General features: G+C 64.3%; 46 protein-coding genes (1 of these 46 cut by a window edge). 20 read left to right on the plus strand and 26 right to left on the minus strand.

Annotation, left to right across the window (positions count from 1 at the left end):
• From katE to FQ755_RS07395, 6 genes are all read left to right on the plus strand, one after another.
• Positions 1–654, plus strand: partial view of a catalase HPII gene (gene katE, locus FQ755_RS07370; RefSeq protein ID WP_144152632.1) — the 3' end only. Its footprint begins 1,467 nt before the window's first position; only the last 654 of its 2,121 coding nucleotides appear in the window; the start codon falls outside the window, past its left edge; it ends in the stop codon at positions 652–654.
• Between the two features lie 198 nt (positions 655–852).
• Positions 853–4,464, plus strand: coding sequence for a response regulator (locus FQ755_RS07375; protein ID WP_144152634.1), 3,612 nt, complete (start codon positions 853–855; stop codon positions 4,462–4,464).
• 18 nt (positions 4,465–4,482) lie between these two features.
• Positions 4,483–5,337, plus strand: coding sequence for a CheR family methyltransferase (locus tag FQ755_RS07380; RefSeq protein ID WP_144152636.1), 855 nt, complete (start codon positions 4,483–4,485; stop codon positions 5,335–5,337).
• A 75-nt stretch (positions 5,338–5,412) separates the two neighbouring features.
• On the plus strand, positions 5,413–6,057 hold the full coding sequence (locus FQ755_RS07385; RefSeq protein ID WP_144152638.1) for a chemotaxis protein CheB: 645 nt from the start codon (positions 5,413–5,415) through the stop codon (positions 6,055–6,057).
• Positions 6,058–6,066: 9 nt separating this feature from the next.
• On the plus strand, positions 6,067–7,194 hold the full coding sequence (locus FQ755_RS07390; RefSeq protein ID WP_144152640.1) for a hybrid sensor histidine kinase/response regulator: 1,128 nt from the start codon (positions 6,067–6,069) through the stop codon (positions 7,192–7,194).
• Positions 7,195–7,379: 185 nt separating this feature from the next.
• Positions 7,380–8,405, plus strand: coding sequence for a sulfonate ABC transporter substrate-binding protein (locus FQ755_RS07395; RefSeq protein ID WP_144152642.1), 1,026 nt, complete (start codon positions 7,380–7,382; stop codon positions 8,403–8,405).
• 31 nt (positions 8,406–8,436) lie between these two features.
• Here FQ755_RS07395 and FQ755_RS07400 read toward each other — a convergent pair whose 3' ends face one another.
• The 4 genes from FQ755_RS07400 to FQ755_RS07415 are packed head-to-tail and all read right to left on the minus strand — an operon-like array spanning position 8,437 to position 11,265.
• Positions 8,437–9,282, minus strand: a complete 846-nt coding sequence (locus FQ755_RS07400; RefSeq protein WP_144152721.1) for a LytR/AlgR family response regulator transcription factor — start codon at positions 9,280–9,282, stop codon at positions 8,437–8,439.
• Positions 9,283–9,313: 31 nt separating this feature from the next.
• Positions 9,314–10,438 (minus strand): sensor histidine kinase, encoded by a 1,125-nt coding sequence (locus tag FQ755_RS07405; RefSeq protein ID WP_260858383.1) that lies wholly within the window; start codon positions 10,436–10,438, stop codon positions 9,314–9,316.
• 13 nt (positions 10,439–10,451) lie between these two features.
• Positions 10,452–10,709 (minus strand): hypothetical protein, encoded by a 258-nt coding sequence (locus tag FQ755_RS07410; protein ID WP_144152644.1) that lies wholly within the window; start codon positions 10,707–10,709, stop codon positions 10,452–10,454.
• A 43-nt stretch (positions 10,710–10,752) separates the two neighbouring features.
• Positions 10,753–11,265, minus strand: a complete 513-nt coding sequence (locus FQ755_RS07415) for a DUF6622 family protein (RefSeq protein WP_313957429.1) — start codon at positions 11,263–11,265, stop codon at positions 10,753–10,755.
• Between the two features lie 293 nt (positions 11,266–11,558).
• On the opposite strand from FQ755_RS07415, the gene FQ755_RS07420 reads away from it, so the two are divergent.
• On the plus strand, positions 11,559–12,008 hold the full coding sequence (locus FQ755_RS07420; RefSeq protein WP_144152648.1) for a hypothetical protein: 450 nt from the start codon (positions 11,559–11,561) through the stop codon (positions 12,006–12,008).
• 42 nt (positions 12,009–12,050) lie between these two features.
• On the opposite strand, the gene FQ755_RS07425 is transcribed toward FQ755_RS07420, so the two are convergent.
• Together FQ755_RS07425 and FQ755_RS07430 are read right to left on the minus strand one after the other, a co-directional pair.
• Complete coding sequence (locus tag FQ755_RS07425) at positions 12,051–13,334, minus strand: tetratricopeptide repeat protein (RefSeq protein WP_144152650.1); 1,284 nt, start codon at positions 13,332–13,334, stop codon at positions 12,051–12,053.
• A gap of 71 nt (positions 13,335–13,405) precedes the next feature.
• Positions 13,406–14,368, minus strand: a complete 963-nt coding sequence (locus FQ755_RS07430) for an NAD(P)-dependent oxidoreductase (protein ID WP_144152652.1) — start codon at positions 14,366–14,368, stop codon at positions 13,406–13,408.
• Between the two features lie 212 nt (positions 14,369–14,580).
• On the opposite strand from FQ755_RS07430, the gene FQ755_RS07435 reads away from it, so the two are divergent.
• Positions 14,581–15,375: a hypothetical protein gene (locus FQ755_RS07435; RefSeq protein WP_144152654.1), complete on the plus strand. Its 795-nt coding sequence runs from the start codon at positions 14,581–14,583 to the stop codon at positions 15,373–15,375.
• Between the two features lie 46 nt (positions 15,376–15,421).
• Here FQ755_RS07435 and FQ755_RS07440 read toward each other — a convergent pair whose 3' ends face one another.
• Together FQ755_RS07440 and FQ755_RS07445 are read right to left on the minus strand one after the other, a co-directional pair.
• On the minus strand, positions 15,422–15,745 hold the full coding sequence (locus FQ755_RS07440) for a DUF4148 domain-containing protein (protein WP_313957430.1): 324 nt from the start codon (positions 15,743–15,745) through the stop codon (positions 15,422–15,424).
• Between the two features lie 257 nt (positions 15,746–16,002).
• Complete coding sequence (locus FQ755_RS07445; protein ID WP_144152656.1) at positions 16,003–18,372, minus strand: DNA polymerase II; 2,370 nt, start codon at positions 18,370–18,372, stop codon at positions 16,003–16,005.
• 455 nt (positions 18,373–18,827) lie between these two features.
• On the opposite strand from FQ755_RS07445, the gene FQ755_RS07450 reads away from it, so the two are divergent.
• Together FQ755_RS07450 and FQ755_RS07455 are read left to right on the plus strand one after the other, a co-directional pair.
• On the plus strand, positions 18,828–19,106 hold the full coding sequence (locus tag FQ755_RS07450; protein ID WP_137954307.1) for an HU family DNA-binding protein: 279 nt from the start codon (positions 18,828–18,830) through the stop codon (positions 19,104–19,106).
• Positions 19,107–19,274: 168 nt separating this feature from the next.
• Complete coding sequence (locus FQ755_RS07455; protein WP_144152658.1) at positions 19,275–19,589, plus strand: antibiotic biosynthesis monooxygenase family protein; 315 nt, start codon at positions 19,275–19,277, stop codon at positions 19,587–19,589.
• 67 nt (positions 19,590–19,656) lie between these two features.
• Here the strand turns inward: FQ755_RS07455 and FQ755_RS07460 are convergent, their stop codons facing one another.
• From FQ755_RS07460 to FQ755_RS07490, 7 genes are all read right to left on the minus strand, one after another.
• Complete coding sequence (locus tag FQ755_RS07460; protein WP_144152659.1) at positions 19,657–20,745, minus strand: diguanylate cyclase domain-containing protein; 1,089 nt, start codon at positions 20,743–20,745, stop codon at positions 19,657–19,659.
• A 63-nt stretch (positions 20,746–20,808) separates the two neighbouring features.
• Positions 20,809–21,816, minus strand: a complete 1,008-nt coding sequence (locus FQ755_RS07465; RefSeq protein ID WP_144152660.1) for a chemotaxis response regulator protein-glutamate methylesterase — start codon at positions 21,814–21,816, stop codon at positions 20,809–20,811.
• The gene (locus FQ755_RS07470) at positions 21,813–24,290 is read right to left on the minus strand and encodes a hybrid sensor histidine kinase/response regulator (protein WP_144152661.1); all 2,478 of its coding nucleotides are present in this window, start codon (positions 24,288–24,290) and stop codon (positions 21,813–21,815) included. Before FQ755_RS07470 ends, FQ755_RS07465 begins: the two co-directional genes overlap by 4 nt.
• A complete protein-coding gene (locus FQ755_RS07475; protein WP_144152662.1) occupies positions 24,287–25,033 on the minus strand; it encodes a chemotaxis protein CheW in 747 nt (248 codons plus the stop codon). The genes FQ755_RS07470 and FQ755_RS07475 overlap by 4 nt, the downstream gene beginning before the upstream one ends.
• Positions 25,014–26,429, minus strand: a complete 1,416-nt coding sequence (locus FQ755_RS07480) for a CheR family methyltransferase (protein WP_144152663.1) — start codon at positions 26,427–26,429, stop codon at positions 25,014–25,016. The genes FQ755_RS07475 and FQ755_RS07480 overlap by 20 nt, the downstream gene beginning before the upstream one ends.
• 32 nt (positions 26,430–26,461) lie before the next feature.
• Entirely contained in the window at positions 26,462–27,001 is a 540-nt protein-coding gene (locus tag FQ755_RS07485) for a chemotaxis protein CheW (protein WP_144152664.1), read from the minus strand.
• Positions 27,002–27,033: 32 nt separating this feature from the next.
• A complete protein-coding gene (locus tag FQ755_RS07490; protein WP_144152665.1) occupies positions 27,034–28,704 on the minus strand; it encodes a methyl-accepting chemotaxis protein in 1,671 nt (556 codons plus the stop codon).
• Positions 28,705–29,086: 382 nt separating this feature from the next.
• Here FQ755_RS07490 and FQ755_RS07495 point away from each other — a divergent pair, with 382 nt between their 5' ends.
• Positions 29,087–30,106 carry a succinylglutamate desuccinylase/aspartoacylase family protein gene (locus tag FQ755_RS07495; protein WP_144152666.1) on the plus strand — a complete coding sequence of 340 codons (1,020 nt, stop codon included), beginning with the start codon at positions 29,087–29,089 and terminating at the stop codon, positions 30,104–30,106.
• A gap of 173 nt (positions 30,107–30,279) precedes the next feature.
• On the opposite strand, the gene FQ755_RS07500 is transcribed toward FQ755_RS07495, so the two are convergent.
• A complete protein-coding gene (locus FQ755_RS07500; RefSeq protein ID WP_144152667.1) occupies positions 30,280–31,104 on the minus strand; it encodes a MetQ/NlpA family lipoprotein in 825 nt (274 codons plus the stop codon).
• Between the two features lie 363 nt (positions 31,105–31,467).
• Here FQ755_RS07500 and FQ755_RS07505 point away from each other — a divergent pair, with 363 nt between their 5' ends.
• The 3 genes from FQ755_RS07505 to FQ755_RS07515 are packed head-to-tail and all read left to right on the plus strand — an operon-like array spanning position 31,468 to position 35,361.
• Positions 31,468–32,721, plus strand: a complete 1,254-nt coding sequence (locus FQ755_RS07505) for an SfnB family sulfur acquisition oxidoreductase (protein WP_144152668.1) — start codon at positions 31,468–31,470, stop codon at positions 32,719–32,721.
• 4 nt (positions 32,722–32,725) lie between these two features.
• Complete coding sequence (locus FQ755_RS07510) at positions 32,726–33,991, plus strand: SfnB family sulfur acquisition oxidoreductase (RefSeq protein ID WP_144152669.1); 1,266 nt, start codon at positions 32,726–32,728, stop codon at positions 33,989–33,991.
• The gene (locus tag FQ755_RS07515; protein ID WP_144152670.1) at positions 33,991–35,361 is read left to right on the plus strand and encodes an LLM class flavin-dependent oxidoreductase; all 1,371 of its coding nucleotides are present in this window, start codon (positions 33,991–33,993) and stop codon (positions 35,359–35,361) included. The genes FQ755_RS07510 and FQ755_RS07515 overlap by 1 nt, the downstream gene beginning before the upstream one ends.
• Before the next feature lie 84 nt (positions 35,362–35,445).
• Here the strand turns inward: FQ755_RS07515 and FQ755_RS07520 are convergent, their stop codons facing one another.
• The 3 genes from FQ755_RS07520 to FQ755_RS07530 form a co-directional block, all read right to left on the minus strand.
• On the minus strand, positions 35,446–36,042 hold the full coding sequence (locus tag FQ755_RS07520) for a nitroreductase family protein (protein WP_144152671.1): 597 nt from the start codon (positions 36,040–36,042) through the stop codon (positions 35,446–35,448).
• Between the two features lie 241 nt (positions 36,043–36,283).
• Positions 36,284–37,924 carry a chaperonin GroEL gene (gene groL, locus FQ755_RS07525; protein WP_144152672.1) on the minus strand — a complete coding sequence of 547 codons (1,641 nt, stop codon included), beginning with the start codon at positions 37,922–37,924 and terminating at the stop codon, positions 36,284–36,286.
• 15 nt (positions 37,925–37,939) lie between these two features.
• The gene (locus FQ755_RS07530; RefSeq protein WP_144152674.1) at positions 37,940–38,230 is read right to left on the minus strand and encodes a co-chaperone GroES; all 291 of its coding nucleotides are present in this window, start codon (positions 38,228–38,230) and stop codon (positions 37,940–37,942) included.
• Positions 38,231–38,503: 273 nt separating this feature from the next.
• Here FQ755_RS07530 and FQ755_RS07535 point away from each other — a divergent pair, with 273 nt between their 5' ends.
• On the plus strand, positions 38,504–40,045 hold the full coding sequence (locus tag FQ755_RS07535) for an MFS transporter (RefSeq protein WP_144152676.1): 1,542 nt from the start codon (positions 38,504–38,506) through the stop codon (positions 40,043–40,045).
• Here the strand turns inward: FQ755_RS07535 and FQ755_RS07540 are convergent.
• From FQ755_RS07540 to FQ755_RS07565, 6 genes are all read right to left on the minus strand, one after another.
• Positions 39,995–40,876 carry an ABC transporter permease gene (locus tag FQ755_RS07540; protein ID WP_409937222.1) on the minus strand — a complete coding sequence of 294 codons (882 nt, stop codon included), beginning with the start codon at positions 40,874–40,876 and terminating at the stop codon, positions 39,995–39,997. The genes FQ755_RS07535 and FQ755_RS07540 overlap by 51 nt on opposite strands.
• Complete coding sequence (locus tag FQ755_RS07545) at positions 40,869–42,059, minus strand: ABC transporter substrate-binding protein (protein ID WP_144152678.1); 1,191 nt, start codon at positions 42,057–42,059, stop codon at positions 40,869–40,871. Before FQ755_RS07545 ends, FQ755_RS07540 begins: the two co-directional genes overlap by 8 nt.
• Positions 42,060–42,071: 12 nt before the next feature.
• The gene (locus FQ755_RS07550) at positions 42,072–42,893 is read right to left on the minus strand and encodes an ABC transporter ATP-binding protein (RefSeq protein WP_144152680.1); all 822 of its coding nucleotides are present in this window, start codon (positions 42,891–42,893) and stop codon (positions 42,072–42,074) included.
• On the minus strand, positions 42,890–44,026 hold the full coding sequence (locus FQ755_RS07555; RefSeq protein WP_144152682.1) for an acyl-CoA dehydrogenase family protein: 1,137 nt from the start codon (positions 44,024–44,026) through the stop codon (positions 42,890–42,892). The genes FQ755_RS07550 and FQ755_RS07555 overlap by 4 nt, the downstream gene beginning before the upstream one ends.
• A complete protein-coding gene (locus FQ755_RS07560) occupies positions 44,023–44,589 on the minus strand; it encodes a carboxymuconolactone decarboxylase family protein (RefSeq protein WP_144152684.1) in 567 nt (188 codons plus the stop codon). The genes FQ755_RS07555 and FQ755_RS07560 overlap by 4 nt, the downstream gene beginning before the upstream one ends.
• Before the next feature lie 134 nt (positions 44,590–44,723).
• Positions 44,724–45,740 carry an AraC family transcriptional regulator gene (locus tag FQ755_RS07565; protein ID WP_144152686.1) on the minus strand — a complete coding sequence of 339 codons (1,017 nt, stop codon included), beginning with the start codon at positions 45,738–45,740 and terminating at the stop codon, positions 44,724–44,726.
• Between the two features lie 263 nt (positions 45,741–46,003).
• Here FQ755_RS07565 and FQ755_RS07570 point away from each other — a divergent pair, with 263 nt between their 5' ends.
• Positions 46,004–47,020: an SGNH/GDSL hydrolase family protein gene (locus tag FQ755_RS07570; RefSeq protein ID WP_144152688.1), complete on the plus strand. Its 1,017-nt coding sequence runs from the start codon at positions 46,004–46,006 to the stop codon at positions 47,018–47,020.
• 48 nt (positions 47,021–47,068) lie between these two features.
• Here the strand turns inward: FQ755_RS07570 and hmpA are convergent, their stop codons facing one another.
• The gene (gene hmpA, locus FQ755_RS07575; RefSeq protein ID WP_144152690.1) at positions 47,069–48,250 is read right to left on the minus strand and encodes an NO-inducible flavohemoprotein; all 1,182 of its coding nucleotides are present in this window, start codon (positions 48,248–48,250) and stop codon (positions 47,069–47,071) included.
• Between the two features lie 114 nt (positions 48,251–48,364).
• Between hmpA and norR the strand changes: the two genes are divergently transcribed.
• From norR to FQ755_RS07595, 4 genes are all read left to right on the plus strand, one after another.
• A complete protein-coding gene (gene norR / locus FQ755_RS07580; RefSeq protein WP_144152692.1) occupies positions 48,365–49,960 on the plus strand; it encodes a nitric oxide reductase transcriptional regulator NorR in 1,596 nt (531 codons plus the stop codon).
• Positions 49,961–50,151: 191 nt separating this feature from the next.
• Complete coding sequence (locus tag FQ755_RS07585; protein ID WP_144152694.1) at positions 50,152–51,036, plus strand: class I SAM-dependent methyltransferase; 885 nt, start codon at positions 50,152–50,154, stop codon at positions 51,034–51,036.
• Positions 51,037–51,348: 312 nt separating this feature from the next.
• Complete coding sequence (locus FQ755_RS07590) at positions 51,349–51,897, plus strand: GNAT family N-acetyltransferase (RefSeq protein ID WP_144152696.1); 549 nt, start codon at positions 51,349–51,351, stop codon at positions 51,895–51,897.
• A 78-nt stretch (positions 51,898–51,975) separates the two neighbouring features.
• Positions 51,976–52,926 carry an ABC transporter substrate-binding protein gene (locus FQ755_RS07595; RefSeq protein ID WP_144152698.1) on the plus strand — a complete coding sequence of 317 codons (951 nt, stop codon included), beginning with the start codon at positions 51,976–51,978 and terminating at the stop codon, positions 52,924–52,926.
• The last annotated feature ends 140 nt before the right edge of the window (positions 52,927–53,066 follow it).

Here is a 53,066-nt window from a genome sequence, read left to right on the forward strand (position 1 = left end):
CTCGGCAAGGTGACGAAGCCGGAGATCCGCGAGCGCGTCGTCAACCAGATTCTGGCCAATTTCGATGCGGATCTCGCGGCTGAAGTGGCAGCCGGTCTCGGCTTGCCCGCGCCGAAGAAAGGCAGCGCACCCAGCGCGGCGAAGCCGGAGACTTCGCCCGCCTTGAGTCTGCTCAACCGTGTGAAGCCGGGTATCAAGACCTGCAAGATCGCCTTGCTGGCCGCGCCCGGTTCGGACGTCGGCATGATCGGCAAGCTGCAGAAAGCGCTGCACGACGAAGGCGCCACGGCGCTGCTGATCGCGCCGTCGCTGGCGGCGATCGGCTCGCTGCAGCCCGACGCGACGATCGCCGGCATGCCGTCGATCATGTTCGATGCCATCGTGGTGGTGGGCGGCGAGGCCGGGGCGAAGGCGCTCGCGCAATCGGGCGACGCACGGCATTTCGTGCTCGAAGCCTTCAAGCATCTGAAAGCGATTGCGGCGCTCGGCGCGGGCCGTGACGTGCTCGCGGCGGCGCATCTGCCGGCCGACGCGGATGGAGTAGCGAGCGGCGACGACAAAGAGCTTGCCGAGGTCATGAAGGCGTTCGTCGCGGCGGCGGAACAGCATCGCGTGTGGTCGCGGCAGGCGCAGGCGGAGTCGGTGCCGGCGTAACGCGTCACCGCCACGATGCCCGGCGTTGTCCGGCCGGCCAGGCTTGAAGCAAGGCGCATTGGAACGAACGACGGCACACGCTGTATGATACGTGCCGTCGCGCGTCGCGAAGGCCGACCGGACGCGCTGTTCCAAGCGGCAGACCCTCAGTCGAAATTGCCGAACCGAGCAAACTGACCAGACGAAATCCAGAAAAAAATGCCTGCCTTCACCGCTGTCGAGCAAGACCAGTTCCGCCGCATCATCCGTCGCAACATCGCGGTGCCGTTGGGCATGGGCGTGTTGACGGCCGCACTGTTCGTCGCGCTGATCGCGTACCTCGTGAATACGCTGAGCTGGGCCGAGCACTCGGAACGCGTGATCGGCAGCGCCAACGAAATCCTCCGGCTGGCAGTGGACCGCGAGTCGTCCATGCGCGGCTTTCTGATCACCGGCGACGAGAGCGTGCTTTCGCCCTATGAGCTGGGCAAACCGCGCTTCGAAGCCGAGATCGCCTCGTTGGCGGAACTGGTGGCGGACAATCCGCCCCAGGTCGACCGCCTCCGGCGTATCGAGGCCACGCAAAGCCTGTGGGACAAAGACACGCAGCAGATGATCGATCTGCGGCGCAGAAACCAGCCCTACGACCTCGAAGCCGCCACCACGCGCAGCAAGATCGCCTTCGACGAAACCCGCCGCGTGTTCGGCGATTTCCTCGACGTGGAACTGGTTCTGCGCCGCGAGCGTTCCATTGCGACGCGCAATGTCACCACCGTGCTGGTGGGCGTATTCCTGTTCTTTAGCCTCGTGGTCAGCGCTTTTCTGGCCTGGCGCGGGCGGCGCGAACTGCTCGACCTGTCCGCCTCATACGACGGCGTGCTGCGTCAACAGGACGAGCAGACCGAAATTCTCCAGCAGCAGGTCTGGCTGCGCTCCGGGCAGCGGCTGCTGGCCGAGAAGGTGGTGGGGCAATCCACGCCGGCGCTCGTCGGCCGCGCCATGCTCGATTTTCTGGCGCAGTATCTGGATGCCGCGGTGGCGGCGCTGTATGTGCGCGACAAGGAAACCGGCACGCTGCAGCGCATCGCCAGCTACGGTTTCAGCGAGGAAAGCGAACAGGCGTCGCAGCATTTCCAGAGCGACGAAAGCCTGATCGGCCAGGCCGCGTTGACGCGCCGCACCATCCTGCTGCGTGACGTGCCCGACGACTACGTGAAGGTCGTCTCGGGCCTCGGCACGAGCCCGCCGCGCAACCTGGTGGTCGTGCCCATCGAGAATGACGGCGCGGTCAACGGCGTGATCGAACTCGGCTTTATCCGCGAGCTCGTCGAACGCGACCATGAACTGCTGCAACTGATCGCCGGCGGCATGGGCGATTTTCTCGAGGCGGCGCTGTATCGCGAGCGTCTGCAGGATGCGCTCGTCGAGATGCAGCAGCTGAACGAAGAATTGCAGGTCCAGCAGGAAGAACTGCGCGTCTCGAACGAGGGCCTGGAAGAACGCGGCCGCGCGCTGATGGATTCGCAGGCGCGGCTGGAAAACCAGCAGGCCGAACTCGAACAGACCAACGTGCAGCTCGAAGAATATGCGCAGCGTCTGGAGCGGCAAAAGGCCGACCTGTTGCGCGCTCAGGACGATCTGGCGGCCAACGCGGCGCGGCTCGAACAGTCGAGCCGCTACAAGTCCGAGTTCCTCGCCAACATGTCGCACGAGTTGCGCACGCCGCTGAACAGCTCGCTGATCCTCGCCAAACTGCTGCAGCAGAACCGCACCGGCAACCTCAGTGAAGAGCAGGTGCGTTATGCGGAAACGATTCACGCATCCAATAGCGACCTGCTGGTGCTGATCAACGACATTCTCGATCTGTCGAAGGTCGAGGCGGGACAGGTCAGCATCGAACTCGAAACCGTCTCGCTCGACGCCACCTTGCAGTCGCTGCGCGAGACCTTTACGCCGATGGCCGCCGCCAAGCATCTTTCGCTGACCTTCGAGCGGGCGCCGGGCGTGCCGGAGATGATCGTCACCGACAGTCAGCGCGCCGTGCAGGTCTTGCGCAATCTGCTGTCGAACGCGGTGAAATTCACCCAGCGCGGCGGGGTGTCGCTGAGCGTGGCGCCGGCCGAAGACGGCATGCTGCGCTTCGAAGTGCGCGACTCCGGCATCGGCATTGCGCCGGACAAGCTGGAGATGATTTTCGAAGCCTTCCAGCAGGCCGACGGTTCCACCAGCCGGCATTACGGCGGCAGCGGTCTTGGCCTGTCGATTTCGCGCGAATTCGCCCGGCTCCTGGGCGGGCGCATCGGCGTGGCGAGCGAGCTGGGCAAGGGCAGCGTCTTCACGCTGTGGTTGCCGCTCGATGCGACCGCTGCGGTGGCCGCCAACGTGGCGCGCGCGGAATCGGGCGCCATGGCTGATGCCGCGGCAGACGCCGCCCGGCGCGCTTCGTACGATGTGTCCAACGCCATGTCCACGGTCGTGGCGCAGCATGCCTCGTCACCGTCCGCCCCGGCCCAGGCGACCACCACCGCGAACCCGGCCCATACCGCCGTATTCCAGCCGGCGCCATCTTCCGCCGAAGCGGGCGCCCGCCATGGCGGCGAGGAACTGAGCGGCGGCGCGCCGATCGGCGACGACCGCTACGAGCGCGCGCGCGGCAGCCGGCTGATTCTGGCAATCGAGGACGACATCCCGTTCGCCGAGATTCTGCGCGACCTGGCCCATGAACTCGACTTCGATTTCCTGCACGCCACCGACGCCGCCAGCGGCGTGGCACTCGTGCGCGACATGCGGCCCGCAGCCGTGCTGCTCGACGTGGGCTTACCGGACCGTTCGGGCCTGACCGTGCTCGAATGGCTGAAGAACGATCCGCTCACGCGCCACATCCCGATCCATATCGTCTCGGCGACGGACCACGCCGACAAGGCGCTGCATCTCGGGGCGATCGGCTACACGCTCAAGCCGACCGCGCGCTCGACACTCGAAGCGGCCATCCGCCGTCTCGAAGCACGGTTGCAGCAGCGCCTCAAACGCGTGCTGGTGATCGAGGACGATCCGCCCATGCGCGAAAGCATCCGCGCGCTGCTGCAAAGCGAAAACACGGAGATCGTCGCCGTCGCCACGCTCGCGAGCGCATTCGAGGAACTGGCCGCCGGCAACTTCGACTGCGTCGTGACCGACCTCGCGCTGCCTGACGGCACCGGCTACGACCTGCTCGAACGCATGGCGCTCGACGCCGCCCATCTGGCGTTGCCGGTGATCGTCTATACCGGCCGGATGCTCTCCAGCGAAGAAGAGCACCGGCTGCGCCGCTATTCGAAGTCGATCATCATCAAGGGCGCGAAATCGCCCGAACGTCTGCTCGACGAAGTCACGCTGTTCCTGCATAGCGTGGAATCGTCGCTCGCTCCGGAGCAGCAGCGCATGCTGCGCACCGTGCGGCAGCGCGACAACGCCTTCGAAGGCCGCAGCATCCTGCTGGCGGAAGACGACGTGCGCAATATTTTTGCGCTGTCGCACGTGATCGAGCCGCTCGGCGCGAAACTGCAGATTGCCCGCAACGGCCGCGAAGCACTGGATCTGCTGGAGGAGCATCCCGATGTCGACCTGGTGCTGATGGACATCATGATGCCGGAGATGGATGGCCTGACCGCGATGGCCGAGATCCGCCGCAATCCGCGCTTTGCGCATTTGCCGATCATCGCGTTGACCGCAAAGGCGATGGCGAACGACCGGGTGCGCTGTCTCGAAGCCGGCGCGGACGACTACATCTCGAAGCCGATCGACGTCGACAAGCTCGTCGCCTTGTGCCGCGTCTGGCTGCGCCAGCACTAGCCGCAGAGAATCCAGACGATGAAGACCACCCCGACCGCGCCCGAACCGCGCGCTCCGCGCATCAGCGATTTCGACATCGAACTCAAGCTGTTGCTCGAAGCGATCTACCTGAAATATCAGCACGACTTCCGCCATTACGCGATGTCGTCGCTGCGCCGCCGCCTGACCCAGGCGCTCGACGAATTCGGCCTCGGCACCTTGTCGCAGTTGCAGGATCGCATCATGCGCAACGGCGCCGATTTCGCCCGCCTGTTTCAGTACCTGACGGTGCAGGTCAGCGACATGTTCCGCGATCCGGCCTATTTTCTGGCGTTGCGCCAGCAGGTCATGCCGGTGTTGCAGACCTATCCGTCCATCAAGGTCTGGGTGGCGGGCTGCAGCACGGGCGAGGAATTGTGGTCGCTGAAGATTCTGTTCGACGAAGTGGGCCTCACCGAGCGCACGCTTTTTTACGCCACTGACATCAATCCCGATGCGCTGGCGCGTGCCGAATCCGGCATCTATGCGCTCGACCGGATTGCCGGGTTCTCGCAAAACTATCTGGCCGCGGGCGGCAAGCGCTCGCTCTCGGACTACTATCATGCGGCGTATGGCGGGGCGCGGTTTGCCGGCGCGCTGAAAGGGCGCGTCGTCTTCGCGGATCACAGCCTCTCGACCGACGAGGTGTTTCTCGAAGCGCACCTCGTGTCATGCCGTAACGTTATGATCTATTTCGACCGGGCCTTGCAGGATCGCGCGCTCGGCCTGTTTCAGCGCGCTTTGGTGCGGCGCGGCTTTCTCGGTCTTGGCAGCAAGGAGAGTTTGCGGTTCTCGAGCCAGCACGAAGCGTTCGACGAATTTTGTCCGCACGAGCGCATTTACCAGAAGCGTTAACATGAGCGCCATGCCGGTGCGGCCCGGCCCAATCCGCCAACCCTGCAATCCCAGTTGATATCGACGCAAGCCACTATGGGTTCCATCCGTCCCACCGCCACACCTGCCGTCGGGCGCGAGGCCGACCCGGCGCGGTCGCGCGCGTTCGAGCTGGTGGCGCTCGGCGCCTCGGCGGGCGGGATCGATGTGCTGAACGAACTGCTGAGCGCGTTGCCCGGCGATTTCGCCGCGGCCGTCATGATCGTGGTGCATCTGCCGCCCGATCCGCCGAGTTATCTGGTGGAGAGTTTCAGTCATCGCTGCGCCTTGCCGGTGGTCGAACCGGATGCCGGCGAACGGATTGCCGGCGGCCATGTCTATGTGGCGCCGCCGGGCTATCACATGCTGGTGGAGGATAACCGCACGGTGGCGCTTTCCACCGAGGCGGCCGTGCGCTACTCGCGGCCGTCGATCGACGTCATGTTCGAATCGGCCGCGTGGCTGTATCGTGAACGCATGCTGGCTGTTCTGCTCTCGGGCGCCAACGAAGACGGCGTGCGGGGTCTCGAAAGCGTGCGCGCCGCGGGCGGGACCGTCTGGGTGCAAACGCCCGAAACCGCCGCCTCGCCGGAAATGCCGCGTGCCGCCATCGAACGCGGCGCCGTCGACGAAATCCTGTCTCCCTCTATCATTGCCCGTCGTCTTGCCCGACTGCCGGCCTTTACCGAACATGATTCCTGACCCGATGCCATGACGAATTCCTCTGTCAACATTCTCATCGTCGACGACATCGCGCATAACATCACGGCGCTCGAGGCGTCGCTGAGCGGGCCGGACATCACGCTGCTGGTGGCCGACTCCGGGACGGCCGCGCTCGATCTGCTGCTCAAGCACGAGGTGGCGCTGGCCATCCTCGACGTCAACATGCCCGGCATGAACGGCTTCGAACTGGCCTCGCTGATGCGCGGCAGTCCGCGCACCTCGCACGTGCCGATCATCTTTCTGACGGCGACCGCGCAGGACGCTTCGCGCACCTTCCGGGGCTACGAAGCCGGCGCGGTGGATTTTCTCTACAAGCCTTACGACTCGCGCATCCTGCAATCGAAGGTGGATGTGTTCGTGCAACTGGAGCAGCAAAAGCGTCAACTGGCCGCGCAACTGGTGACCACGCGCCAGATGCTGGAGGCCAACGAAATGCTGATGGCCGTGCTCAGCCACGACCTGCGCACGCCGCTCGGCGCCGTGCTGTCGTCGGCGGAATATCTGATGCGCGTCGATGCCGGCGACCAGGTGACGACCACCGCCGCGCGTATCAAGAGCAGTTCGCTGCGCATGGCGCGGATGGTCGATCAGTTGCTGAATCTCGCGCGTCTGCAAGGTGGCCGGCTGCATCTGCAACCGCGCTCCACGGAACTGGCGACGCTATGCAAATCCGTGATCGACGAATTCGCCACCCATCCGGGCGCGCAGCAAATCGTCTACGAGTGCGAGGGCGACACGGCGGGCCGCTGGGATACCGACCTGCTGTGGCAGGCCATTTCGAACCTGATCAACAACGCACTGCAGCACGGCGAGGCGGGCGGCAGCATCGTGGTGCGGGTCAAGGCGGAAGCGGGCGAGCGGATCCTGCTGAGCGTCACCAACCGTGGCGTGATTCCCGCCGAGGTCGTGCCGCATCTGTTCAAGGCGTTCGGGGCCAGCAGCGTCGGCGGGCGGCCGCGCGAAGGGCTCGGGCTGGGGCTGCATATCGTGCGTGAAATCGTCCATATGCACGGCGGCGAAGTGGGCGTGCGCTCGGATGAGAAGCAGGGCACGGTGTTCGCCATGGAACTGCCGCGCACGCCGGTGCGCGGACGCGGTTCGCTGAGCGGGCGTTAAGCTCGACGGCCGGGCGGATTTTCCGGCCGTGGTTTGAAGATTGCCGTCTTTCCCACCCGCTGTGCTTTGCATATGCGCAATGATTGGTTCGCATCCTGCCGGTGCGTCCTTATTCTAGTCATCGCCCCGCGATGGTCCGTCCGCTTGCGGCGGTACAACCCATCACGAACATGCGAAGGACACACATGGCTTCATCAGAACATTCCACGCCCGGAGCGCAGGTCGATTCCGGCCGCCGCACGCTGCTGAAGGCCGCCGCGGCGGTGGCAGTGGGGACGGGGGCCGTCATGGCCGGTGGCGCAGGGGCGCTGCTGTCGAGTTCCGCCGCGCTGGCGCAGGGAAATGCCCGGACGCTGCGCGTCGGTTTTCAGAAATACGGTAACTTCGTTGTCCTGAAGGCGCGCGGCACGCTCGAAAAGCGGCTGGCCCAGCAGGGCGTCGGCGTGCAGTGGCTGGAGTTTCCGGCCGGCCCGCAATTGCTGGAAGGACTGAATGCGGGCGCCGTGGATGTCGGCACGGTCGGCGAGACGCCGCCTATCTTTGCTCAGGCGGGCGGGGTCGATTTCGTCTACATCGGCAACGAACCGCCCGCGCCCAAGGGCGAGGCGCTCGTCGTGCAGCAGGATTCGCCGATCCGCACGGTGGCCGATCTGCGCGGCAAGAAGGTCGCGCTCAATCGCGGTTCGAATGTGCACTATCTGCTGGTGAAGGCGCTGCAGCGCGCCGGTCTGACCTACACGGATATCCAGCCGATCTATCTCACGCCCGCCGACGCCCGCGCCGCCTTCGTCCAGCGCAGCGTCGACGCGTGGGTGATCTGGGATCCGTATCTGGCGGCGATTCAGCGTCAGGCGAATGCGCGCATCTTGACCGACGGCGAAAACCTCGTGCGCAACACCCAGTATTACGTTTCGGCCCGCAAGTTTGCCGACGCCCAGCCGCAAGTGCTGCATACCTTGCTCGACGAGTTGAACCAGGTCGACCAGCGGGGGCGTAACAATGTTTCCGCCGTGGCGGCCCAGTTGTCGCCGCTCGTCGGACTCGATGCGGCCACGCTCGAACTCGCGCTGGGGCGCACCGGTTACGGCGTGCAGTCGATCACGGACGCCACGCTCGCCTACCAGCAGCAGATCGCCGACACCTTCACCGACCTCAAGCTGATTCCGAAGAAGCTGACTGTCGCGGACGCGCGCTGGAATAACGTCGGCTAAACGGTGCAAGTGGAGCGGGCGGCATCCCGGCTCACATCCCCTTGAACTGATCCGCATACAGCCGGCTCACGGCGAGCCTCGCGGGATGGCCGCGCAAGCTGAGCGTGAGCTTGCCGGCCTCGTCGCGCGACGCGCTTGCAACCGCTTCCGCGCGTACCACCGTGCCGCGATGGATCTGCCAGAACTGCTGCGCATCGAGTTGCTGCAGCAGTTCTCGCAATGACGTGCGGATCAGATGCTCCTGTTCGGCCGTGATCACGCGGACGTACTTGTCCGCCGCCTCGAAATACAACACCTCGCCGACCGGCACCATCGTGATGGTGTTGCCGGCGCTCGCCTGGATCATGCGCAACGGCGCGGCCTGCACGGCGCCGCCCTGGCCCTGCGCGCCATAGGCGCCCGCCGCGCCAGCCTGGCCGACGCCGAATAACGTGCGCAACTGATCGATCATCGGCGCGAGGCCCGCATCCGCGCCGGGCGATTGCGCCCGCGCCCGTAGGCTGGCTTGCAGGCGCTCGCAGGTTTTGGCCAGCCGTTCCGGCTGCACCGGCTTGAGGACATAGTCGAGTGCGGCGCGCTCGAATGCATGCAGCGCGTATTCGTCATACGCGGTGACGAATACCAGCAGCGGCAGCGGACGGCCCATGCCGGGCCAGTCCTCGCTCAGCGCCTGGGCGGCTTCCAGACCGCTCATGCCGGGCATGCGGATATCGAGGAACAGCACGTCGGGTTGCAGGTCGAGCCCCTGCCGGAGCGCGGACGCGCCATCGCCGACGCTGGCGACAATGCGCAGCTCGGGCCACAGGCGCAGCAGTTCGGCTTGCAGATTGGCGGCCAGCAAGGGTTCGTCTTCGGCGATCAGGGCGGTGGCGTGCATGGGGGAGGTATTCGTCATGGATAGGGTGGGCTCAGGTAACGGGCAGGCGGACCACGGCGAGCGCGCCGCCGCGGCCGTCGCCTGGTGAGTTCAGTTCAAGGGAGGCGGCGTCGCCGTAGAGCGCGGCGAGCCGGTCGCGCACCTGCTGCATGCCGAAGCGGCTGCCGTGCGTGGGCGTCGCGCCGAGGCCGACGCCGGTGTCGCGGACACTCAGCACGAGCGCGTCGCCGTCGCGCCGTGCGGCAATCTCGATCTGGCCGCCGGCGACACTCGGCTCCAACCCATGCTTGATCGAATTCTCGACCAGCGGTTGCAGCAGCAGCGGCGGCACCGGCAAGCCGCCCAACTCGGCGGGCAGATCGAGCGTGCCGCGCAGACGCGGGCCCATGCGCACCTGCATCAGTTCGAGGTAATCGTCGATACGGGCAAACTCCGCCGCCAACGCATGCGAATTGGATCGCGAGGCATCCAGCGTGGCGCGCAAAAAGCCGTTCAGGTGATCGAGCATGGCCTGCGCCCGCGGCGGGTCCTGGCCGATCAGCACGCGCAGATTCGCCAGCGTGTTGAACAGCATGTGCGGTTCCAGTTGCGACACCAGCAGCTTCAACTGATTTTCCGCCGAGGTGCGCAACGCGGCCTGCTCGCGCGCCTCGGTCGCGGCAAGCTGTCCGCGTGCATAGAAAAAATAGGTGCAGCCGATTGCCAGTGCGAAGGCCGGCGCCAGGGTGGGCAGCAGGGTCTGTGCGTCGCGCATGAAACCGAGCGGCGGCTGATGCGTGCCGGTCAGTAAATCGCCGAGTGCATGGCCCGCCAGATAGCCCACCACGGCGGACATCGCCACCCACGGCGCCATCAGGGCCCAGCCGGGCCATGCCCGCTGTGGCACGAGACTTGCGGAGGAGTGACCGGAAGCGTGGCCGCCTGAACCGTCGTGCGTGACGGCGGCGCGGCGCCGCGCCGCGCGGGACGGCAGACCGTAGCGGCCCGCTTCGATCAGGGCCTGAATGCAGATGGTGACCGTGGTCGAATAAATCAGATTGGAGAGGAACGCCCCGTCCGATAACGGCCCGAACATGAAGGTGCTCGCCAGCGAGACGAGGATCGTGATTCTCAGCTCACGCCAAAGCCACTTGAAAGCGACGCGGTGCGGGGGCATAGGGCGGTCCGGGTCAGGCGCTCGTCGAGCGGGTGGGCAAAACGGATAAGCGGGCCATGCATCTGCCCGGTTCGGAAGTTGCGCTGCTTTCGCCGTGACGTACCTGGTCTCGCGGCGGCGGCACGAGCGAGTCGAAGGCGGTCCGCGGGCGATGGACGCGCCACAGGTCGCGCGCGAGGCCAAGCCTGCTGGACAGATCCACCTTCAGCGGATTGTAGCCGGTCAATAGATGCACCAGACCGGAATGGCAGAACATGGCGAATGGGCTCATGGGGGCGCATCTCGCAGAAGGGTTCGGGTCGACGCCGCGCCGATCAGCGCGCCACACGCCAGACGGCGAGCGCGCGGGCGAGGAACAGGCCGCTGAAGCCGCCATAGACGAGCCCGGCGAAGCCGCCGAAGCCGGCGTCGATGGCGAGGCTCGGCGTGATCGATAGCGCTATCGCCACGCCGAACTTGACGGAGAACAGCCCGAGCAGCAGGACGAGCGGCAGCCAGCTGCCCGGCATCAGCACGCTGCGCTCCTGCGGCAGCCAGCGAATGCCGCTCCATACGCGCAGGGCCTGCGCCAGCCACAGCGTGAGCACCCCGCCGCCCACCCAGGCGAGCATCGCCAGCGGCTGGCGGGAGAAAGCGGACGCGATGCCGTACAGCGACAGCAGCACCATCACGAGCGGCAACGCCGTGCCGCTGCGCAGCGAGCGGCGGCGCGGCAGGGTTTGCCTGAAACCCATGACAGTCAGGGCGGCGAGGATGCCCCAGACCCAATGAGGCGTTTGCTGGAGAATGGCAGTGAACATGGCGGCGGGCTCCGTGTCTATTAACAAGGGATTCGATGACGCATCTTCGGCCCGGCTTGCGCCACCTTCGAGCGGTTTGCGACAAAATGCCGGGATGCGGCGCGAAACGGCCCGGAATCGGCGCGAAATGTTTTTGTCGGTCTAAGGTTCTGAGGTTATGAAGCGCTGACTATGCAGCCAGCGCGCAGTGCCAGCGCGGCGCCACCCGAACACCATGTCATGTGGATGGATGGCTGCCGTACAGTGGGAGTGAAGCAAAGGTCTTACGTTTGGTACGCGCTTCGCGTGCCGGACATTGCCAGGATAAGGGTTGCATCACTATGAGAAAGTGCTTTCCCATCGCGTTTGGTGCGCTGACCATGATCGGCGCATTGCTCCACTCGCTCCCGGCGGTTTCACACGAACTCGACGCGCAGCTCGACTGCACGTCCGACGCCCATACCTTCATCGCCTCGCTGCAAGGCGACCAGTACATCGAAACCAAGCCCATGCACGTGGAAGCGAACTCGGTGAACGCGTTTCGCCCCACTCACGGCAGCCAGTTGACGGCCTTCGGTTTCCGGGTCTACGCCGTGCTCGGCTACGCGCACGACGACGACCTGTTTCACAAGGGCAGCGGCGAGGCGTTGCCGGGTTCGATCTACGGCGTGGTGGTGTTCGGCACGAGCGAAGCCGTGAAGGTGCATCTACACGATGCGGGCAGCGAAGCGGTGGTGCACGAGGTCTTGCCGCTGGTGATGACGGCGGTGTTGTGCAAGGCGACGAAGTGAGGCCTGGGGCTTCGCGCTTTTGACGAGGCGTGACGGGACGGGTTAGCCCCGCTTCCGCAGAATTTCCGCCAGCGCATCTCTGACTTCATCGATCACGCCCGGCCAGCCGGATTCGCCCTGACGGAACAGATACAGGTCCTTGGGATACCACGGCGACCGCATGCCGGCGCGCAGCCAGCGCCAGTCGGTACGCCGGCGCGGCAGCATCAGCCAGCAGGCCACGCCCAGCGCGCCGGCCAGATGGGCGACGGCGGTATCCACGCAGATCACGAGGTTCAGTTGCGCGACGATCGCGGCGGTATCGCCGAAGTCGCGGATCGCGTCGCCGAGGCACAGCGCCGGTTGCTGGTCCGCGCATTCACGCGCTTGCGCTTCGGCGCCGCCCACCTGCAAGCTGATGAAATGCACCCCCTGCACCGACCACAGCGGCCGCAGCGCGGAGAAATGCGGCAGCGAGCGAGCCGTGTCGTTGTCGTGCTCGGGGTTGCCTTGCCAGACGAGCCCTACCTTGATGCCATCGGCGGGAAGTCGCGCCTGCCATGCATCGAGACGATTGCCGAACACGCCGAGATAAGGAATGGGCGCGGGAACCGAGTCGAGCGTCGTGTTGAAGCGATAAGGCAAGCTCAGCAACGAATCCCAATAGTCGTGAACCTGCAAGCCTTGCGGATCGGTGATCAACGCATCGATGCCTTGCACCGTGCGCAATAGCGGGACCAATGCCGGCTTGCAGATCACCGAGAGCTTCGCGAGTCCGCGCGCCTTGAGCAGACCCACATAGCGGACGAACTGGATCGTGTCGCCGTAGCCCTGCTCGGGCAGCAACAGAAGGGTTTTGCCGCGCAAGTCCTCGCCGTTCCAGCGCGCGAACGGCAGCGTGCCGTGCTCGCGGAACACCGCCGAGCGCGCTTCGAAATGCGGCCAGCCTTCCGCGTACCGTCCCGCCGCCAGCAGCAGAAGCCCATAGTTGTAGCGGGCTGCGGCGTTGGCGGGATCGAGTTCGAGCGCGCGGCGATATTCCGCCTCGGCGGCCTCGTATTGGCCGATGCTTTCGAGGGTGTCCGCCAGATTCGAGCGGACCGGCGCCGAATCCGGCAGCCATTCGAGCGCGTGCCGATAGTGGTCGATGGCGCTCGCGAGGCGCCCGCTCTCACGCAACAGATTCGCCAGATTGTTGTGAGCGACGCCGTTGCGTCCGTCTGCTTCGAGCAGCGCCCGATAAAGGCGCTCGGCGACGGCAAGCTCGCCTTGCGCCTGGGCGTCGAGCGCGGCCTGTACGAGCTCGATTTCCGCATGGGACGCGTCAGGCGGATGGGACTGATTCATCGGACGGTATTCGTATCGACTTGACGCAAGGCAAGCTCAGCCGGTTGAAGATCTCGATGCGCGCTCAGCGTTCAATCGGCGCGCTTGAGTTGCCGCAGACGCCAGATCAGGCTCGAGGTGTCGAAGCGGTTGCCGCCGAGGTTCTGCACGTCGCCGTAGAACTGGTCGACGAGCGCCGTCATCGGCAGCGCGGCGCCGTTACGCTTCGCTTCGTCGAGGCAGAAGCCGAGGTCCTTGCGCATCCAGTCCACTGCGAAGCCGTAATCGAACTTGCCGTCGATCATCGTCTTGCCGCGGTTGTCCATCTGCCAGCTGGCGGCGGCGCCTTTGCCGATCACTTCCAGCACGAGCGGCATATCGAGGCCGGCGCACTCGCCGAAATTGATCGCCTCGGACAGACCCTGCACCACGCCGGCGATACAGATCTGGTTGACCATCTTCGCCAGTTGCCCGGCGCCTGCCGGGCCGACCAGGGTAACGGCCGCCGCGTAATGCCGGAGCGTGACGGCGGCGTGCTCGAACACTTGGGCTTCGCCGCCGCACATGATGGTCAGCTTGCCGTTCTGCGCGCCGGCCTGGCCGCCCGAGACGGGGGCATCGACGAATTGCAGGCCGTGCTCGGCCGCATTGGCCGCCAGTTCACGCGCGACATTGGCGGACGCGGTGGTATGGTCCACGAAAGTCGTGCCGCGCGTCATGCCGGCAAACGCGCCGTTTTCGCCGAGCGTGACGCTGCGCAGATCGTCGTCATTGCCGACGCAGGCCAGCACCAGTTCGGCGCCGTCCGCGGCTTCGCGCGGCGTGCGCGCTGCGCGGCCGCCATATTCGGCCACCCATTGTTCCGCTTTGGCAAAGGTGCGGTTATAGACCGTGACGTCGAGGCCGGCCTTGGCGAGATGGCCGGCCATGGGATATCCCATGACGCCCAGACCGAGAAATGCAACGCGGCGCTTGGCGTCGCTCGAAGACGATGGGGCTGAATCACTCACTGCACGACTCCTTCTAGTGGGGGCAGGTTGGGGCTGAAAATCCATTATGGCAGCGATGCCGGCGCGGTGCAGGCAGTTCCGCATGCGCATCGGATTACGCGGGATTGCATGCGCCACGTGGCGTGGCTGAGCGCGACCGGTTTCCATGCGTGAGCGACGGCGCCGCTTGCGGTTACCGTGACGGCAAGGTGACATCACGGTGACGGCAGGCGCGAAACGGTTTGGTAAGATCCGGCTTTATACCCGCCCGACCCGTCATGCTTGCACTCAAGCTCACGCTTGTTCCCGCTTTTCTCTTGATCGTCTCGATGTCGGGCAAGTGGTGGGGGCCATCCATTGCCGGTTGGCTGGCAGGACTGCCGGTGGTGGCTGGCCCCATTCTCTACCTGCTCGTGCTCACCCATGGCCCGGTGTTCGGCGCGCATGCCGCCACGCTTTCGCTCTCCGCGATTCTCGCCTCTGAAGCCTTTAATTTTGCCTACGCGTGGACCTGTCGCGGCCGTGCCTGGCCGTTGGCGCTGGCGGCTGGACTCGCAAGCTGGCTGGTGGCTGCTTCCGCGTTGTCGTTTCTGCCGGCTTCGCCTTTTTGGGCGCTCGGCGTCGCGCTCGCGGCGGTGCTGTTCGGGCAATCGTTTCTGCCGCGCAGCGGTGCGGTGGCTGCGGGCGCGCCGCTTACCCGCGCGGACTTAATGGGCCGCATGCTCGCGGGCATGGCGCTTACCGTGCTGGTGACGTCGCTGTCCGGCCGGCTCGGGGCGGCGTGGAGCGGTTTGCTGGCGGTGTTTCCGTTATTGGGAGTGGTGCTGTCGGTGTCGTCGCAGCGGGCGCACGGATCGGCTTTCGTCATTTCATTGCTGCGCGGCATGGTACTGGGGCGGTTTTCCTTCGCAGCTTTCTGCCTGTTTCTGTCGTTTGCGTTGCCGCGCGAAGCGACCTTGACGGCATTCGTCGAAGCCGCCTTGCTGGCAATGGGCGTGCAGTGGGGCACGCGGCGTCTGACGAATGCAGGCCGCGCGCGTACCCGTCAACCGGATGCGATTGCTACGGAGTAAAGGCTAAGGGCTGGCAAGGCGCTGCCATTTGAAGCTGAAGTGCCGGTCATTGACCGACATTCGCCGGGCTCGCCATAGGCTGCATGCTTTGGCCACTTGACTCTGCGGAACCGTTCATCGCCGGCCCATAGCCGGTCGCATTCGTCGCGGCTGCTTCCTGATGCGTCGCCACGCGCGCTTCGGCGGCCTGGATTTCGGTCGGATAGGTGTTTTTGTCCGTCCCCGGCTTATAACCCGCCTGTTCGATTTCGACCAATTGCGCGCGCACCTGGGCACGCGTCAGCGGCTCGTTCGTCGACTGCGCGGACGAGGCGATCGGTGCGGCTAGAAGAAACGCCGTGGCGACCGCAAAGATGAAGGTTTTCATCATGCACTCCCTGCAAAATCAGTTCGTGAATTGACACGGCGGATATAGGCCAAAACCATGAGGCCAAAGCCATGCAGCACGCCCGCCATGATTACAGTCTAGTAACACGGCGATGCCGGTTTACCTCTGTTTTCACAACTCAGTATTGCGGGGCTTTTAAATATGCTTCGAGGTGCTGAATATTGGCGATTTCGCGTGATTTCGCGTGATTTTTCCGGCGTTATGGCTATTTTTTGGGGTCATGGCGCGGTGCGAAGAACCTAAAACAGTTCCTTTTGCCCCGTCATCAACGCCGAAAAATCGTCGTTCAAAAACGGCAGGATCGCATCCGCCAAGGGCTGTAACTGCCGCGTCAGATAGTGGTCGTAATCGATCGCCGAGCGCCGCGTTTCCAGCGGCTCCGGCCCGGCCACCGTCATCACATAGGTGATCCATCCGCCGTTCTGATACTGCAACGGCCGGCCCTGCTGCTGATTGAACTCGTCGGCCATGCGGGCGGCGCGCGCGTGCGGCGGCACATTGCGCTGATAATCGCCGAGGCTGCGGCGCAACCGGCGGCGGTATACCAGCAAAGCGTCGAATTCACCGCGCAAGGTACGTTCGACATAATCGCGCACGTAGTCCTGATACGGCTGCCGCTTGAAGATTCGCAGATACAGTTCGCGCTGGAATTGCTGGGCGAGCGGAGTCCAGTCGGTGCGTACCGTTTCTAGTCCCCTGTAGACCATTTCCTCGCTGCCGTCGGCGCGCATCACCAGACCCGCGTAGCGTTTTTTGCTGCCTTGTTCGGCACCGCGCACGGTCGGCATCAGAAAGCGCCGGTAGTGCGTTTCGAACTGCAATTCAAGCGCGCTTTCGAGCCCGAATGCCTGGCGCAGATGTTCGCGCCACCACTCGTTCACGTATTTGACCAGCGCGCGCCCGATGTGCGAGGCCTGCTCTTCGGTGCGCGCCTGCTTGAGCCACACGAAGGTGGAATCGGTGTCGCCGTAAATCACCTGATACCCGCGCGCCTCGATCAACTCGCGCGTGCGGTGCATGATTTCGTGGCCGCGCATCGTGATGGACGACGCGAGCCGTGGATCGAAGAAGCGGCAACCGCTCGAGCCCAGCACGCCGTAAAACGCATTCATGATGATCTTCAGTGCCTGCGACAGCGGCTTGTTCTGTTGCCGCTTGGCCGCTTCGCGTCCTTGCCAGATCTGCCCGACGATAGCGGGCAAGCTATGCTTGCTGCGCGAGAAACGGCCGCCGCGAAAGCCGGGCACGGAGGCGCTTTGGTCCGGATTGTTGATCCCTTCGACGAGCCCCACCGGATCGATCAGAAACGTGCGGATGATGGACGGATAGAGGCTTTTGTAGTCGAGCACCAGAACGGAGTCGTACAGGCCGGGCTGCGAATCCATCACGAAACCGCCGGGGCTCGCTTCCTCGGCCATCTCGCCGAGATTCGGCGCGACGTAGCCCTGCCGATGCATCAACGGCATGTACAGATGCGTGAAAGCCGCCACCGAACCGCCGCTGCGATCCGCGGCAAGGCCGGTGACGGTGGCGCGTTCCAGCAAAAACGTCAGCAATTCGGTTTTGGCGAAAATCCGCGTAACCAGTTCGCAGTCCTTGAGGTTGTAGCGAGCCAGCGCCGGCTTGTCTTCAGCGAAGCGGCGATCGATTTCCGCCATGCGCTGATACGGGTTGTCGATGGCTTTGCCTTCGCCCAGCAGTTCCTGCGCGACATATTCGAGGCTGAAACTGGGAAAGCTCCAGGTGGCGGAGCGAAGCGCCTCGATGCCATCGATGATCAGTCGGCCCGCGGCCGCCGCGAAGAAGTGATTCTGCTTGCCGCCGTGCTCGCGCCACTCCATCACGTCGCCGCCGCGACCCAGACGCAACGGCACGGCGTAACGCAGCGAATGCTCCTGCAGCACGCGCAGATCGAACTGCACCAGATTCCAGCCGATGATCGCATCGGGATCGTGACGCTCCAGCCAGGCGTTGAGTCTTTCGAGCAGCACAGGACGGCTCTCGCAATACTCCAGGTCGAAATCGATGCCGCTCGCGTCGCCATTCGCCGGCCCGAGCATATACACCTGACGTTGCCCGCAGCCCTCCAGCGCGATGGAATACAACTCGCCGTGCGCGGTGGTTTCGATATCGAGCGAGACGAGTTTCAGGGCGGGGCGATACGCGGTATCCGGCTTCATTTCGCCATTGAGCCAACGGCCATCACCGACCGTCTCGCCGCCGAAACACACCGGCGCGGTGATGAAGCGCTCCATCAGATAGCGCTCGGGCGGGCGGATATCGGCCTCGTAGACATTGACGCCGTATTCCTTCAGCAACTTCTCCAGCTTCAGCAACTGGCGATATTGCCGGCAATACAGTCCGATGACGGGACGTTGTTGAAAATCGGTCAACGCCAGCGGACGCAGTTCGTATTGGCGCTCGTTACGCAGGACGGCTTCGGCGCGCTCGCGCTGCTCGGCGGGAATGAACGCCACCGAGGTCTGCGGCGCGAGGCGCAGATGTTGCGGCCCGTCCGGGGTGGCGAGCCAGAAGTCGACTTCCGTGCCAGCCGGCGTGTCACGCCAATGTCGGGTCAGAAGAAAACCCTGCTGCTGTTGTTGAACCACACTGCAACCTTTAAGAACCTGTCGGGGTCTATTTTACTGGCCAGGCGGGTGTGAGCGGGCTGTCCGAAACTGTCTCGCGGGCAGCTATGCAGACGGCTGGGCGGCGCGCCGGCATGGGTGGCGAAGTATCGCGTCGAACCCCTCGAAGCCATGCCTGTCGTGCCTGCGTCCTCCAAGGCAGGGTAGGATAAGGGCTCACGGCGGGCACCCGGGCGGCGTCGCAGCGCGGCTGGCCGTGCCCTCATTTGGGGCTTGCATCATTTGCTTTGGGGGTTGTCACCGGCTGTCCGAAGCGGGCGAAAAGCCGGGCAAAGCGCTCAAAAGCGGTCATAAGCGGCATGCGGACGGGCCTTTGCGACGTTCCGGGTTTGCGCAGAAGCGCCTGAATGAGGTAGGGTGGCGGGTCTGGCGCCTTTAGGGGGTGCCGGTTTCATCAATACAGAAAGGGATGTGCAATGAACAAGCAGGAACTGATTGACGCAGTTGCGGCTGCGACGGGCGAAAGCAAGACGGCCACCGGCAAGTCGATCGACGCGATCATCGAAGCGGTGACGAACGCGGTGTCGCAAGGCGAAACCGTTCAGCTGATCGGCTTCGGAGCGTTCTCCACCGGTGCTCGCGCTGCGCGCGTTGGCCGTAACCCGTCGACCGGCGCGGAAATCCAGATCGCTGCGGCAAAGACGGTGAAGTTCACCGCCGGCAAGGCCTTCAAGGACGCGGTCAACGCCTCCTGATCGCGCTGTCGATCCCGCGCGGCACCCACCCTATGCAGGGCGGCGCTGCGCGGCGCTGACGGGCCTGTCATGCGCCGCTACGCTGGCGCGGCAAGTCCGTCTCCGGTTACCCGCGCCGCCAGATCGCCGGCGAGGCGGGCAACCGGGCCTTGCTTCGAGGAACGCATCATGTACATTGCGATGAACCGTTTCAAAGTCGCTCCCGGATCTGAGAGCGCGTTCGAAACGCTTTGGAAGAGTCGTGACACGCATCTGAAAGAGGTGCCGGGCTTCATCGAGTTTCATCTGTTAAAGGGCCCGCAGAAGGAAGACCATGTGCTGTATTCCAGTCACACGGTCTGGGCCGATCATGCGGCGTTCGAAGGCTGGACCGGCTCCGAGGCGTTTCGCGCGGCCCACCGCAATGCCGGCGGCGAAACCCGTTCGCTGTATCTCGGCCACCCCGAATTCGAAGGTTTCGAAGTCATCCAGACGGTGAAGTAGCGCAACGAGGCGGCCGGGCGCAATCAAGCGCCCCTCAGTTGCCGCTCAGTTGCCACTCAGTTGCCACTCAGTCGCCCGTCAGCGCCACGCGGTTTTTGCCGTCGCGCTTCGCCTTGTACAACGCGAGGTCCGCGGCTTCGATCAGCGAAGTCATCGGCGCGTCGGCGGTGGGAATCGCCGCGGCGCCGCCGATGCTGATCGTCACATAGTCTCCCGTCGACGAATTCGCGTGCGGCACCTGCAGGGCCTCCACTTCGCGGCGGATCTTTTCGGCCAGCGCGCGCACGCCTTCGAGCTGCGTGTTGGGCAAGATCACCGCAAACTCTTCGCCGCCGAAGCGTGCCGCAAGGTCGCCTGGACGCCCGAGGCAGCCTTCCACGGTCGCGGCAATCCGCTTGAGCACTTCGTCGCCGGCCACGTGGCCGTAGGTGTCGTTATACAGCTTGAAATTGTCGACATCGATCATCAACAGCGACATTTCGGCTTTTTCACGCGTGCCGCGGCGCCATTCAGCGCTCAGGTATTCGTCGAGATAACGGCGATTCGACAGGCCGGTCAGGCCGTCCGAATGCGTCAGCCGGCGCAGTTCGAGATTCGCCTCCAGCAGTTGCTGTTGCGACTGGCGCAGCGCCCGGTAGGCTTCATCGCGTTGCAGCAGATTGATGTACGAACGCGAGTGATAACGGATGCGCGCGACCAGTTCGATGCGATCCGGCAGTTTGACGAGGTAGTCGTTCGCTCCCGCCGCGAAGGCCGCGCTCTTGATGACGGGTTCCTCCTTGGTCGACAGCACGATGATGGGCACATCGCGGATCGAGGGCGTCGCGCGATAAGCCTTGACGAGCGTCAGCCCGTCGATGCCGGGCATCACCAGATCCTGCAGGATGACGGTCGGCCGGGTCTGCACGGCGGCCTTCATCGCTTCGTCGGCGCGCGCGCAATAGTGGAAGTCGATGCCGCTTTCCGCGGCCAGCGCCTGGCGCACCGCCTCGGCGACGATCGCCTGATCGTCGACCAGCAGCACCATCACCGGCTGATCGGCCGGCGCCGAGGTTTGCAGCGCCGCCCGCGCCGCCTCGAGTGTCGCGTCCGCGCCGTGATGGACAGCGGGCGCGTGGTCTCGCTGGTCAGACGAGCCGGTTTGATCATTTGCCATTTTCGTACCTGTTTCCAAAACGCGCGTCACGCGTGTTATGCCATTCGTGCTGGGTTGCTGTATTCATCGTTTGAGGCTCGCCATCAGTTCGCCCGCAATGCTGCCGAGCGGCAGGATGCGGCGTGCCGCGTCGAGTGCGGCGGCGGCTTTCGGCATGCCGTAGACCGCGCTGCTGGCCTCATCCTGGGCGATCGTCTGATAACCTTTCGCGCGCATTGCCTTGAGTCCGATCGCGCCGTCGCGGCCCATGCCGGTCAGCAGCACGCCAATGGCGTCGCCACGCCAGTATTCGACCACGCTATGAAAAAACACGTCGACGGAGGGGCGATAAGGCGTCTCGGCGGGCTCGGACGTGTAATCGAGCAAGCCGCTGCGCGTCACATGCAGATGGTCGTTGGTGGCCGCGAGCAGCGCCTCGCCGGCCTTGGGCAGGTCGCCGCTTACGGCCACCCGCACGCATAGGGGCGTCTGGCTATCGAGCCATTGGGCCATACCTTCGGCGAACGCCTTGTCGACGTGCTGCACGATGACGATGCCGGCGGCGAAACCCACCGGCAGTTGAGCGAGGATCGTGGCGAGCGCGCCCGGCCCGCCGGCCGAGGCGCCGATCGCCACCAGCGGTGCGCGGCCCGAGGCCATGATGGGACCGGGCCGAGGCGCGAGCGTGACCGCGGGCTTGTCGAGCACGCGGCCCATCTGATCGATCTTGGCGAGCAACGGTTGCGAGGCGTCGCCGAGCCGGTTGCCGGTGAGCGTAGGCGTATCGACGGCGTCCAGCGCGCCGGCGCTCATGGCCTCGTAGACGCGCCACGCATTCGCGCCGACGCTGCTCGTCACGATCAGGATGGCGCAGGGCGCCTGGGACATGATGCGGCGGGTCGCTTCGACGCCGTCGAACTTCGGCATGATCAGGTCCATCAGCACGACGTCGGGCGGCTGCGCGATGCAGAAGTCCACCGCCTGGGCGCCGTCGGTGGCCACCCAGAGCACGCGATGCTCCGGCCGCAGCGCAATGGCGCGGCGCATGGCTTCGACGGCGAGCGGCAGGTCGTTGGCAATGCCGATGTTCATGTATGCGCCTCCCCGATCAGATCGTGTACCGCGTCGAGCAGTGCCTCGTCGTGGAAACTGCCTTTGGCCAGATAGTAGTCGGCGCCGGCGTCGAGCCCGCGGCGGCGATCTTCGTCGCGATCCTTGTATGACACGATCATCACCGGCACGCTTTTGAGCAGCGCGTCGCGTTTGATGAGCGTGACCAGTTCGATGCCGTCCATGCGCGGCATGTCGATGTCGGTCACCACCAGATCGAAGCGGGTGGTGCGCAGCGCGTTCCAGCCGTCCATGCCGTCCACCGCGACCGTCACCGTATAGCCGCGTTTTTCCAGCAGTTTGCGCTCGAGTTCGCGCACTGTCAGCGAATCTTCGACCACCAGTACGTGTTTGCGCGCGCGGGCCGTCCCGCTGCCGGCGCGCCGCACCTTGTCGAGCTGGCCGCCGCGCACGAGTTTATCGACCGAGCGTAGCAGGTCGTCGACGTCGATAATCAGGACTGCTTCGCCATTTTCCATCAACGCGCCGGCCGCGATATCCTTGATCTTGCCGAGCCGGTTGTCGAGCGGCTGAACCACCAGCATGCGCTCGCCGAGGAAGCGGTCCACCGCCACGCCGTAGGTGCCGCGCTCGTCGCCGATCACCACCACCGCGACGGTGGCGCGCGCTTCGTCGGGCGCTTCGGTGCCGAGCAACTGATGCGCGGTGACGAGTCCCACCGGCCGGCCGTCGAAGGCGAAATGCTGTTGCCCTTCGAGCATGTCGATCTCGCCGCGCGCCAGTTCGAGCGTGCGGCGCACGTGCGCGAGCGGGAAGGCATAGGCTTCGCCGCCCACCTGCACGAGCAGGCTGCGGATCACCGAGAGCGTGAGCGGCAACTGCAGCACGAAACGCGTGCCCTGGCCGGCTTCCGTGACGATGCGCACCATGCCGCGCACCGCCTTGACCATTTCGTGCACCGCATCGAGTCCGACGCCGCGCCCGGAGACATCGGTCACCTGGGTGCGCATCGAAAAGCCGGGCAGCAACAGGAAGTCGAGCAATTCCGGGTCCGACAGGCGGGCGGCGGTTTCCGCGTCGGCGAGGCGGCGCTGCACCACCGCCGCACGCACGGCGTCGAGGTCGACGCCGGCGCCGTCGTCGCTGACGCTGATCAGCAACTTGCCGGCGCTATGCCGCGCTTCGAGCGTCAGCGTGGCCTCGGCGGGCTTGCCTTGCGCGAGACGCTGCTCGGGCGTTTCGACGCCGTGATCGAGCGCGTTGCGCAGCAGATGGCCGAGCGGGGCGTCGAGCATGTCGAGGATGTCGCGGTCGATCTGGGTCGATTCGCCGACGATCGAAAACCGCACCCGCTTGCCGAGCGAACGGGCGAGATCGCGCACGATGCGCGGATACGCATGGGTCGCGTCGCCGAACGGGCGCATCCGGCATTGCAGCGCTTCGTCGTACAACTGCTGGGCGAGATTGGAACTGCGGCGGTCGAACCGGTCGAGTTCGTCGATACGCGTGGCGAGCAGATGCTGCATCGTGCCGAGCGTTTGCCGTACCGCATCGAGCGCGGCCAGTGCCTGCGGGTCGAGGCGTTCGGCGAGGGTTTCGAAGCTGGAATCGAGCGCGCGCGACGCGTCGCGCTGCATGCGTTTGACGCGCAGCATGGATTCGGCGAACGGTTTGAGCCAGCGCGATTCGACCAGCGATTCACCGGACAGGCTGAGCAGCCGGTCGAGGTTGTCGGCGCGCACGCGCAGCATGCGTTCGGGGTCGCGGGCGCCGTGGAGGTTTGGCGCTGCGTCGGGTAGCGTAGCAGGTCCAGGTCCAGGGGCTGGCGCGCGAGGCGGTTCTGGCGGCTCGGCTTCGGTTGCTGGCGCTGCCGGTGCTGCTGGCGCTTCTGGTGCTTCTGGCGTCGGCTCGGCGAAGCCCGGCGCCGGCAGCTTTGCCGCGTCGGCACCGAGGATGGCGAGCGCGGCGCGCAGGGTTGCGTCGTCGTCCGAGGGTGCGGCGGGGGCTGCCGGTGCGAACGAGCCTGTGCTTACGGGGTACGGATTCGACCAGGACGGCGGTGCGGAATGCCCTGCATTCGGTGTGCGTGCGTCGTTGGCCGGTTCGCCGAAAGTGGCGAGACGCGCGATAAACGCGCTTACTTCGTCGCTTCTGAGCGCGGTCTGCGGGTCGGCGTTGCCGGCGCGCAGCAGCAGATCGGCGCCGCGCAGCAGTTCGTCGATATGCGCCGCCGAGAGCCGGAGCGTGCCGCGTTGCGCGGCGACGAAGCATTCTTCCAGAACGTTCGCAATGTCCACGCCGTTCTGCAAGCCGACAATGCGTGCCGCGCCCTTCAGCGAATGCGCGGCACGCATGCAGGCTTCGAGTTGCGCGGCGTCGGTGGGCGCATGTTCGAGCGCCAGCAGGCCGCTGGAGAGCACGCGCGTCTGCGTCTGCGCTTCCTCGCGGAACAGGTCGAGCAATGAGCGGCGGCTCAGATCGTCGTCGCTACTCATCGCAAACTCCGGGCGAGCGATTCGAAAACGCGGTCGGTATCGAGCAGGCCGACGCGGCGCTCGCGCCACTCCAGCACGCCGCGCGCGTGCGAGGCGCCGGCCTGCGCAAGGGTGGCCGGCACCGGCAGCAGCGCGCTGGCGGCAAAACGCACCACACCCTCGACCTCATCCACCGGAAACGCCACCGGCTCGCCACGATGCGCGGCGACCAGCATGCGCGCGTAGCCGTTGCCCGATGCGTATTTGCCGCTGGCCGTGCGATCCAGATGCAGCAGTTCGCCGAGCGAGGCGGCCACCGTCAGCGCGCCGCGAATATTGACGAGGCCGAGCACCACGCGATTGCGTCGATGCGGCAGGGAGTGGATCGGGCGGATGTCGTCGACCTGGCGCAGTGCGGCGGTCGGCAGCGCGAGCCATTCTTCAGCAATCCGAAATACCAGCGCGGAGTGGCTTGCGCAGGCGTCGGCCATATCCGGATTCGCGGGCGTTTTGCCGCCGGATTCGTGCGATAGCGCAGGCGTAGCCGTCGTCGCGGATTCAGCCCGCTCCGTGTGATCCAGCGGACGATCGAGCAGTCGCGCGGCAGCCTGTTCGAACACAGGACAGTTCAGGCAGCGGGAATATTCAGCCAGCTTCGGACACGAACTGTCGCCGCGCACGCCGATGCGATTCCAGCAATCGTCGATGCGCATGATGACGTCCCGCGCGGTCACGTCTGCATGCTCAATGGCGCCGTGTGCCATGTGCGCCTCGTGATGAGTTCAAAGGGGCTTCCGTCATAGCGGGGCGCTTCGCGGCGGCGCGCTCGGCGCGTCGCAGGAGTTGCTGGGCGCCTGCGCCGTCGCCGGTCATGTCGAGCAGCGCCGCAAGATGCGTAAGCGCCTCGTAATGAGCCGGCTCCAGGTAGAGCGTCTTGCGGTAATAGTCGCTAGCGTCGGCGGTGCGGCCGCGCGCGTCGGCGATCAGGCCAAGCAGATAAAAGGCCTCGGCATCCGTGCCGTGCACGTTGACGAACTTCTGCGCCTCGTGCTCGGCCTGGTCAAAGTGTCCGGCGTCGGCGAGACGGCGCGCTTCGTCGAGCGATTCCTTGGAGGCAGAAACGGGCGCGGGTTTCACGCGGGCCACGGGTTGCGCGGGTCTGGCAGGCGTAGCCTGAACAGCGGGCGCCAGCGCCGGCTTGCGCGTCCCATATACGCCATGAAGCGCGCTGCCATTGCCCGCGGTGGCGGCGGCCATTGACGCTACAGATGAAACCGTCGACGAAACCTCATCCTTCACGTTTCGAGGCATCGCAACCCCTTGCGATGCAACCTGGTCCTGCGACGTGCGTTGAAACGCAAACGCCAGCGGAATGCGCGCCGAACTCAGCGCGTGACGCATCATCAGCCCGGTTTCCGCCGGACCGACGAAGATCGTGCCGCCCTCGGCGAGCCGTGCCTCGAGCAGATGAATCGCGCGGTCCTGCGCCTCGCGGCGAAAATAGATCAGCACATTGCGGCAGAAAATAAAGTCGTAGGGCGTGGTGGCCGCCGACGCCGCTTCGAACAGATTCGCCTGCGCAAAACGCACGCTCTCGCGGACCCGTTCGTTCAGCACCCAGCCGCCATCCTTCGCATTGAAATGGCGCTCGCGAAACCCGAACTCGCCGCCGCGAAACGAATTGCGTCCGTAGACGGCGTGTTGCGCCAGTTCGATGGCGCGCGCGCTGATATCGATGGCGTCGATGACGAAACGCTCCGCGCCGATGCCGATGTCGAGCAGCGCCATTGCCGCCGAGTACGGTTCCTCGCCGCTCGAACACGGCACGCTTAGCACACGCAGCACGCGGGCCGGATCGCGCGCGAGCTTCTCATTGGCGAGCCGCGCTAGCGTCACAAAGGCTTCGCGGTCGCGGAAAAACCAGGTTTCGGGCACCACCAGCGCCTCGATCAGCGCGAGCCGCTCGTCCCGTGAGTCGTTTAGATGCTGCCAGTAGGCGTCCACTGCATCTTCGGCGAGGGGCGCTTGCGGAGAATCTGCGCGCGTCGCGCGCACGCGGTCGAGCACGGCGCGTTCGAGGGCGTTGATGCCGAGCGAATGCGCATCGATCCCGGTCTCTTGCGAGAGCCAGGTTTCGAAGCAGGGGTCCGTGGCGTTCATGGCGCGGTTCACGTGATGGTTCGATTCGCTGGTCACGGCTGGGCGGGCGGCTGCGCAACGGCAGCTTGCGTTTTGGCTGGTCGCGTTTCCGTTTCGCCTGGCTCTGGCGGAAACAGCAGCGCCCTGACGTCGTCGCCTAGCATCTGCTGGATTTCGACCCATTGCACGAGGCCCGCGCCGTCGTTTGCGACGGGACCCAGCCAGCGGGCATGCGGCGTGGCGACGCCGGTGTCGAGAAACTGCGCGCGCTCGATGCGTCGTGTCTGGGTGGCCCGCTCCACGATCAGGCCGAGCAGACGCGCGCTATCGGGAGCGCCCGTTTGCGCCGCCTCGTCCGGCGCATAGCGCACCAGCACGAGGCGGGTCGAGCGAAGCTGGCGGGCCGGGCGGCCGAGCGCGAGCTGCGACACGTCGAGCACCGGCACCGGCTCGCCGTGCCGCTCGATCATCCCGGCGACCCAGCCAGGCGCGCCGGGAATCGACTTGGTGGGCGCGAGCGCCAGTACCTCGACGATTTCGGCCGCATCGAGTGCGTAGCGGTCGCCGTCCAGATCGAAGAGGAGAAACAGCATCGCGATGGCCCGTGTTTAGCGTGGAGCGTGCATCACGCGTCGATCTTGAAGCGCGACACGCCGGTGCGCAACTGGTTGGCGACCAGCGTCAGGTCGTCGATGGCCTGGGTCGACTGGCGCAGCGACTCCGCCGTCTGCTGGGCCGCTTCGGATAGTTGCGACAACGCCTGGGTGATCTGCTCGGCGCTGGTGGCCTGGGTCTGCATGCCCTCGTTGACGAGCTGGAAGCGCGGCGCGAGCGTTTGCACTTCGTTGATGATCTGCGAAAGCTGACCGCCCACCTGCTGCACGTCGCGCATGCCGCGGCGCACTTCCTCGGAGAACTTGTCCATGCCCATCACGCCGGCCGAAACAGCCGACTGGATTTCCTTGACGGTCTGCTCGATGTCGTAAGTGGCAACCGCTGTCTGGTCCGCAAGACGGCGAATTTCCGTGGCCACCACCGCGAAGCCGCGGCCGTATTCGCCGGCCTTTTCGGCTTCGATCGCCGCGTTCAGCGAAAGCAGGTTGGTCTGATCGGCCACCTTGGTGATGGTGGCGACCACCTGATTGATGTTGACCGCCTTCTCATTGAGGATCGACAGCTTGGCGTTCACCGAGCCGGCCGCCTCCATCACGCTGCGCATCGTCTCTTCCATGCGCGTGAGGCCGCTCTGGCTCGCGCCCGCGAGGGTGGCGGACTGTTCCGCGACGCCCGCGACCTCGTTCATGGTGCGCAGCAGATCGCGCGAGGTGGCGAAAATTTCACGCGAGGTCGCGCCGATCTCGGTGGTGGTGGCGGCCGTTTCGCTGGCCGTGGCCTGCTGTTCCCTGGAGGTCGCGGCAATCTCCGTGACCGAGGTGGTGACCTGCAGCGAGGATTTCTGCGCCTGCGAGACGAGGCTCGTCAGTTCCTCGGCCATCCGGTTGAAGCCGTTCTCCAGCGTGCCGAATTCGTCGCTGCGGCGCAGGTTCAGACGTTGCGCCAGGTTGCCGGTGCGCATGGTGTCGAGCACTTCGACAAGCCGCGTCATCGGCACGGTGACCGCCTTGAACAGCGCGTAGCCGGTGACGAGCGCAACCAGCAGGACGATGCCGAGCGCGCTGGCGAGCGTGACCTCGGTGCCCGTCACCGATGAGCGGATCAACTCGGCCGAATCGTCGGCTTGCGTGTGGTTTTCCGCGACCAGCACGTTGGCCGAGCGGATCACGTTGTTCCATGCGGGCGTGAGCTGGATGAAAGCGGCCTGCGCCGCCGGTTTCGAGGTGCGTGCTTCGCGGGTTGCGTCGTTGAAGAGCGCCAGGTACTGGTCGTAGGCGGTCTTGAAGTCATTGAAGTGAATACGGTCGTTGTCGTGAAACACGGTGGCCTGATAGTCGGCCACGACCTTGTCGAAATTGCGCAGGGCATCCGGAATGTGATCGAGGTCGGCATTCATGCTGGACGCGTCCGGATCCACGAAAATGGCCCGTTCGAGCGTCGCGTAGCCTTCGTTGGCTGCGGCGCGCAGGGTGGTGGCGTAGTAAAGACCTGGCACCGAATCGTGACGCAGGCTGAATGCCTCGTCGTCGATGTTGCGCAGCCGTGAATAGGAGATCGCGGCCATCACCAGCATCAGCAGGAACAGCGCGCCGAAGCTCAGCACGATGCGCGCACCCAGTGTGAGCCGGCCGTTACTCAACGACAGGTTGGCGGGGTTCGTGCGTGACGTGGCAGTGGCCATTTTCGATGTCTCTCTGACGAATTGATACGTGGGCGCTGCCCCAAAAGCACCTTCATCTGCTTGCAATGAGGCCCAGAATACGACCCTACACCACTGGCGCGTGCGCCGGTCGGGGGAATAGCGGGGGTAAATTGTGCCAGATTAGGCTATACGACGGGCAGGAAGGTCAATTTGCCGCGATGAAACGCGCGTTAGGGCGATGTAAGTGTTCACGGAGAACCCCGCGCTTTAGAGCCGGCCGGCCCGGCGGGTTTGCCGCCGGCCTTAGCTTTCCCGTGGCTTTGGATCGTTGTATAAGTTGGTAACCAGCGGCGCGCGGGTCGCCGAAAATGGAAGACTCGCCTTCCCAGCAACGCAACTTTTAACGCCAGAGCCACGACAGATGACCCGAGACACGCAAGCCGTCAATCCGATCCGCAGTGAAATCGATCTGGATGCGGACGGCAAACAGACCGGCTACCTGAGGCTGCCGCATTCGGTGCATCGCTCCGCGTATGGCTGGATTCCGATTCCGATTGCTTCGATCCGCAACGGCGACGGTCCGGTCATGCTCGTCATGGCGGGCAATCACGGTGACGAATACGAGGGACAGGTGCTGGTTTCGCAACTGATCCGCGAAATCGAGCCGCAGATGTTGCGCGGACAACTGATTCTGCTGCCCATGGCCAATTTCCCCGCGGCTGAAGCGGGGTTGCGCACCTCGCCGCTCGACGGCGGCAATCTGAACCGCACCTTTCCAGGCAATCCGGCCGGCTCGCCCACTGAAATGATCGCGGACTACATCGAGCATGCGTTGCTCTCGCGTGCGGACTACCTGATCGATCTGCATTCCGGCGGCAGTTCCCTGCTGTACCACGGCGCAAACATGCTGGCGATCGAGCCGCGCGACGCCGACGAAGACGCACGCCTGCGTGCGCTGCTCGCGGCGTTCGGTTTGCCGAAGGCGTTTCTGCATCCCGAGAACCCGGTCCATTCGGCTACCGCGGCGCGGCGCCAAGGGGCGCTTTCGATCCTGACCGAACTGGGTGGCGGCGGGACGGTGCAGGCAAAGCTGCTCAGCGAGGCGCGCCAGGGGCTGCTGCATGTGCTGGGTTTTATCGGCCTGCTGCGGGGTGAGCTGGTGCCGGATAGCGCGCCGGGTCAAACCCGTTTCATGCACGTGTCAGGGTCGCGGCACTATGTCTATGCCTATGAGCGCGGCCTGTATGAGCCGTTGGTGGAGATGGGCGAACACGTGGTGGCGGGGCAAGCGGCCGCGCGGATTCATTTCCCCGAGACGCCGCTGCGCGAGCCCGTCACGCTGCATTTCGCCGGCGCAGGGGAGGTGGTATGCAAACGCGTGCCGGCGATGGTGCAGCGGGGCGACTGCATTTATCATCTGGCCGAAGCTGTGGGCGAATAGAGCGGCAATCGATTCGTGATCCTGATGGATCATTCTGGATTAGCCAATCCCCAATCGCCCCAAGGCAGAAGGGCGGCTACCGTCTGGCAACGGCAACCGCCCTTTGACCGGCGCCCCACGCGGTGATGCATCACAAGCGGGCGCGGTTCGATCACATACTTAGCTTGCCGAACTCAATGGCTGGCCTCGTTCCACGCCGGCAGCGTCGCACCGTGGTAGACGCTGAGAATTTCCGCGGCCACGTTAGGCTGCTGATAACTTTGCACCAGTGCGTGAACCCACGGTGCGTTCGCGTCCTTGGCGTTGACCGCGAGGAAGTTGCGATACGGATTGCCCGTCACCTGTTCCTGGGCGATACGTTCCTGCGGAATCTTGATGCCGGCCTTGACGGCCCAGTCCGTGTTGATCACGGCGGCATCCACGTCGCCGATCGCGCGGCCCACGATGCCGGCGTCGAGTTCCTTGATATGAATGTGCTTAGGATTGCTGTCGATATCGCGCGCGGTCGGCAGCAGGCCGACGGCCGCGCGCAGCGCGATCAGATGCAGGGCTTGCAGCAACAGCAGCGAGCGTCCTTCGTTACTCGGATCGTTCGGCACGGCAATGGTGGCGCCGTCCGGCAGATCGGCAACCGACTTTACCTTGCGCGAATACAGGCCAATCGGCTGCACATACGTGAAGCCCACCGGCACGATCGTATAGCCGCGCGCCTTGATCTGCGCATCGAGATACGGTTTGTGCTGGAACGAGTTGGCATCCAGATCGTGTTCCGAAAGCGCCTCGTTGGGTTGCGTGTAGTCGGAGAACGTCGTGATCTTGATGGTGAGACCCTGCTTGGCCGCATTCGCGGCGACGACGCGCCACACGTCCTCATCCTCGCCGGACATGATGCCGACGCGCAGCGTTTGGGGCGCCGCCAGCGAAAGTTGCGAGGCGGCGACACCCAGGCCGAACACGACGGTGGCCAGCGCGGTTTTCAGCAGGTTTCTTTTATTCATGAGACGCAGTAGTCATGTGGTTGATGATGGCCGCATGCTATGTAAGGAAGCGGCCTGCTGGCAAATATTTTTCCGTGCGTTACTAAATCCACTGCGGCATATATGAAAAGCGCGGGCTTCATGCAGGCCTCAATCACGCCTCAACCAGGCGTCACCCAAGCCTCACCCAGGCATTACGCCGCCGGAAAATCGTAAATCCTCATAAGCAAGTTCCAATTCGATAGTAGGCGTGACGAGCCTCGCCTGTTCCAATACATGATTCAACCTGTTCGCCACAAGCGTTACGCAGGCTGTGCGCGTCCCGTCGAAAAGGGGTTGAAGCGCTGCGAGCGGATGGGTGTCCACTTTGTCTGTACGAATGCCATGTCCACTCCCGAATCCCCTGCCGTCACGGCACGTCTACCGCGTCGTCCCGATCCCGCCCGCGTGCGCCGCATCGCCGACGATGCACAAGCGCTGGAGGTTGCGCGTGCTCTCGCTGAAGGCTTTGCCACAGGCGCGGCCGAACGCGACCGTCAACGGCGTTTGCCTTGGGCTGAACTGGATCTATGGTCGGAAAGCGGCCTCGGCGCGATCACGGTGCCGCGCGAATACGGCGGTGCCGATGTTTCCTATGCGACGCTGGCCGAGGTCTTCGTGATCCTGTGCGCGGCGGATCCTGCTTTGGGGCAGATTCCGCAGAATCACTTCGGCGTGCTGGGCCTGCTGCGCGAGATCGGCACGCCGCAGCAGAAAGCGCGCCTGTACGGCGAGGTGCTGGCGGGTCACCGGCTCGGCAATGCAGGGCCGGAGCGCCGTTCGGCGAGCGCCAAAACCATCCTGCAGGGCACCACGCGGCTCACCACGACGCCCGCGGGCTTGCGTCTCGACGGTCAACGTTTTTATTCGACCGGTGCATTGTTCGCGCATCGTGTGCCGGCCCGCGCCACGGACGACGAAGGACGCGCCGTGCAGGTCTGGGTGCCGCGCGAAGCGCCGGGCCTGACGGTGGTGGACGACTGGAGTTCGTTCGGACAACGTACCACGGCGAGCGGCACGGTGACGTTCGAAAACGTATCGGTCGATCCGCAGGACGTGCTGCCGATCTGGCAACTCGCGGATCGTCCAGGCCTGTTTGGTCCCACCTCGCAACTGATTCAGGCCGCAATCGACCAGGGTATTGCCGAGGCCGCCGTGGCCGACACGCTCGCCTTCGTGCGCGAACGTGCGCGTCCGTGGGTCGATTCCGGCCTCGAGCACGCGACGGACGATCCGTACATCATCGCCGACGTCGGCCGTCTGCAGATCGATCTGCATGCCGCGCACGAGGTTTTGCAGGAGGCTGGGCAGACGCTCGATGCAATCGCCGCCGCATCATCCATCGATGCCGACGCCAGCGCGCGCGCTTCCGTCGCCGTGGCCGAAGCCAAGATCCTGACCACTCGCATTGCGCTCGAGGCGAGCGAAAAACTCTTCGAGCTGGCCGGTTCGTCCGCGACGCGCGCAGCGCATAACCTCGACCGTCACTGGCGCAACGCCCGCACGCATACGCTGCACGATCCGGTGCGCTGGAAGCTGCATCTGCTCGGCAACTATCACCTGAATCACGTGCTGCCCGCGCGTCATTCGTGGAACTGAACTTATGACTCTCGATCTTTCCGTCGCAACACACGACACCGTGGGCGCGAAACATGCCTTGCCGCCCGAACTGAGCCCACCGGTCGAACCGGACCGGATCGCCGACGACGCACAGGCGCTGCTGGCAGCACGCCGTCTCGCCACGAAATTCGCTGCCGAAGCGGCGTTGCGCGATCGCGAACGACGCCTGCCGTGGGCCGAACTCGATGCATTCGTCGCAAGCGGCCTGTGGGGCATCACCGTGCCGCGCGAATTCGGTGGCGCGGGCGTGCGCAACGGCACGCTCGCTGAAGTGACCGCGATCATCTCGGCGGCCGATGGCTCGCTCGGCCAGATTCCGCAAAACCATTTCTACGCGCTGGAAGTGCTGCGCGTCGGCGGCAGCATCGAACAACAGCGGTTTTTCTATCAGCGCGTGCTGGCAGGCGAGCGCTTCGGCAATGCGCTGGCCGAGATCGGCCACAAGGATTTCAAGCGACGCACGCGGCTCACGCGCGGTGCGGATGGCTGGCATGTCGACGGCCGCAAGTTCTATTGCACGGGCGCGCTCTACGCCCACTGGATTCCGACGCTGGTCGTCGCGGAAGAACAGGGCCGCGATGTCACGTATCTGGCCTTCATTCCACGCGACACGCCGGGCGTGACGGTCACGGACGACTGGGACGGCTTCGGCCAACGCGTCACCGGCAGCGGTTCGGTGCAGTTCGAGCAGGTACATGTCGAGCCGGAATGGGTTGTGCCGTTCCAGGTGTCGTTCGAGCGGGCCACCACGATCGGCCCGCTCGCGCAGATCATCCACGCTGCGATCGATCTCGGCCAGGCGCGCGGCGCGTTCGACGCCGCGCTGCAATTCGTGCGCGAGCGCTCGCGGCCATGGATCGACGCCAAGGTCGAACGCGCCGCCGACGACCCGCTGACCATCGCGCAGTTCGGCGACCTCGCGGTGCGGCTGCGCGCGGCGGAAGCCTTGTTGCGCCGCGCCGGCCGTTTCGTCGACGCCGCCCAGGCGGATTCCACCGAGCGCAGCGTGGCGCAGGCCTCGGTCGCAGTGGCCGAGGCGCGGGCCTTGACCACCACCGTGTCGCTCGACGCGGGCTCACGCCTGTTCGAGCTGGCCGGCACCGCCGCCACGCTGGACGGCCTCGGACTGGACCGCTTCTGGCGTAACGCGCGCACGCATACGCTGCATGACCCGGTGCGCTGGAAGTATCATGCGGTGGGTAACTTCTACCTCAACGACAAGCTGCCGCCCCGGCATGGAGCCTTGTAATGGCGAAGAAACAGATCCTGCTCAACGCATTCAACATGAATTGCGTCGGCCATATCAATCATGGCTTGTGGACGCATCCACGCGACCGCTCGACGGATTACCGCCTCCTGCCGTACTGGACCAATCTGGCGCGCACGCTGGAACGCGGCCTGTTCGATGGCCTGTTTCTGGCCGATATCGTCGGTGTCTACGACGTGTATCAGCACAACGTGGATGTCACGCTGCGCGAGTCGATCCAGTTGCCGGTCAACGATCCGACGCTGCTGGTGTCGGCCATGGCCGCGGTGACGGAAAACCTCGGCTTCGGGGTCACCGTCAATCTCACTTACGAGCAGCCGTATCTGCTGGCACGCCGTTTCTCGACGCTCGATCATCTGACGCAGGGACGAATTGGCTGGAACATCGTGACCGGTTATCTCGACAGCGCGGCGCGTGCGATGGGCCTGAACGAGCAACTGCCGCACGACGAGCGTTACGAACGGGCCGACGAATATCTCGACATTCTCTACAAGCTGTGGGAGGGCAGTTGGGAAGATGGCGCCGTGCTGCGCGACAAGATTGGCCGCGTGTTCGCGGACCCGGCCAAGGTGCATGAAGTGAAACACGCAGGGCGTTATTACAACGTCGAGGGCTACCACCTTGCTGAGCCGTCGCCGCAGCGCACGCCGGTGCTGTTCCAGGCCGGCAGTTCCGGACGCGGTCAGCGTTTCGCGGCGCGGCACGCCGAGTGCGTGTTCATCTCGCCGCCAAGCCGGGCGGTGGGCCGTGAAACGGTAAGAACCTTGCGCGAGCAACTGGTGCAGGCCGGGCGTCGTCCGGACGACGTCAAGATTTTCGTCGGCGCGGCCGTCGTGACCGGCGCCACCGAGGCCGAGGCACGCGAAAAATATGCGGACTATCTGCGTTACGCCAGCCGCGAGGCCGGACTTGCGCACTTCGCGGCCAGCACCGGCATCGACTACGCGCAATACGATCTCGACGAACCGGTGGACTATGCGCCCACCAATGCCATCGAATCGGCCACGCGGACCGCGAAGCAGCATGGCTGGACGCGTCGCAAGCTGCTGGAGATGTTCGAGCTCGGTGGCCGCTATCCGGCGATCGTCGGCACTGCTGCTCAGGTGGCGGACGAATTGCAGGCGTGGGTCGAGGAAGCCGGCGTCGACGGCTTCAATCTGAGCCGCACTGTCGTGCCGGAGAGTTACGAGGACTTTATCGACTTCGTGGTGCCCGAATTGCAGAATCGTGGGCTGTACAAGACTGCATATGCTGAGGGATCCTTAAGAAACAAGCTCTTCAGCGAAGGTGATCAGTTACCCGCACGGCACGCGGCGGCGAGTTTCCGTCGCAAGACGGCGGAGACGGTGTAACTGGCTGATGAATTGCTGATAATAACGGGGCTTTGCGCTCGCTTGGTGTTTTCGCAAGGCCCCGGTTACGCATCTACGTCAACCTCAGAGGACCAGCCGGCCTTCTGCGGCAATCTCGGCCAGCGGCTTGCGCGGGCTTGGCACTTCACGGGCCCGCAGCGGCTCCGGCAGGGAGTTTTTATCGCCGGCACGGCCGATTGCCACACCGGCTTCGATCGAATACGCGTCGGGCACAGCCAACCCCTGGCGAATCTTGTCGTGCTCGATACCCGCCATGCCATGCGCGTGCCATCCCGAGAGGCTGGCCTGCAGCGCGAGATAAGCCCATGCCGCGCCGCTATCGAACGAGTGGGTCGTCGCAGGCACTTCCGCAGTGCCACCAGGCGGCGTAAAGGTGTTCTTCGACAGCACGATCACAATGGCCGCCGAATGTTGTGCCCAGCTCCGGTTGAACTCGTTGAGGAAGCCGAGAAATTGCGTCCAATGCTCCGTGTCGCGGCGCGCATAGGCGAAGCGCCACGGCTGCGAGTTGTAGGAGGAGGGCGCCCAGCGCGCTGCTTCAAAAAACGTCAAAAGCGTGGCTTCAGGAATGGTCTCCTGCGTAAAGGCGCGCGGCGACCAGCGGTTGAGAAAGCTCACGTCGATCGGGTGGTCCGCGGTACGGTTGTTCGATGTGGTCATGGCTCTGTCCAGAAAGTGACGAAAGCTGGCTGGCGACAGCGGCCCTGCCGCGGTCTGCGATTGCCTCAGCCAGCACCCGGTTGTTCATTCAAGCGCCGTGTGAGGCGCCAGTAAGCAGTTATAGACGATTTGGCGCGGTTCGATGTGATCATGCCCGCGCGAGGCGGGCATGATCGTCCTTGCGGGCCGCTGGATCGGCGGCGCATGCGGCGCGTGTGCACTACGCGCGAGGCTGCGGCGCCTAGAAATCGAATCCCGGGCCGCCTGCGCCCGGACCGCCCGCGGGCAAGGCCGGCGCGGCGTCTTTTGGTGCTTCGTAGACGGTGGCGTCGGTGGTCAGCAACAGGCCGGCTACCGAAGCCGCGTTCTGTAAGGCCGTGCGCGTGACCTTGGTCGGATCGAGCACGCCCGATTCGACCAGATCGCCGTACTCGCCGGTCTGTGCGTTGTAACCGAAATTGCCGCTGCCTTCCGCGACCTTCGCCACCACGACGCTGGCTTCCTCGCCCGCGTTCGAGACGATCTGGCGCAGCGGTTCTTCAAGCGCACGCAACACGATTTTCACCCCGGCGTCCTGATCGGGATTGCTGCCTTTCAGGCCGATGATCGCATTGCGAACCCGAATCAGCGCCACGCCGCCGCCCGGCACAATGCCTTCGTCGACCGCCGCGCGAGTCGCGTGCAACGCGTCGTCGACGCGGTCTTTCTTTTCCTTGACCTCGATCTCGGTCGCGCCGCCCACCTTGATTACGGCCACGCCGCCCGCCAGTTTGGCGACGCGTTCCTGGAGCTTTTCGCGGTCGTAGTCGGAGGTGGCCTCTTCGATCTGCACACGAATCTGCTTGACGCGCGCTTCGATGGTCTGCGGATCGCCACCGCCGTCGATTACCGTGGTGTTTTCCTTGCCCACTTCCACGCGTTTGGCCTGGCCCAGTTCAGCGAGCGTGGCCTTTTCGAGGGTGAGACCGGTTTCTTCCGCAATCACCTGGCCACCAGTCAGGATGGCGATGTCTTCGAGCAGCGCCTTGCGCCGATCGCCGAAGCCTGGCGCCTTCACCGCGACCGTCTTCAGTATGCCGCGGATATTGTTGACCACGAGTGTCGCGAGCGCCTCGCCTTCGACGTCCTCGGCGATGATCAGCAGCGGTCGGCCCGCCTTGGCGACCTGTTCGAGCACCGGCAGCAGATCGCGAATGTTCGAAACCTTCTTGTCGTGCAGCAGAATGAACGGGTTATCGAGAACCGCAACCTGTTTGTCCGGGTTATTGATGAAATACGGCGACAGGTAGCCGCGATCGAACTGCAGACCTTCAACCACTTCGAGTTCGTCCTCGAGCGACTTGCCGTCTTCGACAGTAATCACACCTTCCTTGCCGACGCGGTCGATTGCCTCGGCAATGCGCTGCCCGATCGATTCTTCGCCGTTCGCGGAGATCGTCGCCACCTGGGCGATCTCCTTGCTGGTGGTGGTCGGCTTGCTGATCTTTTTGAGCTCTTCGATCGCGGCGAGCACGGCCTTGTCGATGCCACGTTTAAGATCGAGCGGATTCAGGCCGGCGGCAACATATTTCTGTCCCTCGCGCACGATAGCCTGGGCCAGTACGGTGGCCGTGGTGGTGCCGTCGCCGGCGGCGTCGCTGGTGCGCGAGGCCACTTCCTTGACGAGTTGTGCGCCAATATTCTGCAGCTTGTCGGCCAGTTCGATTTCCTTGGCGACCGACACGCCGTCCTTGGTTACGATCGGCGCGCCGAACGAACGTTCGAGCACCACATTGCGACCCTTCGGACCCAGCGTAACTTTCACTGCATTCGCGAGCACGTTCACGCCTTCGACCAGTTTCGAACGTGCGATGTCGCTAAAGACGATTTCTTTGGCTGCCATGGTATGAAACTCCCTTTATTGATGAACGACGGCGACGATGTCTTCTTCGCGCAACACGAGCAGGTCCGTGCCGTCGACCTTGACTTGCTGGCCCGCATACTTGCCGAACAGCACGCGCTCGCCGACCTTCAGGTCCGGCTCGATACGTTTGCCATCGCCGTCGCGCTTGCCGGGGCCGACAGCGAGCACTTCGCCCTGGTCCGGTTTTTCGGCGGCGCTTTCGGGAATCACGATGCCCGAGGCGGTTTTCGTCTCCTGATCGAGACGTTTGACGATGACGCGATCATGCAAAGGACGTAGGCTCATTTAGACTTTCCTGCAGAGGGATTTGGCACTCTTCGCTGGCGAGTGCTGACCATGATCGAGTATAAGAACGGGCTACGGAGTGCTCCAATAACGAATCCTCAAATGCTTATCCGCGTTTTGCTGTTTAGGTTATGGACCACACTGCAAATTCCCGCCCGAAGGAGCACGGCTAGCCGCCCCGTACAGATTTGCATATATGAATTTGTCGTTTTGCCAATGCGCCGCGCGTGGCTACCATGCAACGCTTGAGCTACTCGCGCGAAACCCGTCATCATGTCCACCGTTGCTTTTCCCTCGCCCCCCGTTGCCACGCCGACGCATGCAGAAAGTGCCACCCATCCCACCGTCATTCGTTCTGCTCACGATGTCTCGCGCATCGTCAATGCAGGTGCTGCACAGGGAAGCAACGCACGCATCGTGATTGCAATTGCGCTGGGCGGGGTGTTTCTGGATGCCTACGACCTGACTTCGCTCGCTTACGGCGTCAAGGACATCGCGCGCCAGTTTTCGCTTTCGCCGGTACAGGTGGGCTTCGTTTCATCGGCGATCACGTTCGGTGCGATTCTCGGCGCGCTGTTCGGCGGCTACCTGACCGACCGTATCGGGCGTTACCGTGTGTTCATGGCCGATATGCTGTTCTTCGTCGTCGCGGCGATCGCGGCCGGCCTGGCGCCGAACGCGTGGGTGCTCGGCGGAGCGCGTTTTCTGATGGGCTTCGGTGTGGGTCTTGATCTGCCGGTGGCAATGGCGTTTCTGGCGGAGTTCTCGCGCGTGGCGGGCAAGGGCAACAAGGCGGCCAGCGTGGCTGCGTGGTGTCCGGCCTGGTACGCGGCGACCAGCACGTGCTATCTGCTGATTCTCGGGCTGTACGCGATTCTTCCCGAGCATCACTTAGGCTGGCTGTGGCGTCTGACGCTCGCCTTTGGTGCAGTGCCGGCTATCGTGATCATTCTCGTGCGCAGCCGCTATATCAGCGAGTCGCCGGTGTGGGCTGCGAATCAGGGCGATCTGGACGAAGCCGCGCGCATTCTCAAACGCTCGTATGGCGTGGATGCAGTGGTCGAACGCAGCGCCGAGCCGCTCAAGGCGCCGCGTGCCGCCTCGTGGCGCAACTATGGGGTGCTGTTCAACCGCACCTATCGCAGCCGGACGATTCTCGCCGCAACGATCGGCGCCGCGTCTTCGTTCGGGTATAACGCGATCATCTTCGGCTTGCCCGTGATCATCACCAGCTTCTTCCATCAAGGCCCGCTGACGACGATTATCGCGGCGCTGACGCTGAACCTGGCGTTTGCTTTTGTCGGTGGATTGATCGGAGTCCGAACTGCGCCCACCGTAGGTGCATGGAAGATGACGGTGCTCGGCCATTCGCTGCAGTTTGCGTCATTGATCGGGCTTGCCTTGATCGGCAAGCCGGGCAGCGGCGTGCTCGTGGTGCTGGCGATTCTGCTGCTCGGCGGCTATCTGTTCGGGCAGGGCTTCGGACCGGGATCGCATTCGATGACCTATGCATCGCTCAGCTATCCCACCTCGATTCGCGGCATTGGCGTGGGCTTCAACCAGGCGCTGGTGCGTTCGGCTTCGACGATCTCGCTGTTTCTGTTTCCGGTTCTGTCCGCCGCGCTGGGGACGAAAGTGTTCTGGGTGATCGCCGTGGCGCCGCTGACTTCGCTGCTGGTGTTGCTGATGATCCGCTGGGAACCGTCGGGGTATGACATCGACGCCGAGGATTATCTCGATCCGCTTGGGGCAACCGCGGGCGCGTCATCCTTCGTCGGCCTGCAACTGAACGGCATCGAAGCGCCGATAAAGTAGCCGCGCGGCAAAGTCGAGCAAAAACCCCAGCGCGCCAATCACCACGATCACCGCAGTCAGCTCGGAATACGCCAACCTGTCGCGCGTATCGAGAATCAGGTAGCCGAGCCCCGAACTGACGCCGAGCATTTCCGCCGGCACCAGCACGATCCACACAATGCCGATGGCAAGCCGCACGCCCGTCAGCACATGCGCGGCGATGCCGGGGACGTAGACGTGCCAGAGCATTTCGCTACGCGTCGCCGCAAGACTCTCGCCGAGCTGGATCCAGCGGCGGTCGATCTGCGCGACGCCGGCCGCCGTGCTCATCACGAGCGGCCATACCGCGGCGAACGCCAGCAGAAAATACACCGCACGGTCGCCGACGCCGAGCGACATCACGGCAATCGGCATCCACGACAGCGGCGAGATCATGCGCAGAAACTGCAGCGTGGGCGAAAGCGCGGTATCGAGCGCGCGCACACGACCCAGCAAAAAGCCCGATGGCACGCCTATCAACAGCGCCCATGCAAGGCCAACGGCTATACGCCGGAGGCTGGTGACGATGTGGACGAACAGCCGGTCGTCCACGATTAGCGACGGCAAAGTCGCGGCCGCGCGCAGCGGGGAAAATTGCGCGGCGAGGCTACCGGGTTCCGTGAGCAGCGTGATGGCGAGCCACCAGATGAGGACCACGCCTACCAGTCCAGCCAGACCCGCCAGAGACCGGCGCGCCCAGCCACGCACGCGAGCCGCCGGCAGCGGCAGCGCCTGCGCGGCGCCGGCACGCGTGGAGATAGACGCAGACGCGCCGCCCGCCTCGGAGGTGGCCTCTGCCCGAACCTTAGACAATGATCGTCTCCGTGCGCTGAAAGCCCTCCGGCAACCCGAACGTGCTCATCCCGCCCACCGCCGCGATGCTGTTACGCACGAAGCGATCGTCGACTAGATCGCGTGCCGCGAAGGCCGGGTCGAGCCTGGCGAGAAACTGCCCGTTGCCTTCGACCTGGGTTGCTTTCAGCCGCTTCACCAATTCTTCGGTGTAGTCGGGATACGGGTAAGGCTGGAAGTCGATACGTTTCGGGTGCCAATCCGCGTGGACGATGGCGCGGTCGGCCAGATAGCGACCCTGGTCCGCAGCAGACGGGGCGAGTACGGTGCTTAGGACTTCTGCCGAATGAGGCATGTAATGATTTTTGCCGGATTTTGACAGCAACTGCGCGGCGTCCTGCGGATGCGCGCGCGTCCACACCTGCGCCTTGACCACCGCGTCCACCACCTTCTGCGACCAGGCGGCCCGTTCGTTCAGATCGCGCTCATGCATGGAGACCACACAGCAGGCGTGATTCTTCCAGACGTCGCCGGTAAAACGCAGCACCTTGCCGATCTTCAGCCCCTCGGCAGCCGCATTGAACGGCTCGGCGACGATGAAGCCGGCAATCTGCTTAGACGCCAGCGCGGGCGGCATGTCCGATGGCGACATCACCGTGAGCCGGACTTCGTCAGACTTGAGGTCGCCGTCTTTTTTCAGCACCGGCACGAGTCCTTGCGAGCGCAACATATCCTGCAGCACGACGTTGTGAATCGAATACCAGAACGGCACGGCGACGGTCTTGCCGCCCAGATCGCCGAGCTTGTTAATTTCAGGGGCCACCGTCAGCGCCGAGCCGTTCACGTGATTCCACGCGACGACCTTGGCCGGGGCCTGGCTGCCGTAGCGCGCCCAGATCGTCATGGGCGAGAGCAGATGGACGACGTTGACCTGTCCCGAGAGAAACGCCTCGACGAGTTGCGCCCAGCTGCGCAGCAGCGTGGGCGGCTCGACGGCGAGACCCGCCGCTTCGAAATAGCCGTTGTTGTGGGCGACGAGCAAAGGCGTAGCGTCGGTAATCGGCAGATAGCCGATGCGTACCGGCGCATTGGGGTCGGTGGCAGCGCGTGCGTTGAGCGCGCCGAGTAGCGGCGCCGCTCCGGCAACGGTGAACATCGAGGCGAGTTTGAGCCACTCGCGGCGAGACATCGGAAGCTGGCACATGCTATTGGGCCTTTATGCGTGAGCGAAGGTCGGGGAGGTGGAGGGGGGCAAAGCATGCGGCGCTTTCGACATCGAGTCGTGCAGCGCCTGCAGAATCCGGATACGCAGCGCGCCGAGTTCGGGCACGTGGGTCTCGCGCGGCGTGGGAAGGTCGACGGCGAGTTGCAGGATCAACGTGCCCTGATTGCCGAGCACGACGATGCGGTCGGAGACCAGCAGCGCCTCGTCGATGTCGTGCGTGACGAGCACGGTGGCCGCGCCCGTATCGCGTACCACTTTTAGCAACAGACGTTGCATATCGGCGCGCGTGACTTCGTCGAGCGCGCCGAACGGTTCGTCGAGCAGCAGCGTGCGAGGTTGACGCGCAAGGCAGCGGGCCAGGGCGGCGCGCTGCGCCATGCCGCCCGACAACTGCCGCGGCGCATCGTGGCGCGCATGTTCGAGGCCCACCTCGGCGAGCGCGGCACTCACCCGCTCGCGTCGGGCCTTCCGCGTCAGATGCGGTTGACGCGCAAAGCCAAGGCCGAACGCAACATTGCGCTCGACGGACAACCACGGTAGCAGACAGGGGTCCTGAAAGGCGAGCGCCACATCTGGACGCGGGCCGTCGACGGCCTCGCCATCAACCAGAACGCGTCCGCCGCTGGCTTTCTGCAAACCGGCGACGATGCGCAGCAAGGTGGATTTGCCGGAGCCGCTCGGTCCCAGGATCGACACGAGCTCGCCCGGCTGCACGCTCAGATCGACGTGATGCAGCACCTGCCGGCCCGGATAGCCAAGGCCAACTTCGCGTAGCTCGACGCGCGGCGCGCGCGTCCCGGTCACATGACTCATGCCGCTTTCGATCCTCGATGCTGGGCAAGCTGATTTTTCAGTTGCACGATGCTGGGCGTGACGATAGGCACGAAGGCCGCTTCGCGCGCGCGCCGCGCACAGCCGCTTTGGCCGCGCAGATAACCGCGTCCGCCGGTTGCCTGCACTTCGAGGGCGACGGCCGCGTTCACGAGCGCAGCCAGGGCGATGCGCACCTCGAACAGCGCCGCCGGCGTGGCGAGGAAGCCGCCATGCTGGACGCCGTCGAACACGCGCTGCGACAGCGCGCCCAGTTCGTGCGCGAGTTCCGATGCCTCATTTGCGACGGCCGCGCGGGCTGCCGCGCTGCTGGCGTCGACGGCGGCAAGCGCCCGCCGCGCAAGGCCGATCGACATGCCGCATTGCAGCCCGAGGAAGGCAGGGCGCACGTGCAGCAGAAAACCGCGGGCGTCGTCGGTGATCTGCCACGATGCGTCGAGCACGGTGCCGTCGAGCCGTAGCGCCGCCGTATTGCTCGAACGCAGCGCGATCAGGTCAAGGTCGTCGCTGCGCACGAGGCCGGGGGCATCGTGCGGCAAGGCAAAGATCGAAGGCGGGGCGCCGTCGTTATGATCGAAGGCCGCGGCAGCCAGAAAACCTTCGCGGCGCAGGTTCGTGATCCACGGCAGGCTGCCGTTCAGTGTCCACTGCTGGCCGGCGCCCTGGCTGCCCGGGTTCAGCGGCGTCGCGTTCATCTGCAACGCCTCGATGCTCGACAGGTACTTCATCGCGTTCGACAGACCCGTCGCGCCGGCCAGTTCGCCCGCGAGCAGCGCCGGCAGCGCACGGCTGCGCAAGCCTTCGTTCGGGCTGTGCAGCAGATACTCGATGAAGGTCCGTTGTCCCCAGAAAACGAAAGCCGCCGCGAGCGAGTGCTCCGCGACGCTGGCAACCGCTTCGATCGCCTCGACTGTGCTGCCGCCGCAGCCGCCCAGACTGACCGGCACGCCGATCCGCAATAGCTGCGCGCGGCCGAGTTCCGGCAGGATCTGCGCGGCGAGGTCCTGGTGGGTGTCGATTGCTTCGGCGTGCTCATCAAGCCATGCCGCGAGATCGGGCGCGCGCTCCTGCAACGAGGGCGACGACAGTTGCGCCGGCTGCGACGGCGCAATCATGCCGCTTGCACCGGCGGTGTCCAGCGATACGCGGCAAGCTGCGGATTCAGCTCGTTCCGCGCGAGGTTGTTGGCGAAGTTGCAGAGTGTGGCGAGACTCACGCCGAGCACGACTTCCAGCGCATTGGCGTCCGTAAAGCCGGCGGTGCGGAATGCCGCGAGTGCTTCGTCGGTGACGGCGCCGCGCGAGGCGATCACCGCCCGCGTGAACACGGCCACGGCTTCGAGGCGCGGGTCCGACACCGGCTGCTGGGCGCGAATCGCTTCGACCACCTGCGGCTCCAGTTGCGCTTTCTTCAGCGCGACCGCCGTGTGACCTGCCACGCAGAAACTGCAGCCATGAATGCCAGCGGCGGTGATCTGGACGGTTTCGCGTTCGGCCAGCGTGAGGCCGCTACGTCCGTTGATTTCGCCGACGGTCAGATACGCTTCCAGCGCGGTAGGCGAATTGGCGAGCGACGCGATCAGATTCGGCAGGTAGCCATTGGCGGACTGCGACTTCTGCAGGTAAGGGAGACTCGCCTCAGGGGCGCTCTCGGCGGTGTGCAAACGAAGACGGCTCATGATGGTTCCTCACAGATAAGCCCACATTGTGAGTCCGGCAACCGTGCCGGACAATGCGCGCCTGTCTGCGAATCCTGCGAGTTTGTCCAGCGGCAAATGTCCGCGTAATTCTATGCATAAATCGCTACGGCCGGTCAATGCAGCGCGGTGAATGACGGCGGGCTGACGGACGCCGTATTTTGTAGCGTGGCGGATTGGGCAGCGGGTTGTACCGCGCGGCGCCGATACGCGCCAGGCTGCACGCCGGTGACACGTTTGAACGCCTGTGCGAAGGCCGATTCCGATTGGTAGCCCACCCGTTCGGCCGCGTCCGGCAGGCTCGAGCCGCCACGCAACATGGCGGCGGCCATTTTCATGCGCACCAGCGTGACGAAGTGCGCGGGCGGCTGGCCGGAAATCTCGACGAACTGCTTGCAAAAGCGCGCTCTCGACATGTGGACGAAGTTCGCCATTGTATCGGTGGTCCAGCGTTCGGCGGGCGCTTCGATGATCGCGGCGACCAGCGGAGCGAATTGCGCGCGGCGCATCAGGGACCAGAAGCATGGCGCGATCTCGTCGCGCCCCGCCGCGGCGCGCAGCACGTAGACGAACAGCAGGTCGGTCAGACGCGCGATCAGTGGCGAGGGCGTCTGCACGTCGCGCAGCGCCTCGGCGCGAATCAGGTCGAAAATCGCTCGCGCGCCATCCAGTGAGGGATTGTCGCGCCGCGCGACGATGTAATCGGGCAGCAGGCTGAGCAGCATGTCGTCGAGCCCCGAATTGAACTCGAAGAAACCGCAGGCGATGCCCACGCTGCCGTCGGCGGGTTGGCGCGGATCGTCGGGTGAACTCAGCGGCGACATGCTGCCGAGCCGTCCGCTTTCTTGTCCGCGCGCCGGCGGCCGCGGATCCGGCGACAGGCAATGCGGCATGTCGTGCAGCAGGAACACCGCGTCACCGGCTGCGAGGCGCACGCTCTGCGCGGCGCGCTCGGCGTTGGCGGGCAGGTGCAGCCAGCACTCGCCGTGCAGCGCGAGATGGAAGCTGGCGCGATGCCGCCCCGCCGTCGACGCCTGCCAGGCGCCGCAATATTGGCCGACGTGAAAAATCGTGCTTTTCAGTTCGAGACCGGCCAGTAGCCAGTCAGCAATCGTTTCGGCGTGGGGCGACATGGGGCTCAGGCGGACACGTTAGGCACAGATACACTGCGGACCCATTACATTAGGGAAACGCCCAGCCGTTGCAACGAATTTATGGTTGGATGCTTATGCCTTGTATGCGAGATGTATGGATTGTCGAGACACGGCATGCCTTGCGGACAGCCATCGCCACGATGGCGCACGCTTTTTGCTCCGTGTACGGATCATTTGAAGGCGACGCGCGCATTCACGCCGCGCAGTCGCCGCAAAGCCCGGCCATTCAAGGAGAAGTAGCAATGCGAGGCGTAAATAACACTGTGCGGGCTGCAATTTTTTCCGCAGCGATTTCATTGCTTGCGGCCTGCGGAGGAGGACATGGCGGAAGCTCGAGCAGTTCGAGCACGCCGTCAGGCGGCGTCAATTTGCAGGTCGTCTCGTTTGGCGACAGCCTTTCCGACGTCGGCACCTATGCGCCGATTGCCAGCGCGGTGGGCGGCGGCCGCTTCACCACCAACCCCGGCCAGGTGTGGACCCAGGACGTAGCGCAATACTATGGCGGCACCTTGACGGCCGCCTATACGATCGACTTCACGCAAAAGCTCAGCCCGGCGGGCGGTTTCGGTTATGCGGAAGGCGGCGCCACGGTAGCGACGCCGGCAAACCAGAACGACTTCCTGACCGAGGTGATTGGCAACATCGAAATGCCGGTCAATCAGCAGGTTTCAAGCTATCTGAGCGCGCACGGCAGCTTTAACTCCAATCAGCTGGTGCTGGTCTGGGCGGGCGCGAACGACGTGCTGCGAGCCGGCGCATTGCCGGCCGGCGCGACTGTCGTCGAGACGGCCGCGACTACGCTCGCTCAGGTGGTGGCGCAGATCGTCGCGAGCGGCGCTACGCATGTGGTCGTGGTGAACGTGCCGAACATCGGGCTGGCGCCCGACGGGCTTGCCGCGTCCGACGGCGGTGCAACCCTGACGCAGGAATCGCAGCTGTTCAACTCGACGCTAAACGCCGGCTTGCAGACCCAGGGCATTCAAAGCAAGGTGATTCAGGTGGACGCCTATACGTGGTTGAACGGCATCATTTCGAACTTCAAGGCCAATGGCTTCTCGGTGTCGAATACGGGACAAGCCTGCGATCCGTCGAAAACGCCGGATAACACCTCCTTGCTCTGCTCGCCGGCCACTTACGTTACTGCCAACGCAGACCAGACGTATATGTTCGCCGACGATCTCCATCCGACCACGCATCTGCATACGCTCTTTGCGCAGTATGTGGAGCAGCAGATCGCCGCCAGCGGCCTCGGTCACTGAACGGCGTCGCCTGACTTTACGGCAGGATGTTGCGACTGGACGTCATGCTTATTCGAGTGCCGCCGCAGGCCCAAAGAACTCATAGTGGCTTTGGGCCTCCGGCACGCCAAGCGCCTTGAGGTGCTTTTTCACCGCCTTCATGAAGCCGATCGGGCCGAGAAAATAGGCATCCACATCGCGCGATTCGGGCAGCCATTGCGCAAGCCGCGCTTCGTCGAGATAGCCTGTTCCATTCACCGCTGCGTCTTGCGCGCGCTTTTCCGCATAGACGTAGAAGCGTTTGAGTTGCGCATGACGCGCCGCGAGTTGTTCGATTGCATCGCGGAACGCATGCACGCCGCCATGACGTGCCGCGTGGATGAAATGCACGGGACGTTGCGTTTCCAGCGCGGCTTGCAGCATGGCGAGCGTGGGCGTGATGCCGACTCCACCGCTGATCAGGACCAGCGGTTTGTCGCCGGGAATAAGCCTGAAATCGCCCGCGGGCGCGAATAGTTCGAGCGTGTCGCCTTCGTTGAGTTTCGCATGCAGATGGTTTGACACCTTGCCGTTCGGCTCGCGCTTCACGCTGATGCGATATTCGTGTCCATTCGCCGCTGCGGAGAGCGAATAATTGCGCCGCACTTCTTCCCCATTGATCACCAAACGGATGCCGATGTACTGCCCCGGCTCGAACGCCAGCAGTTCGCGGCCGTCGTCGGGGCGCAGATAGAACGAGGTGATTTCCTCGCTCTCGACCGCCTTGCGGGCGACCCGGAACAGCCGCGTGCCGCGCCAGCCGCCGGGCGCCGCTGCGTGCCGGGCATAGATCTGTTCTTCGAGTCCGATCAGCAGATCCGCGAGTTGTCGATACGCCGCCGCCCACGCCTCGATGACGGCATCCGTGGCGATCTCGGCGCCGAGCACCTCGCGGATCGATTTGAGCAGGCATTGCCCGACGATCGGATAATGCTCGGGCTGAATGTTCAGGGCGACATGCTTGTTGATGATCTGGCCGACGAGCCCGCCCAGTTGATCGAGCTGATCGATATGCCGCGCGTACATCAGCACGCTGTTGGCCAGCGCGCGTGGTTGCGCGCCGCTCGCCTGATTCGCCTGATTGAAGAGCGGCCTGACCTCGGGGTGTCCCTCGAGCAGCATTTTGTAGAAGTGCATGGTTAGTGCTTCGCCGCCGGTTTCGAGAAGCGGGACGGTGGCTTTGACGATGGCGCGATGTTCGGCAGAAAGCATGGTGCGAATTCCTGTGGAAGTGGAGGGCTCAGCAGCGTGGCTGCTACTGCCTTCTTCTATCCATGTTTTGTGCCAGGTGTAAAATCAATCTAAATCAATGATTTAGGTTTAAGGATGGTCCATACGACTCTAGTCAGACCGACTGCATCGGAGGTCGCAATGACTGCGCGCGCCGTGCTCGACGCGCTGACGCCGCTGGTGCAGGATCTTTCGCGCGACCTGCCTGATCACGAACGCTACCGGCGCTTGTTGAGCAGCCTGCGGGCACTTTTTCCTGCCGATGCAGCCGCGCTGCTGCGGCTCGATGGCGACGTGCTGGTGCCGCTCGCCATCGACGGCTTGAGTAGCGACACGCTCGGGCGCCGCTTTCGCGTCAGCGACCATCCACGCTTCGAGCAGTTGCTGGCGAGAACGGAGCCCATGCGTTTCCCGGCGGACTCCGAGTTGCCCGATCCTTACGATGGTCTGGTGCAGGGCGTGGATGGCAATCTGGCGGTCCATGATTGCCTCGGCTGTCCGCTGATGGTGCGAGGCCGTCCATGGGGACTGCTCACGCTTGACGCCGTGGATCCGGCGCGTTTCGACAGTGTGGACATGACTTCGCTGCAGGCGTTTCTGAGCCTGGGCGCGGCCACCGTGAGCGTCGTCGAGCGGATCGATACGCTGGCTCGCACGAGTGAGCAGGAGCGCAACCGGGCCGAAGCCTACCGGCAGGCGAGCGGCCAGAGCCGCCGCGAAATGATCGGCGGCAGCGCGCCGCACCGACATCTGATGGAAGAGATCGAAGTCGTCGCCAGCAGCGATCTCACCGTGTTGATTACGGGCGAAACGGGTGTCGGCAAGGAACTGGTGGCCAATGCGATCCACGCGCTGTCGTCGCGTTCCGGCAAGCCTCTGATCAGCCTGAACTGCGCGGCCCTGCCCGATACGCTCGTCGAAAGCGAATTGTTCGGGCATGTGCGGGGCGCTTTCTCGGGCGCATCGTCGGACCGGCGCGGCAAGTTCGAACTCGCCGACGGCGGCACGCTGTTTCTCGACGAAGTCGGCGAATTGCCGCTCGTCGTGCAGGCCAAGTTGCTGCGGGTGCTGCAAAACGGCCAGTTGCAAAGAATTGGTTCGGATAACGAACATCAGGTGGACGTGCGGCTGATTGCGGCCACCAACCGCGATCTGGCCGAAGAGGTGAGAGCGGGGCGGTTTCGTGCCGATCTGTATCACCGTTTGAGCGTCTATCCGCTGCGCGTGCCGCCCTTGCGCGAACGTGGCCGCGATGTATTGCTGCTCGCGGGCTTCTTTATCGAAGAAAACCGCTCGCGGCTGGGCCTTCTCAGCATACGTCTCGCTGCCGACGCGCAAGCCGCCCTGCTGCGTTATTCATGGCCGGGCAATGTGCGCGAACTCGAACATCTGATTGGGCGTAGCGCCCTGAAGGCGCTCGCAATCAATCGCGACCGGCGGCGCATTCTGACCTTGACGGCGGCTGATCTGGCACTGGCGGTGAACCGCAGCGAAGCAGGCGATGCAGCGACGCACACCGTGGCGACGCGAAATGTGGAACTCGATTTCCGCAGCGCCGTGACCGCCTACGAGCGGACCATGCTGGTGGACGCGCTGGCGCGTGCCAACCAGAACTGGGCGGCTGCCGCGCGTGAACTGGGCATGGATCGGGCCAATCTCAACCGGCTCGCCAGACGGCTCGGTCTTAAATGATTTGCCTTGATTTACGATGATCTGCTGTGCCCGGTGGAACGCGGCCTGCTCGAAGCACCGCCACGATCATAGGTGGTGAGCCGGCCTTGTCGTAATTCACCAGACGTATGGCGCTATTTGCATGCCTCGGGATGCAATGATGTCCTGGACGGCGGGGATGGCCCCTAAAACGCTTATGTCCAAGGGATTTCATGCGAACGACGACCCACGGCGGCTCACGAGTGGCATGGCGGCGCGCGCTCAAGCAACCGCTGCTGAACGTCGTGGCGAGATTGCCCGACGGCGTGCAGCGGGCGATGTTCGCGCCGCGCATCCGCCGCATCTGCATTCGCGTGCCGCTGTTGCGCGCGGTGTATTCGGGCTGCTTGCGGCGCCATCCCATCGACCTGCAATACGGCACCGATACCAGCGGCCTCGTCGACGCCGAGGCGCTGCAGCGCGATGCCAGCCTCGCGAGCCAACTACGCCCCTATATGGGCTCGCAACCGACCATCATTCGCCGCGCGCTGGACACCCTCGGCGATATCGCCGGCTATACCTTCATCGATATTGGTTGCGGCAAGGGCCGGCCGCTGATCGTCGCCTCCGAGTATCCGTTTGCGCTGGCGCTCGGCTACGACATCAGCGCGGAGCTCGTCAAGGTCGCCAACGCGAACGGCGCCGTGCTGGCGCGACGCTTTCCGCAGCGTCCGCCGATCCGCGCGGTCACGGCCAATGTCGCCGATCTGGCCGTGCCTTCGGGCAAGGTGGTCGTGTTCATGTTCAATCCGTTCGGCCCGGAATTGATGGCGACCTTGCTCGCGAAACTGGAAGAGGGCCTTGCCGGCGGCACGCTCGACCATCTGTTCGTGGTCTACGACAATCCTGTCTGCGGCGAGGTATTCGACGGCTCAGGCTATTTGCAACGGTGGTTTGCGAGGATGTTGGCGTATGACCATCGCGAACTCGGCTTTGGACCGGAAGACCAGGAAGGCGTCGTAATCTGGCAAAGCGTGCGCAATGCACGGCCGGATGCGTTTGCGGACCGCGAGCGGCCCATCACCTCCAGGGACAGGCTCAGCGCGGTTATCGAATAACACGCTCGCGCTCGCTAGCGTCTGCATCCGCATCCACGCTGTTTCCGCAGCGTGTCTGGCTGTGCGAACGGCGAAAATCACATCGCCACGGCATGCACGCCATTTCTCCGTCAAACATTGAAAGCAATCCGAAATAATTATCCTGGTGATTATCACGCTTGATTGACGGCGTGAATCAGCCGGGGAAATGCGCATGAATTTGTGAATTACCTATACGGAATTTAAGGAATAACCATTCGTTAAATGTTTGGTTCAATCCTGATTGGCAGCCTGATATCGTGTTTTCGGTTCGACGCGCATCTTCCTTCTGCCATGACCTACAACATTATCGACACCACCTTGCTGGATCCCATCGCGCGGCCGCTGCTGGATGCGCTGCAGGTCGAGTATGCGACGCGCTACCGGGAGTTTCGGCCGGACAGTGCGGCGTCGGCGAGTGAAGAGCTGGTGCGCTATCCGGCCGAGTTATTTGCGCCACCCGAAGGCGGTTTCATTGTGATCGTGCGCGACGGCGAGACCGTCGGTGGCGGCGCGTTCAAGCGCTACGACGCCACGACCGCCGAACTCAAGCGGATCTGGACGCATGCCGGCCAGCGCCGTCAGGGCCTGGCGCGTCGCGTCGTGCAGGAACTCGAGGCGCGCGCGTTACGGCAGGGATACCGGCGCGTCTATCTGACAACCGGCTTCAGGCAACCGGAAGCCGCGGCGCTTTATCTCAACGCTGGTTATGAGCCGCTGTTCGATCAATCGATTGCGCCGGAAGTCCATTTTCGCCTGCCGTTCGGCAAGGATTTGCTGGAGCCGGGCCGCACAGATTCGTTGAGCGATCTGGTGCAGCCGGAGCCGCTTGGACATCGTTAGGATTGCGTATCACAAGATCATAAAACCGCTTCTAAAAACCGCTTCTAAAAACCATTTCTCAACAGGGCATGAAAATTCATGAAACACGGCTGGAAAATTCGCTCGGCGGTGGCCGGAACGTTCATTGTATTGGCGATGGGTTTGGCGGGCGCGGCACACGCAGCCAGCGCCGCGACCGCCATCAACCTGACGCCGGATCAGCATGATCGCATCCGCGCGACGCCCGATGCTGCGGCCATCCAGGCGGTGCCTGCGACGTTTCAGTTTGCCGAAAAGGGCGACCTGGTCGTGGGCATGACCGTGGCGTGGCCGCCGCTTGGCACCTACGCGACCGATTCGAAGACCGTAGTGGGCTATGACCCGGACCTGTCGCAACTGGTCGCCGATGGTCTCGGGCGCAAGCTGAAAATCGTTGTGCTGGCGTGGGAAGACTGGCCGCTTGCTTTGCAGTCGGGCAAGGTCGACGCGGTGATATCGAATGTGACGGTCACCGAGGAACGCAAGCAGAAGTTCGACTTCTCGACCTACCGGCGCGACGTGCTGGGATTCTACGTGGCCGACTCCAGCCCAATCAGGTCGATCCGCGAACCGAAGGATGTCGCCGGTTTGCGCGTCATTACCGATTCGGGCACCAATCAGGAAAAGATTCTGCTCGAATGGGACAAAGAAAACGTCGCACACGGTCTGAAGCCGGTGCAGGTTCAGTACTACGACGACGTCGCCGTGCGGGAGGTGGCGCTGCGCTCGGGTCGCGCCGACGTCATTCTCAGCGTCAACTCGGCACTCGCCTACGCGGCGGCGCAGAAAGGCGGCATACGCTCGGTGGGCACCATCAGCGGCGGCTGGCCGATTATTGCCGACGTGGCCATCACGACGCGCAAGGGTAGTGGACTCGCCGAGCCGCTCACCCTGCTGTTGAACGACCTGATCAGCAACGGCAAATACACCCAGGTACTCGATCGCTGGAGTCTGGGCGCCGAGGCCATCGACAAGGCCCGGACTAATCCGCCGGGGCTGCCCAAGAGCTGATTCATCCGGGCAGTGAGAGGTGGCCCCGGAAATCTGGACAGTCGGTTAGGTGGAATCGCTGGGTTCTGAGATAGGCATAATGCCTACAAAGGAAACCAGACGATGACGAAGAGAACCCGGCGCACGCACTCAGCGGCGTT

The sequence above is a fragment of the Paraburkholderia sp. BCC1885 genome (genome assembly GCF_900996235.1).
Taxonomy (GTDB): Bacteria; Pseudomonadota; Gammaproteobacteria; order Burkholderiales; family Burkholderiaceae; genus Paraburkholderia.

Excerpts from the sequence above, each read along its gene's own strand:
- FQ755_RS07375 (WP_144152634.1), top strand. The coding sequence starts at position 853 with ATGCCTGCCTTCACCGCTGTCGAGCAAGACCAGTTCCGCCGCATCATC.
- FQ755_RS07380 (WP_144152636.1), top strand. The coding sequence starts at position 4,483 with ATGAAGACCACCCCGACCGCGCCCGAACCGCGCGCTCCGCGCATCAGC.
- FQ755_RS07385 (WP_144152638.1), top strand. The coding sequence starts at position 5,413 with ATGGGTTCCATCCGTCCCACCGCCACACCTGCCGTCGGGCGCGAGGCC.
- FQ755_RS07390 (WP_144152640.1), top strand. The coding sequence starts at position 6,067 with ATGACGAATTCCTCTGTCAACATTCTCATCGTCGACGACATCGCGCAT.
- FQ755_RS07395 (WP_144152642.1), top strand. The coding sequence starts at position 7,380 with ATGGCTTCATCAGAACATTCCACGCCCGGAGCGCAGGTCGATTCCGGC.
- FQ755_RS07400 (WP_144152721.1), bottom strand. The coding sequence starts at position 9,282 with ATGCACGCCACCGCCCTGATCGCCGAAGACGAACCCTTGCTGGCCGCC.
- FQ755_RS07405 (WP_260858383.1), bottom strand. The coding sequence starts at position 10,438 with ATGCCCCCGCACCGCGTCGCTTTCAAGTGGCTTTGGCGTGAGCTGAGA.
- FQ755_RS07410 (WP_144152644.1), bottom strand. The coding sequence starts at position 10,709 with ATGAGCCCATTCGCCATGTTCTGCCATTCCGGTCTGGTGCATCTATTG.
- FQ755_RS07420 (WP_144152648.1), top strand. The coding sequence starts at position 11,559 with ATGAGAAAGTGCTTTCCCATCGCGTTTGGTGCGCTGACCATGATCGGC.
- FQ755_RS07425 (WP_144152650.1), bottom strand. The coding sequence starts at position 13,334 with ATGAATCAGTCCCATCCGCCTGACGCGTCCCATGCGGAAATCGAGCTC.
- FQ755_RS07430 (WP_144152652.1), bottom strand. The coding sequence starts at position 14,368 with ATGGATTTTCAGCCCCAACCTGCCCCCACTAGAAGGAGTCGTGCAGTG.
- FQ755_RS07435 (WP_144152654.1), top strand. The coding sequence starts at position 14,581 with ATGCTTGCACTCAAGCTCACGCTTGTTCCCGCTTTTCTCTTGATCGTC.
- FQ755_RS07440 (WP_313957430.1), bottom strand. The coding sequence starts at position 15,745 with ATGATGAAAACCTTCATCTTTGCGGTCGCCACGGCGTTTCTTCTAGCC.
- FQ755_RS07450 (WP_137954307.1), top strand. The coding sequence starts at position 18,828 with ATGAACAAGCAGGAACTGATTGACGCAGTTGCGGCTGCGACGGGCGAA.
- FQ755_RS07455 (WP_144152658.1), top strand. The coding sequence starts at position 19,275 with ATGTACATTGCGATGAACCGTTTCAAAGTCGCTCCCGGATCTGAGAGC.
- FQ755_RS07460 (WP_144152659.1), bottom strand. The coding sequence starts at position 20,745 with ATGGCAAATGATCAAACCGGCTCGTCTGACCAGCGAGACCACGCGCCC.
- FQ755_RS07465 (WP_144152660.1), bottom strand. The coding sequence starts at position 21,816 with ATGAACATCGGCATTGCCAACGACCTGCCGCTCGCCGTCGAAGCCATG.
- FQ755_RS07470 (WP_144152661.1), bottom strand. The coding sequence starts at position 24,290 with ATGAGTAGCGACGACGATCTGAGCCGCCGCTCATTGCTCGACCTGTTC.
- FQ755_RS07475 (WP_144152662.1), bottom strand. The coding sequence starts at position 25,033 with ATGGCACACGGCGCCATTGAGCATGCAGACGTGACCGCGCGGGACGTC.
- FQ755_RS07480 (WP_144152663.1), bottom strand. The coding sequence starts at position 26,429 with ATGAACGCCACGGACCCCTGCTTCGAAACCTGGCTCTCGCAAGAGACC.
- FQ755_RS07485 (WP_144152664.1), bottom strand. The coding sequence starts at position 27,001 with ATGCTGTTTCTCCTCTTCGATCTGGACGGCGACCGCTACGCACTCGAT.
- FQ755_RS07490 (WP_144152665.1), bottom strand. The coding sequence starts at position 28,704 with ATGGCCACTGCCACGTCACGCACGAACCCCGCCAACCTGTCGTTGAGT.
- FQ755_RS07495 (WP_144152666.1), top strand. The coding sequence starts at position 29,087 with ATGACCCGAGACACGCAAGCCGTCAATCCGATCCGCAGTGAAATCGAT.
- FQ755_RS07500 (WP_144152667.1), bottom strand. The coding sequence starts at position 31,104 with ATGAATAAAAGAAACCTGCTGAAAACCGCGCTGGCCACCGTCGTGTTC.
- FQ755_RS07505 (WP_144152668.1), top strand. The coding sequence starts at position 31,468 with ATGTCCACTCCCGAATCCCCTGCCGTCACGGCACGTCTACCGCGTCGT.
- FQ755_RS07510 (WP_144152669.1), top strand. The coding sequence starts at position 32,726 with ATGACTCTCGATCTTTCCGTCGCAACACACGACACCGTGGGCGCGAAA.
- FQ755_RS07515 (WP_144152670.1), top strand. The coding sequence starts at position 33,991 with ATGGCGAAGAAACAGATCCTGCTCAACGCATTCAACATGAATTGCGTC.
- FQ755_RS07520 (WP_144152671.1), bottom strand. The coding sequence starts at position 36,042 with ATGACCACATCGAACAACCGTACCGCGGACCACCCGATCGACGTGAGC.
- groL (WP_144152672.1), bottom strand. The coding sequence starts at position 37,924 with ATGGCAGCCAAAGAAATCGTCTTTAGCGACATCGCACGTTCGAAACTG.
- FQ755_RS07530 (WP_144152674.1), bottom strand. The coding sequence starts at position 38,230 with ATGAGCCTACGTCCTTTGCATGATCGCGTCATCGTCAAACGTCTCGAT.
- FQ755_RS07535 (WP_144152676.1), top strand. The coding sequence starts at position 38,504 with ATGTCCACCGTTGCTTTTCCCTCGCCCCCCGTTGCCACGCCGACGCAT.
- FQ755_RS07545 (WP_144152678.1), bottom strand. The coding sequence starts at position 42,059 with ATGTGCCAGCTTCCGATGTCTCGCCGCGAGTGGCTCAAACTCGCCTCG.
- FQ755_RS07550 (WP_144152680.1), bottom strand. The coding sequence starts at position 42,893 with ATGAGTCATGTGACCGGGACGCGCGCGCCGCGCGTCGAGCTACGCGAA.
- FQ755_RS07555 (WP_144152682.1), bottom strand. The coding sequence starts at position 44,026 with ATGATTGCGCCGTCGCAGCCGGCGCAACTGTCGTCGCCCTCGTTGCAG.
- FQ755_RS07560 (WP_144152684.1), bottom strand. The coding sequence starts at position 44,589 with ATGAGCCGTCTTCGTTTGCACACCGCCGAGAGCGCCCCTGAGGCGAGT.
- FQ755_RS07565 (WP_144152686.1), bottom strand. The coding sequence starts at position 45,740 with ATGTCGCCCCACGCCGAAACGATTGCTGACTGGCTACTGGCCGGTCTC.
- FQ755_RS07570 (WP_144152688.1), top strand. The coding sequence starts at position 46,004 with ATGCGAGGCGTAAATAACACTGTGCGGGCTGCAATTTTTTCCGCAGCG.
- hmpA (WP_144152690.1), bottom strand. The coding sequence starts at position 48,250 with ATGCTTTCTGCCGAACATCGCGCCATCGTCAAAGCCACCGTCCCGCTT.
- norR (WP_144152692.1), top strand. The coding sequence starts at position 48,365 with ATGGTCCATACGACTCTAGTCAGACCGACTGCATCGGAGGTCGCAATG.
- FQ755_RS07585 (WP_144152694.1), top strand. The coding sequence starts at position 50,152 with ATGCGAACGACGACCCACGGCGGCTCACGAGTGGCATGGCGGCGCGCG.
- FQ755_RS07590 (WP_144152696.1), top strand. The coding sequence starts at position 51,349 with ATGACCTACAACATTATCGACACCACCTTGCTGGATCCCATCGCGCGG.
- FQ755_RS07595 (WP_144152698.1), top strand. The coding sequence starts at position 51,976 with ATGAAACACGGCTGGAAAATTCGCTCGGCGGTGGCCGGAACGTTCATT.